This window comes from Sporosarcina trichiuri, assembly GCF_030406775.1.
Classification (GTDB): domain Bacteria; phylum Bacillota; class Bacilli; order Bacillales_A; family Planococcaceae; genus Sporosarcina; species Sporosarcina trichiuri.
The window spans coordinates 2901505-2955097 of sequence record NZ_CP129119.1 but is presented as its reverse complement, the minus strand read 5'-3'; the positions used below and the strand labels follow the sequence as shown (position 1 = coordinate 2955097).

Sequence of the window (53593 nt, the reverse complement as noted above, 5' to 3'; positions counted from 1 at the left end):
CAGCAGCCCCCTGTCCGTCATTGTCATGGCTATCACTTTACCACAAGGCAGAAAGTTTTCAAACTAATTCATCATGCCTGGGTGATCCGCTGGTCGACGATGACCTTCCCGCGTTTCACGACGATGTTCGCGATCGGCTGATCCTGCACGACGTCACTCAGCCGTTCCGAATCAAGCACGACGAGGTCCGCCTGGCACCCTTCCCGCAGTCCGTACGTCTTCTCGATGCCGAGGCACTTTGCTGCATTCACCGTGATCATGTCGAGCACTTTCCGATGTTCTTCCTGCGAACCCAAATACTGCGTCTCCGCCAGCAGATACCCGACCAGCAGCAGATTCGCGTTGCCGAACGGCGTGAACGCATTGCGGATATTGTTCGATGCGAACACGACATTGACCCCATGCTGCTGGAGGCGTTTCACGGGTGCCATCCCCCGGCGCACATTGTGCGTATCCTGCCGGCCGTTCAAATAGACATCCGTCGCCGGCAGCGGCATGATCGTAATGCCCGCTTCCGCAATCTTATCGAACAGCTTCGCGGCTTCATCGGGATCGATCGACCCGAGTGTCGTCACATGCCCGAGCGCCACGCGCCCCTGCATGCCGCGTTCGACCGTCATCTCACAGATCCGCTCCGTCAGCATATACCGCGGATCGTCCGTATGATCGGCGAAATCGACGTGCATATCGACCGGCACATCGTATTTCTGCGCCAGGTTGAACACGTACTCCAGATGCTGATAGGAGTCCTCAATCGATTTTTCATTGTATGGACAGCCGCCGACGACATCCGCCCCCATCTTCAATCCTTGTTCCATCCGCTCCAGAGTTCCTTCTGATTTCAAAATTCCTTCTTGCGGGAACACGACGATCTGCAGATCCATCTTGTCGCGGTATTTCTCTTTCAATTCCAGCAGCACTTCCACACCGAGCAGTTCCTCGATATGATCGACGTCGGGATGCGCCCGCATGATTGTCGTCCCCTTGGCAATCGCCCATTCGATCACTTTCTCGGAACGGTTGTAGACATCATCATACGTATATTCCTTCTTCAGCTCACCGGTGTTTCGGATCGCTTCATCCAATGTGCCGGAAATATTCGGCTTCCGATCTTCCAGGAAGGCTTTATCTGGATGAATGTGTGATTCAATCAGGCCTGGCAATACGACCTTCCCTTTGCAGTCGATCACCCGGTCTGCGTCTTCCTCCAGCTGCACACCGATCTTCAGGAAGATGCCGTCCTCCATGAGCAGGTCCATCAGCTCCTCATCGTCCCGGATTCTTGCATTTTTCACCAGCAATGTCTCTGACATCGTCAATTCCCTCCATCACTTCGTCTCTTCTTTCGGTTCACTCAGATGCTTCACAATCTCTTCGTCTTTCGCAATCGGATCGACTGTCATGCCGTCGAGCGCATGCAGGTTGATGTGGCAGTAGCCGTTCGGATTCTTCTCGAGATAATCCTGGTGGAACTCTTCTGCCGGATAGAAGTTCTCGAGCGGCACCGCTTCCGTCACGATCTTCTCCTTGTAATACTGCGCTTCGTCCTTCACCGCTGTTTCCACAATTGCTTTTTCCGTGTCATCTGTGTAATGAATTCCCGAACGATACTGCACGCCCCGGTCATTCCCCTGCTGGTTCTCTGTCGTCGGATCGATCACCTGGAACAGATGGTCGACGAGCGACTCGAGCGAAATCCGCTCTGGATCATAGGTGACTTCCACGGTTTCCGCAAATTTCCGGTCTCCCTGGATGACCTCCTCATACGTCGGATCGGCGCCTGTCCCGTTCGCATAGCCGGACACCGTATCCTCCACGCCATACAGTCTTGCGAAATACGCTTCCACTCCCCAGAAACAGCCTCCGGCGAAGTAGATCTTGTGCAGATCGCTGTCACTGTAATCCAGATGCTCGTTGATATTCTTCACGTCATCCTTCAGCTGATAGCCGTCCTCCGGTTCAGGCACAGAGGCTGCCCGTCCCGCCTCTTTCCCGCACGCCCCGAGCAGTACAATCAATCCGAGCAGCAGCCAGATCAGCGGTTTCCGTTTCATCACACCCACCCCTTTTTCCATTCACTTCTATAGTATGTCCGTTCCCCCGCAGCAGCAGTTTCAACCCTTCCACACAGTGTACCACAGCGCACGGGACAGGCTGAATCGCGGGATACGGCATGCAAAAAAAGCCGCCGGCAAGCGGCAGCTTTTCAATAGCGATATAAGGTTCCAACAATCCTTACGCCGTGCCAAGCACGACACCTTTCTTCTTCAGATACTGGCGGTACGCAATACTCACGCGGTCGGACACGAGCGACAGTTCCACCTGCAGATCGAGCGGCAGTTCCTCCGGCTTCTGGTTCTGCACGATCGGCTTGTCCTGGGAGAAGATGAGGTTCTGGAACTCGATAATCTCGTCATCCGTCTGGCCGGTGTCATAGTCGAATGAAAGAACTCCGTACGCGACGGAATGCGTATCAGACAGCGGACGCACCGTCAGCAAGATCGTCATGTGTGTATCATTCTCCGCATCGCGCTTCGTGAAACGCACCGTCAGCGGGCGCACGATCTCATATGTATAGTACACATACTTCGAGACACCCGTGCCGTCCGCGTCCGGCTGGAAGATCCGGATCTCATCGGACCAGACCCGATCATCCTCCTCGTGCATCTTGTACGGTTCGATCTCCCGGTGCGCCTCCTCCCCGAGATAGCCCTGGTGGACGACCGCTAAGTGACCGACGTCCAGAAAGTTTTCGACGATCCTCGGCGGCAGTGCTTCCGCTTCCTGCGGTCCCCAGATGACGCTGCGCCAGCCGTCCGTCTCCATTTCCGGATAGTCGAAGAACGGCGGTTCGTTCCCCGCAAAGTTCACCCAGATGAAGCCATACTTCTCCACGCACGAGTAGACCGTCGCTTTCGCTTTCTTCGGGATCGCCTTCCCTTCCGGCAGCTGCGGGATCTTGACACAGTCACCTTCCTCTTCGTATTCCCATCCATGATATGGACAAACGAGGCAGTCGTTCTTCACTTCGCCGAGCGACAGCGCCGCCCCTCTGTGGATGCATAAGTCCTTGAACGCATGCACGCCCGTACTGTTTCGGAAAATCGCGAGACGCTCCCCCATCAGCACAACTTGTATCGGTGCGTCCTCCACATCCTGCGACCGGCAGGCCACCAGCCATTCCTCTTCGAGCGCTCGATCCTTCAACATGGTACCGTCCCCTTTTCGTCATGATCTGCCTCCAGTGTACGGAATCCGTTCGGGCAGGTCAACCATAAAACGAACTATTTAAAGTTAAATTTAAATAATGTTCGTATTTAACCTGTACAAATCAATTTCAATTCTTTATACTCCACCTATACCCAAACAAAAACGAACGAAGGAGTGTTCCTGTTGTCCAAGAAACGTCCAGATGGTCTCCTCATCGGAGTGAACGACAAAGTCAGCTACCCGAAAGCGATCGGTCTCGGTCTCCAGCACGTTCTCGCGATGGACCTCTACATCGCGCCGATCATCATCGCCGGCCTGCTGTCACTCAGTACGGAAAACACCTCATTCTTCGTCCAGATGTGCTTCCTCGCCACCGGGATTGCCACACTCATCCAGACTGGGTTCGGCCTCAAGCTGCCGGTCGTCCAAGGGCCGTCCTACGTACCAATCGGCGCCATTGCAGCGATCGGCGGCAAACTCGGACTCGGCGCCATCGTCGGCAGCCTGATCCCTGGCGCCATCCTGATCGCGCTGCTCGGCTATCCGATGAAGATCTTCGCAAAAACCGTCCGCAAGATCGTTCCCCCGCTCGTCGGCGGCACGGTCATCATCATCGTCGGCATCGCGCTCATGCCTGTCGGTCTGAACAACATCTATTTTGCGGAAGGCACCATCGGCCAGAACGTCATCGTCGCATCGATCGCGGCCGCCGTCCTCGTCACCTGCATGGTGCTCGGCAAACGGCTCCCGCGGTTCGGCTCGTTCTTCCGGCTCGTGTCCGTCATTCTTGCAATCGTCGCCGGATCGATCGCCGCGAGTTTCTTCAATCCGATCGACTTCTCTCCCGTCAAAGACGCCGCCTGGATCGCCCTGCCGTCGCTCATGCCATTCGGCAAGCCGGTGTTCGACATCGGCGCCATCATCACGATGATGCTCGTCTATCTCATCATCCTGCTTGAGACGACCGGCACATGGTTCGTCGTCTCACAGATCACGGATGAAGAACTCGATGAAAAGCGGCTCAACCGCGCATCGTTCGGCGAAGGGCTCGGCTGTTTCATCGGCTCGCTGTTCGGCAGCACGCCGCTCACCGGCTACTCGTCGAACGCCGGACTGCTCGCCATCACAGGCGTCGGCAGCCGGATGGTCATCATGGCGAGCGGGGTCATCCTCGTACTCATCGGGTTCATCCCGAAACTGTCCGCCGTCATCATCTGCATTCCGGAAGCGGTCATCAACGGCATCTTCGGCATCGTCTGCGTCGCCATCGTCACGAACGGCATGAAGATCATCCAGCCGATCATCATCGACGACCGCAACATGATCGTCATCGGCGTGCCGATCCTCCTGACGATCGCCGTCACGGTCCTGCCGAAAGAAGTGCTCGCCACCGTTCCGGACTGGGCCAACTACCTGCTGTCGTCCGGCATCGCGGTTGGCGCCCTCGCCACCGTCCTGCTGAACCTGGTGATCCCGAAAGACAAAAAGGCGCCGCAGGCAAGACCTGCAGAAGCCGTGGAATAAAACAAAACGCCCGGCAGCCGTCATGGTAAAACGGCTGGCCGGGCATTCTATCTAGGTGAGAAAAAGTAATATCAATCATTCCTCTCCCGGGAATACTATGGCAAGTACTATAATGCGATCGTTATCTCGTTCGAAATAAATCCGGAACCTCCTCATGACAATGCGCGATAAACCTTGATAGGCTCCAAATTTTTCAGTGTAAGCCCTATCCAAGATGCCATTCTTCAGAAATTCTTCAACTTCCACAATTAAGTTGACTATGAATTCCATGGTCTCTTCTGCAGTGAAACGTTCATTTCGAAATGTCAAAAGCTTTTCCCTGACAACTGGCAGCCAGATTACCTCTTTAGCAGGCACTACCTAAAATCCTGCTCAGAAAGCGACTTGACCAAATCCGAAGTTGATAGACCTTTGCCATGCTGATATTCTCTTTTCCCTTCCGCGATCATCCGTCTCAGTTGCGGATTCTTTTCCACATCTGCCTGGATGGAATGATCCTCCTCCTGCATAACAAGAGTGAACTTCCCTTTCCCGGCAATGGTAAATTGCAAGACGGAATTATCCCGATCCATAGCAGCTATGCGATTCATAAGTTCTTCTGACGATTCAATGAAACTCATAAAATCACCGCCTGTTTTCCTTCTATCATAACACAACCGAGGTCTTCTGTATTACATCCGGCAAACACCCCATCAACCGCCGCACGATCATACTCCAGAATCCAAGTTTGGCGCACAGGCACTTTTCATGTATCAAATGGTCCTCGAAGGGAATATATATAAGTATATACATACGGCAAAGGAGTGGTACAATGGAGCAAAAGAGGAGAGGAAGGGTCAGTATGCCAACAACAGCCCAAAAATGGGGCGGCAGCATAGGCGTCCGCATCCCTCAGCAAATTGCCAGAAAGTATGGAATCGTGAATGGGTCGCAATTGAACATCTCCGAAGACGGCAAGCAAATCATTCTGACACCTATCGACACGTCGTATACGCTGGACGAACTCCTATCGCAATGTATTGGTGAAAACCCTCATCCCGAATATTTCAGTGAACCCGCAGGAAAGGAAGAGCTCTGAACGATGATGATTCCCGATCGAGGAGACATCATCTACTTGGATTTCACTCCGCAAACAGGCACGGAACAAGCCGGACGGAGACCTGCCATCGTGGTATCACCCGAAAAATTCAACCGTGTAACCGGCTATGCATCGGTGTGCCCGATCAGTAATACGAAGAGACAATGGGGCTTCCATGTTGCATTGCCAAAAGACTTGAAGACCAGCGGCGTCATCATCACAGACCAATTGAAAAATCTGGACTTCCGCGCCAGAAACGCGTCCGTCATTGAAACGGTGCCAGATGAAGTGGTACAAGAATGCTTGAAAAAGATTCGGACCTATCTATAGCAAAGAGCATCCACGCAGATGAGCGGGATGCTCTTTGCTTAGGAAACGGATTAAAAGTAGGTGAGTTTACCTGGAATTGTCAGCCGAACATCCCATCAACCGCCCCACGATCATACTCGAGAATCCAGTCGGAAAACCGCTCATACACTGGCCGGAGCGTGTCCGCCTCCTCAGCGACCACGTCACATCCGCGGTCATCATAGACGTGGAAGACCGTCCGCTTTGTCACGTTGACGATATAGACAGGCACATCCACAACCGGCCGCCTGCCCATGTCCTGGTTGCAGATCGCCCGCAATAGCGCAGCGTAGCGGAGATCCGAACGACAGCAGTGAAGGCTGAACCGGTACTTCCGGTACGATCCGTCTTCATTGTTTTCCAGATAGACGGACGGTAATGTGTCCTGCCGGAGCCGGTATAGCACGGAACGCTCCTTCACATACTTCGCAAACACATTCAATTTCCGACGCTGCGCATGGCTGCTGTTGAATTCATGTACATCGACGACTATATACAAATCGTCCTCCGGCGCATGGAGCGCTTCGAACAAATCGATAGCACGGTGATAGACACCAGGCAGATAAGCCGGCTGATCATGGATACTGGTGGTGCCGTCACTGACACCAAGCTCGAAGCGGATACCGACTGGCCAGGAATAGAACAACGGTTTTCGTAATTCCAGCCCAGGAAATTGGCGGCTCATCTTGTCCTGCAGGGACATAGCATTTCCCCCCTCCTTCACACGACTTCACAACTGCAACAGCATATCAACGTGAGGGATTCCATCCTCCAGATACGTGTCAGAAACAGGCTCGAACCCGAAGGAGCCATAGAACTCACGTAAGTAGTCCTGCGCCTGAATTTTGACGCGCGTCTCGTTCAGTTCTTGCTCAACGAATTCCAGCCCCCGCGTCATGAGTTCTTGCGCCAACCCTTGCCGGCGATATTCCTTCTTTACGAACACCCGGCCGATGGACGTTTCCTCATAGGAAGTCCCGGCAGGAACAATGCGCAAATACGCAAGAATCTCGCCATTGTCCTCTTTGAACAGATGATGGGAAGCCTGATCCTTCCCATCCACCTCCAAGTACGGACAATCCTGTTCCACAACAAACACCGCTGTCCTTTCCTGCAAGATCGTGTAAAGCTCTGTATTCGTCAATTCCTCAAACCGTTTCAACTGCCAATTCATAACCCTTCACCTCGTGTTTCGTTTCGATGTCTGTGGCAGTATACAACACTATTGAAAAAAAGACGATTCGCAGTTCTGATACCATACGAAATCATTGATTCAGAAAATGATAATTCCGTACGTCACTTGACGAGCAAGTTATAATTTCGAACCGCACCAAGGACAGAAATTAATAGCGATACTCGACGAACCGCCATCATGGATTATCAACCCGTAAACATTATGTTCATTATCGAAAATCACTATTTTATCAGGACACTCAAAAGGATCGCTATGTATATCACAGTTGAAATCCGCATGGTAATCCATGTCTTCACAGCAATGTCTTTTCATGTTATTCTCCTTCTGGTCCTATTGTTGAAAGGACGTAGATTCTTGTGCCAGAATTGCGCCCGATAGCGAAAAGCAGAAGGCGCTTGCTCACATGCGACAGGCATAAGCCAAACCGGCATTGAGGCGTCCTTTGCCTCACTGCCGGTTTGGCTTATGACCCGAGCATGTAGCGCCTGCAGCTGGACAGAATGAACCCGTTGATCTGCGCTCCAGCCGGACGCTTTCCGCGGGCACGGCCTCAGCCGCTTCCCTCGCTGTGCTCAGTCCAGGGTCTTCGGCTCGTGCTGTTCCCGCAGGAGTCGCCGGCTTCCGCTCCGATCAACTAGCGTGTGGTATCAAACAATCGCGCCCGTTAGTTTCACAAGATATATATCCCAACAAATAATGCAAACCCAGCAGCTAGAAAAAGTCCTAAAGAAGAAGGCTTTCTTTTTTGAAATTCAATAACACCAATGACAGTCGCCATTAACGCCGTTAGTAGTAAAAGAAAAGGTGCTACTTTGCTAGAAGTATTTGTTATTAGACCAAAGCCGGCTAAAGATATGACGGCCAATATTAAAATTATTTTTAGAGTCTTAATCAAGATCATCCCCCCCTTTTTGAATAATCTGGCCCGATTGTTACGCAACGGCTGTTCAGTTAACGCCCCCGATAATGAAAGTTAACAATCACTTTACTTTACGCCTTCTAAAGACTGCAAGGATTAAAAATGCAATAACGAATATAATTATGTAAGAAGTTAAGATAACTCCCAATCCAGCCCAGATACCTTCCTCAAAGAGACTTACAAACCTTTTTGAAGGTGGAATCAATCTGAATACTAACTTGATAATAACAATAACCAAAGCAATTGCCGCAGCGTCTCTTACATTTCTCATTGGTACACCACCTCTTATTACAGTAAAGCATATTCATTTCTGTTTAACATTCTGGCCCGTTTGTTGAAGAATGACATCCACAGATATCCCCTTCTGCACAACTAACGGACAAACCTGAAGAGGCTTGCTCCGATTATGACGACACCGGCGACTATAGATGTAACGGAGACCTTCTCCTGCTCATCAGACTTGGCAACTCCTTGATTGATGAAATTGATGCCCGTCAACGTCCAGAAGAGCAGGGCGTAGATTGGCTTGAACCAAGAGGGGATGAGCAGAATCAGAACACCTATGAGGGTCAGACGATTGATCATTTTATTCCAATTCATCGCTCTCACCTCTGACTTATTTCTAATTAGGGTAATGTGCTCATTCAAGAAACTCCACATCATCACATCTCTTAATCCCAAGAGTTGAAGATCACGTCGCCATTCGTCTTCGCTCCCCAGAACCGTACCTGCTCCAGTTCACGCGCGGCCAAGTCATGAAGTTCGGGATTGAAAGCCCCGTTGAGGAATGCGGCGTCCAGGACTTCGTAGAACGGGTTCAGCTTCGACACCATCTCGTCACAGGTCACGAACACTTTCCGCTGTTCTGCATCAAACGAAGCAATAGCCACGTACGGAAAGTATTCGTGCAGCAGAATGGATAGCGTCCTTCCTTCACGCTGAAGGTCGAGCCTGTAATAATTTGTTGGGTACGCCGGGCTTTGAAAGGAGACCACTTCGCTTTGCAGCTTCCTGGCAATGTCATAGCCCACTTTCTTGAACAGACCGCCATCCATAGGAATCAACTCCGATTCTCCAATAGTAAAACCTGTAATGCCTTTCGGCAACCGCATTGCCTCCACCTCCTGCACCTTGCGAACTTACAGCGTCCGACCGCCTTTGAACCGCTCATCATAGCTGACCATTGTCCCGCCGATGAAGTCATGGATCGCCCGTTTATCTTCCCGGAAGAGGATCATGAACACGCTGACGAGTGTGGACAATCCGAACGTCACGTAGATCAGCAGCGCCTTTCCCACCACTTCGCGCAGCAGCATGTGTTTCCAAGTGACGGGCTGCCCCTCTCGTGTCCTGATTTGAATTTTCATGAGATATTTGCCTATTGTGTAGCCGCTCCACAAGAGAGGGAGCAGGGTTAGGTAACTGACATCGACGGCCTGCCAGATGGTGTTCGGGACCAGTTCGTAGGAAAACTCGCCAGTCTTCCAGTACACCAGGACAGCTGCAGGAATGAAGATGATAAAAAAGTCCACTAACGAAGCGAGCAATCGTTCACTGAAACCGCCGGGTGTTCGGTTCATAAGTTCCTCTTTCCTCAGCAGAGAGCTGTCATTTTATGTACACAATAACTTTATACTGCCTTATGAATGGAGTTCACCTTCACTGCTTCTGATTTCTTTCTTGAAACGGAGACTCTTCTTTCCGCCACTTATTGTCTCCATCACTTCCCATTCGCTTCTGCCAGTACTGGCCTGTTTTTTTATCAAACAGGATGAGGCACGCCTCATTAACCGCGATGAATTCATAGCGGTACGAGACCGCCCTCAATTTGTCCAGCGATACCGCAATGGCCAGAGAACCAGTGAAGATGGCCAATCCGACAAATGCAATAGCCATACGCTGCCTCCTTCCGTATTACCTGGTCAGCAACCAGTCGATTCGTTTTGTATTGCTAATGATCTCCTAAAATATAGCCCACGCCTTTGAAAAGAACTGGACAAGCAAAATCACTTCGCCGGCGAGCAAGAGCAACAGCAGGACACTCGCAGCAGACGGGACAATGAAAAAGAGCACGGTAGTCAAAACCAGCAGCAACAGCAGCAGTCCGGGCATCTTTTCAAGAAAACCTATATCCATGAAAGCCGTCGTCTCATCATGTTGGATTGCCACAAACACTTCGTGGAGAATATAGAAGATCATCCCCAACCCGGTGACTGCGAGCACGGCAAGCAAGAGGGTGGCAGCTGTCGCGGCACCGCTCGACAAGGCGATCGTCTGCAGCGAGTGTCCCGTGCCGTTCAATACGGCAAACCCGATACTGTGCAGCACCATGAATCCCGCAGCCGGCAGCAAGCGCCGTACGCGCGGGAGCGAATCCCCCATTTGCCTAAGACCTATGCAGATCAGGGCGTATCCGACCGCATTGGTGCTGTAGAAGAACACACCCATATCCAGCAACTGCAAATTTGTTTTGGCAAAGACGAGCAGGACACCGAGCAGGAAGATATTCATGATTGTTCTTCCTCCGCCACCCAATACTCCGTACAATCGAGACTCCTGGCGAGGAATCCATAATCGATCAACGCCCGCCGGATCAGGGCAAAGTCTTCATACATTGTCTGGAGCACCGCATTCACTTCTTTTTCGGTATATCGCGTTCCGGCTTCGAACCGCCCGGCAATCGCTTCCAGAATGATCAGCTTCCGTTTTTCCTTACTCGGATACTGCGACAGCGGCCCATCCAGTCCTTGTTTGAAATAGTTGCTCAGCACTTTTTGTTTTTCTTCGTTCGTGACAGTCATTGCTTGCATAAGACGCCCCCCTTTTTACGCGTAGCCTACACCGATGACTCTTTCTCAGAACGCCCCTTCCTTGAACTTAACGCAAACCCAATCGCAGCCATGTTCACTGCTAACATAATCCAGTTATACACGCTGCCGTCTCCCTGCCATAAGTACATGCCATACCGCAGAGTGTTGAACGCGATGACTACACAGAGAAAGACGAATAATTTTGGATGGTCTCGATACATCGTTTCACTCCTCCCTACTCCAAGGACACAGGATGCCTTATCACCCTCGCCGGATGACTTCAATCACTTTCTCACTCATCAATACTGATAGTATTCCACAGGCGAGCAGGACTGCCAGTGAACCGAACAGGACGCCGATGTCGCCGACAAGAACCCCAATTCCTGTAAAACTCCATATCCAGCTGAACAACTTGAAATAGAGGATGAATAAAACGATTATCATGCCCGCTTTCACAAGACGCAGGCTCATTCCTGGTCACTCTCCTCATTCGTTCTTTTATCACCCATCCAACTGCCCCTCTTCCAGTTTAAGCCGTTCTGCTGCCTGATAGACAGTGGCCAGCGTGACCGGCCCTTTCTGCATCGGTCTCGGACAAGCGCGATTGTACTTGGCGAGTTTACGGTTGATGTCAGTGATCCGTTCATCCATGTCCACTGCAATACCAGCAGACATGTACTCCGCCAGCAGCCGTACGTCCTCCCGAATTTCATCCTGCAATTCGAGCCAGTGCGGTTTGTAGCCTGCCTCTTTCGCAATCCGCTGGAAATGCTGCAGCGTATCCCCTGAGAAATACTCGCGGGAGAGCGGTTTCCCTCTGCCTTTCAAATTTTCCATGCCGCCCTCTTCCCGATGCCTCTTCAGGATATCCCCCATCAAATCGTTGTATGGCTGCTCTTCGTCCCGCTCTCTCATCAGCTTCAGCCCCTCCCTAAAAGTTGGCCCTCCCTGATCTGCCTGTGTCTATGGGTCAGGCAGGTACAATTTATATATACTCTATTACAAACAATTCAGTCTATCCCTATTGTAACATATCCTTCCAGTATGTTTGCTGTACTTTCTGTAATTTGCAAAAAAAGTCTTCAGGTAATCCTCCACTGTCTCCCGAACTGTTATAATGCCGATAGAGACTGATGTAACCAGGAGGAACGTACAATGACTGTTGAATTCATACAGGCGGAAAAGCGTAAGCACGATACCGTCCTGTTTCCGCCTTTCGATCTGGCCCTCACGCCGGGAGAAGTAACCGCTATCCAATCGAGTGTGAATGTGCGGGAGGAACTGCTGGACCTGCTGAGCGGACGAAGCAGTCTTACCCATGGGGAACTGAAACTCGAAGTAAACAGACCGGCCGGTTTCTTTTTCCTGCCGACGGGTCTGTATGAACGGCTGACCGTCAAGGAGATGCTCCGCTTCATCCGACAGCTGCACGGCTCCGTTCAAAAGATCCCGGACATTCTTCGGGCCATGCAGCTGGAAGACCGGCAGAACGAGAAGATCAGCACGCTTTCCTTCTCGGAAAAGAAGCGGGTCCAGCTCGCCTGTCTGCTCGTTCAGGACCCCGCCGTCTTCATATTTGAAGAACCCGATCAGAATATCGATCTGGAATCGAAGCGGCTGTACCACCGGGCTCTTCAGCAGCTGCGGCAGGAGGAGAAAACGGTACTGATCCTGACGGGAAATCTGGAAAGTGCAGTCACTGCAGCAGACCGCGTCTATAAATTGGACGAAACCGGCCTGCACATGATTGAACTGGGCACGGACGAAGCGGAACCGGAGGACGACCTCACGCCTTCTGCGCTCACCGTCCGGTTCGAAAAGATCCCGACCAAGGTGAACGAAAAACTGGTGCTGTTCAACCCGCCGGAAATCGACTATATCGAAAGCAGTGACGGGCTGACACACTTACATATAAAGGGAGAACAGTTTCCCAGTACGTTCACACTCAGCGAATTGGAGGAACGGCTGCTGCCATTCGGTTTCTTCCGCTGCCATCGTTCCTATTTGGTGAACCTGCAGAAAGTGCGGGAAGTGATCACATGGACACGGAACAGTTACAGTCTGATCCTCGATGATCCGACAAAAACGACCATCCCTCTCTCCAAATCGAAAATGACCGAGCTGAAAGAGATGCTTGGCCTGAAATAATAGCGAATCGTGCAGAAAAACCGATTATTTCCCCGGAAATAATTCATCTCTTCTGCTATAAGCCAGTTTCTTCACTATCATTCTTGCTCCATTCAGCACTCATAGGCACCATTCACCCTCACCACAGCTCTTCTGATGCCAAAAATGCTGTGGGCTTTCCGGGTTCATCGTAATCTGGATGTACAGACAGCGCATGGCGCTCGAGTACAAAGGAGGATGAAAATGGAAAACATTATTGATTTGCAGCAAGTGGAGAAACGGTTTGGCAATGAAACCGCTCTCGCTGACGTTACCTTCCAAGTGAAACGGGGTGAGATTTTCGGCTTTCTCGGGCCGAGCGGTTCCGGCAAGACGACCACCATCAAGATCCTGACCGGCCAGCTTGCGCCGACAGCCGGATCAGCGACCGTATTCGATGAATCCGTGCAATGTCTGAAACAACCGGCAAACCGGAAGCGGTTCGGGGTGCTGACGGACAACAGCGGGCTCTATGGCCGATTGTCCATCCACGATAATCTGAAGCTGTACTGCGATTTGTACGATGTCCCCCGTACACAGATCACCCGCGTCCTGGCCGCGGTCCAGCTGCAGCAGGATCAGCACAAGCGGGTCTCCGCCCTGTCGAAAGGGATGACGCAGCGGGTGGTTCTCGCCAGAGCCCTTCTGCATGAACCGGAGTTGCTGTTCCTCGATGAGCCGACGTCAGCGCTCGACCCGGTGAATACGATGCACATCTATGACGGCCTGCGGGCGCTGAATGAACGCGGCACGACCATCTTCCTGACAACGCATGACATGTCGGAAGCGGAAACACTGTGTGACCGTGTCGCCTTCCTTAACAACGGCAGCATCCAGCTGATTGGTTCACCGAACGAATTGAAAAAGCGATTTTCGGATGCCACTTTGACCGCCGAACTGAAAAACGGCACATCCCTGATCCTGCCGGCAGGTGCCGCCGGAGCCCAGCAGCTGTTCGACTACATGCAGCAGGATCAGATCGAATCGATCCATTCAAACGAGCCGACACTCGGTGATATTTTCATTCAAGTGACAGGGAGGAAACTCGCATGACGCTTTCTTTTAAACGGATCCACGCCATCTTCATGAAAGACTACAAGGACTTTTCCCGCAACCTGGCTGTATCCATCATCATCTTCCTGCCGCCTGTCCTCGCTGCGTTCTTCAGCCGGATGGGCACCGGCGGCACAATCGAGACTCATTACATGGTCATCAACATGTCGTTCGCCATGGTCGCAGCCTTCGTCCAAAGCTGCCTTATCGCAGAAGAAAAGGAGAAGAACACGCTCCGGGGTCTGATGCTGTCTCCTGCAAGCACGTCGGAGATCCTGATCGGGAAAAGCCTGCTGTCCCTGTCGTTGACGCTCGTGTCTATCGTGCTGAGTCTCCTTCTCGGCGACTATCGTCCGGCCAATATCGGTATCATCACGGTCGCCATCCTGGTCTCCAGCGTGTTCTACATCGCACTCGGAACGATGCTCGGACTGTTCGCGAAAACGGTGATGGAAGCGTCGCTGTATGTCACGCCCGTGTTCGTCCTTTTCTCCTTTGGCACGCTGCTGCCAGCGTTCGCTGAACAGTATCCCGTATTGAAAGCTGCAACGTACTTGCCGAATATCCAACTGCTTGAAATCGGCATTGCAGTAGAAAACGGTACGGGGATGACCGGGGTGCTGCCGCAGCTCGCCATCATCCTCGCCTGGGGGATCGCCGCCTCCCTCGCGGCCATTTCCCTGTACAAACAACGCCTGACAGACTGAGTAACGAATGGGAGGAAGAGAATTGAAAAGCATCTTGAAACTGATCGTTGGAGTTGCCGTAGGGATTGCCATTGTGCTCGCAGCGAAGCTGCTGATCGGCGGGTGACTCCCATGGAAAAAGCCTGGACGGGAGCAGCTCTCCGTCCAGGCTTGTTTTTACTTTAATATGTATCCAATCATCCGATAACAGGAAGAGCAATTCCCTCAGCCCAATCCTCGATGAACTGCCGCTGCCTCGGATTCAGATTGCCCGGCAATTCGTCCTTGCCGAAAAAGCGATGCGCTCGGCTTTCCGGATCCGCCTCATGCAACCGTCCCGTGTAAGCCATCGACTTGAAAATCACCTGGATGCTGTAGGTTTGGTCGCCATTCGGGTAGGTGACGAAACAGGACGGCCCCGAGTAGAGTCCGAAGAGTGTCAGATCCCCAATGAACAATCCCGTCTCCTCCTTTGTTTCCCGGATGGCGGTCTCCTCGAATGTCTCTCCGAGTTCCATGATGCCGCCCGGAATGCACCAGTTGTCCTCATCGGTCCGGTGCTGCAGCAAGATCTTCCTGTCCTGTTCGATGATCACGCCGCAACCCACCGTCAGCAGCGATTCCTGCCCGACGAGCTTGCGTAGGTTTTGAATGTATCCCATCTGTCATACTCCCTCCTCTGTCTGCCCAACAAACCTGTTAAGATATGTCCAATATGCCCAGCTGCACAAGCCGAATAGGAGACCCGCCGTACAGAACGCAACGACAACGAGGGCAGATTCCGCTGACAGCATGGCCTCTGGACCAAAAGGAAGGAACAGAAGCAGCCCAGGTACAAGCGAAACCAGAAAGCCGAATGTCAGAGAACGGGCAAGCAGCCGACGGCGAGACCGGCGGGCCAGCACATACATCAGCACAAAGTAAACCGGCACCATGACCGAATAAACAGCAGCTCCCCAGTACATGACGAGACCGAGCTCCGTTCCGATCGGCTCCCCCCCATACGACGCGCAACGTCAATAGGTATGCGAGCAGGCCGCCTGCATAGGCAGCGACAGGGGTAAGCAGGATGTAAAGCACTGTCGGAATCATCATGGTCCATCACCCCCGTCTTGAGAAAGCGGATTCTGCATGGGCGAGGCGGCCGTTCGCTCCGCGTTCCGTTTCAGAGTCGTATTAATGTTGATCAACGCCATCAGAATAAATCCGAGCATGATGAATGTGACGAGTTCCCCCGTAAAAAACGAAACAATCCCGAGTATCAATGCATACACCGCATACCATTTGTTTTCCATGCGCTCACCTCCTCGCTTCTGTTTTCTCTATGAAAAATATCTGCCAAATACACTTTTACGGCGCCACCAATTCCACTTTCATCCGATCCGGATCTTCGAAATAGACGGCGTAATGCGAGTTCCCTCCGGCATACGGATGGGCAGATTCATACAAAATCGGCACACCCCTTTCCCGGAGCTGATTTGTCAGCGCATCGACATGCGCCCGGGAGTCCGCCCAGAACGCCAAGTGGTTCAGACCGACCCGCTTTCGGTGATACGGAACATCCAAGTACCGGTCCTCCGCCTGCACAAAGACAAGATACGTCCCGCCCAGCCGCCAGCTCCTCCCCGCGTCCCACTCCTGATACAGCTCGTAGCCCAGTTCCTCCAGAAACCAGCCCCAAAATTCAACGGAACGTGTAAGATCGGAAACATACAGTTCGATATGGTGCAGCATACCTTGTTGCATAGATTCATTCCTTCCCAACTTCTTTAAAAAACGACCGACTTCACTCTACAATGCATGTTGTATCTCTCGACCTTTACCCATATTTACAAAACATCATGATTTCTCATCTAATGACTAGGGCATGTATCTTCAGTATAAGTGTGTTATACTGAACATATACTAAGAAAGACCGAGTGCGTCAACACTCGGTCAATGCAGCTGACATCCGCAGGAAGTGCGGTTGGCCAGAGGTAAAGAGTGGACAAAAAAAGTAACCATCTCATCTACTTAGCGGGTAGCGGAGGGAGGTTACTTTTTTGTCTTGATGACAATCGCGATGATCGCCACCACTGCTGTTAAGCTTGTGGCTAAGAATATACCAAATTGAAAGAGCATATTCATGGCATCGAATGTCATCATAATTAACACCCCCTTTCCATTAAGGGAGTGCCGAACCGCCCATCCGCTGTATATCGCTGCACATACTATTTTACCACACCCACTCCTAAACATGTATTGAACATCCATATAGGATAAAGCTCATCCCCCGAACGAAAAGCCGAACTGGACGGATAGGAAGAGGATCAGTTCCACCGCACCGATCCCCGCAACAATCAGCGGTACTGTTTTTCGGCTTCCATCTTCAAACACAGCTCCGATCGTACCTATGATCAGAAAGATGAGGCCCATGATGAGTCCGGTTGCCAAAATGACCACAAGTGCCATCAGCGGGGCGGTGAAGAGATAGTACCCCCCGATCGCAAACTGGACGAAAAAAAGTAGTAGCAAGACAGTGGTGATCTTTCCCGGAATGGTTTTTGGCATGGTACACTCCCTTCTGCCGATGATCGGCCATTTGTCTGACAGTTTCACTTATCCGAGGTACCAGCAGCCTTGCGCCGTCGTTGTTTGAAATTCAATATCGCTTCATAGCCGAAAGCCCCCAGCAGTCCTGCCCAAAACAAGATGCCTGGAGAAAGGAGTGCCTGGTCTGTCAGCAGGAAATAGAAATAATTGGCGAATGTCAAAAGCAGATAGATCAGAAAGCCAGTCTGATACCCTTTGGCGGCAGTTCGTTTCTCCGATGCTGTCATCTTCCGGAAAAAGATCATTAGGAGCCGCTCCTGTCAGAAGCAGCACCGACAGCCATGCCGACTATTGTTCCGAGAAGGGCCGCACCCGCCAAGAACGAGTAGCCCATCCCTTCCCAGCCGCCAATAACGATCATGCTGATGAAGAAAGCTGAAACGCACAGCACGGCAATTCCCAACGTGATTTTGAAGAATAGCGGTCTGGACAGTTTCCGCGACAGGGCGATGACAAGACCCATCGCCACAATGCCAGCCAGCAGGATAGGCGTCCATCCAGCTAACATAAGTGCCTCCATTTGTCTTCCTCCCTTTTCAGTTTAAAGCTCTAATACCTCCACAATGAAGACTTCAGGTTTCCCGATTTGAAAACGAATGCAGCGCGAGAATCATCGTGAGGAACGGGAACACATACCATAGCGTTCCCCGTTCAAATACGTACTCCAAGCTCGGAATGAAGACAAGAAACTTTGAAATGAACAGAATCATCAGGAACGAACTGACGACCAAGATGGACTCTGATGTATTGATCACTTTCCTCTTCAAGAACCCACCGCCTTTTCAGTTATGCACTTTCAACAAACTACTTGCGGTCCGCCGATTTGCCCGGCAACCGATTCAGGATCACAACGAGACTGCTGATGACGAGCATGAGGACAGCTGTGCGGACCCAGGTCATTTCACCGTGAGTCACATACTTCAGCAGCATCGTCCCCGAATAACAGACGGTGAAGATAACCAAGTAAAGCGGAATCAGCTTGGCAAGTGCTAGTGATTTCTTTTCTTGTGACAGGATAATCACCTCTCAAATCTGGGACTCGATGTGTTTCATCTTGCCCGCTGCTTCTTCATTTATGAAAGATCAGCTTGAACAATTCCAATACACCGAAATACGACAGGCCGCCCACGATCCCATAGATCCCTAAGTCGATTCCGGAAAACAATTCACCGAATATGACCGCACCGAGGAGTCCGGCCAGACAGCCGGCACCGGCATAGAAAGGGATTTTCATCTTGCGGGATCGCTGCCTGGTCTTCGGAGAGAAGTCAATGAACAGGGCGACGGGCAGCGCAAGGAACAGAAAGAACGGCAGGGAATACACCGCCGTCACCAAAGCGGTCGGCCCGAAACTCCAGGAGTCGTCAAACACCAATAACGAATAGAGCGCAATGCAGGCGCCGAACAGCAAAGGCGACAGGAAGACCGCCAGCAGGTAGACCGCCAATCTGTCGAACGTACTCTGGTAGGCAGCCGCCAGTTTGTCGGGTTTCGGATTCATAGTCGGGTACTCCTCTCCGGTTCAGTGACGGGTCTCTTCCTTTCCAAGGAAGTAACGGGCGTTTGCGAAAAATACGACGCCGAGCAGGAACAGCATGACAATCAGCCAGCTTGCAATGGCCGAGTATGCCCCATTCAGGACAAATTCACTTACTAAATTGACGAACACCGAAGCAGCGAACACTGCAAATAATCCTATTACATATTTCATAAAACGCAGATGGCTCCTTTCCTGTACCATATTCCATCCGTATACTTTCCTTACGTCCGGAGATTGGATATTGTTTCATTGTTCTGTCATCTGGTAACAGAAGTTTTCCAGAAAATCATTTGACACTATTGTAACACGATTCCAGTTGCTATCTATCTTTTTCCAAAAAAGAATATGCATGCCCATAAGAAAACGCGCACGAACCGGCAGGCTGCCGATTCGTACGCGTACACATCACTCTTTGAATAACAGGGCCTTGCTGTTCGGGTACGTCGGAAACTGGTCCATCGGGATGGTCCAATCCTGTTCAGGTACCTTGAAGCTGTACTTGTTCACCAGCTGGTCCGAGAAGGCCCGCATGCTGTGAAGGGTGATCCATTCGCCGGCACAGCGGTGCATGTCCCGGAACGAACCGCCGCCCTGCGCGATCATTTCGTATTGTTCCTCATACGAAATCTCTTCGGCCCGGCCGGCATACCGGTCGATCCGGAACTCATCCGGTGCGTCGATGGTACGCGCGTCGTGGTTCGTACCGTAGAGATCGAGCACCACCCAGCTGTCTTCCGGGATCACGTACCCATCCACTTCCACGTCCCGGACTGCGACTGCCGGCAGCATCGGGAAGAATGGGTAGAAGCGCCTCATCTCTTGGATGAACGGATCCTGCAGCCGGTCGAAATCCGCCTGCAGCTCTTTATAGATGTCCTCTCCCGCAAACAGGGCATGCCCCATCAGCGCCATCCAAACCGTCAGCGCGACTGTCGGCCGGATGATGTTGAGCAGCTCGACCGCCGCCACGTCCACCGGCAGTAGCTCTCCATCCAGATCCGTCGCATTCGCAAACGTATACAGCGCATAGTTCTCTTTTCCGGGCACCGGATGCTTTCGCGCTTCTTCGATCAGATCCTTCGCCCACTTCTCCGATTTGTTGCGGTCTTTGATCCCTTTAAGATGATCGATCGGCGACGTCACTGCTCCGCTGATCATGGCGATCTGGTTTTCCGCCAGCTTGTCCACCGTTTCGGCATCGTACGTATCCAGATTGATGCCTGCCCATTCGCAGATGGCGGTGAACAGCACTTTATTGGCCAACTCGAACAGCTCGAATTCGCCATGCTGCCGATCGAGCGCCGCCGTCAGATGCCGTGCCAGGATGTCATGATAGTCATCCATCCGCTCGGGTGTCATGAGGTCCATGAAATAATGTTTCCGGTGGTGGTGGGCCTCGCCGTCCAGCGTCTGGACACCGCCTTCACCGAACAGCGTTTTCAGCACCGGTTTCGGCATCGCCCCTTCGCGTTTGAAGTTCGCCGGGTCATAGAACTGACGAGCCGCCGCCTCCCCGTAGATTGCCGTAATTTCCTCCGTCAGGAACTTCGCTTTCACGACAGGCGCCCCAACGTCCTCGCGCAGCTCCCCTAACAGGTCATAGCCTTTTTCCATCAAGTCTTTCACATCGGTCAGTTTGACTTTCGTTTCCGGTACTTGTTTCATTTCGTTCACTCCTAGTGTTTTTCGTCCTATCCGTATTGTGTCGGTCCCTACTACTATTGCCTGGAAGTAAATTCGGCAAACACTTGTCATCATTGGATACCAGGTTGACCTTTGTAGCTCTAGCGGTTCTAGTTCTCCGGTCTGCAAACAATACTTTGCTGCAGTCCGTATCAAATTGACCAGCAACGTATATATGTACGGAAATAGAAATAATACAATAGAAGCCGCAGAGCGGATCGGGATAGAAGCAGGCTCTGAACTCGAGTTACAGGTTAGGGACGATGAAAACACAATTACGCTGGCAACGAAAAACCCCAAGAGAAAGTACTCCCTTGAGGGATTGGTATCCCAAATCACTGCGGAAAACCGCCATGCCACAGTCGATCTTGCAAGCGCCGGGCGGGAATTATTGTAACTGTTGTCTACAATCTTGGGATATAATAATTCGGTTCAAGATTTTTTCGCATTGATAGGTATGACAAGAGCTTATTTAAGAGAGTAACCACTCTGCATACTTGGTCGTTTGCGGAGGATAGTTACTTTTTTAATTTACCTAAAGACTGTTTCCGTCTCATAATTATTGGGGCAAATCTCAAAATTGCAATCCATCTCCTGCCGCAGCCGCTTCTTATCCGGCTTCCCGAGGGAAGTGTATGGAATCTGGCGGAAGATGATCGTTTTCGGCATCTGATAGCGGGCGGCTCTGTCCGTCAGCCAGGCGGTGACAGCTGCTGTTGTGAGTGTATCGGAAAGCGGGTCGATCACCGCGCAAAGGCGCTGGCCGAACTCGGCATCCGGGACCCCGACCACTGCAGTGTCCCGGATAAGCGGATGGGTGCGGAGCAGGGTCTCCAGCTCAGATGGGTGGACATTCTCGCCGCCAGATACGATCATGTCATCGACCCGACCGTACACATGCAGCAATCCGTGCTCATCCAGATAGCCCATGTCACCGGTTTCTATCCATTTGGACTTCCTGCCGGCCATCGACCAGCTGCTGGACATGCAGATCTGTCCTGTTTCACCTGTACGGACTTCGTTCCCGGACGGATCGACCAGTTTCAGCCGGCCGCCCGCGACCTTCCTGCCGACGGCTCCGGGAGCGATTGCCAGCTCTTGCGGGGTCGCCATACAGGCGAGCCCTGTTTCGGATGTGCCATACAAATTGAACAGGACCGGACCGAGTGCCGCATTGATGTCCCGCGCGAGTTTCGGATGGAGCGGCGCCCCGCCGGACGCGATGCACCTCAGTGACCGCAGATTGTCTTTCTCGTGAGCCAGCAATCGTTCGGCGATCACCGGGACGACAGTGACCACTTCGACGCTATGGGTGCGGATCAGTGCGCTCAGCTGTTCCGTCCCAGATTCGCAGCTCAATACGATCGTTTTGCCAAGCGCTGCGAACGACAGGAGAATGGCCAGTCCATAGCCATGACAGAGGGGTGTAGCAATCAGGACATTGCTGCGCCGCGCCAGCTCCATCGTCTTCAGGAGGCTCAGATAGGGATCGATATAATTGAAGAGGGACGGCTGATGAGGAACGGCTTTCGGAAGTCCGGTCGTCCCGCCTGTCAGCAGCACAAGACGGCCGGCCGCCATCCGTTTCCACGGCCGCCTCGCGGGAAATCGATCACTTGCCGGCATGCAGACCATGATCGGAACGGCGGCAGGTTTCGGATTGGGCAGCAGATCGGCCAGCCGCTCCGAATCTTGGTCATGGATCAGCAGATCGAACCGGTGGCGTTCCAGCAGCAATGCCAACTGCGTATGTCCCATATCCGGATTCAGAAGATACACATCCGCCCCCAGGCGTGAAGCAGCGAACAGCGCGGTCACGAGAGAGGTCCGGTTCCGGCAGAGGAAGGCGACTTTCTGACCACAGCCGATGCCGAATTCCTCCTGCAGGCGCATGGCAGTTCCTTCACTGCGTCGGTGCAGCTCGCTATAGCTGACCGTTCCTTCCTCATCGATCAATGCCGGGGTATCCCCATGCAACCGGGCTGCGAATTCCAGCAGCACCATCAGATTCACCCCATGCCGGGCAACTGCTGAGGACAACCCGGTAGCCCCTGAAACGTTCAGCACCCCCATCTCCTGCAGCAGCCGTACCAGTTTACCGATCGGCATCGCGTGTCCTCCTTCTCCGTTCCAGTCCGTGTTCAATCGGCCGCCTGAACAGGACCGACGCCAGTTCCCCTGCCGGCAGCCACCACGGATGCCAGGTTTTCCGTTTCGTATACAAAGAGCGCGCAATCTGTTTCGCCGCCTCTGCCGGACACATCGCCGGCATCCGATCATACGCAGCAGTCGGCCGGATCATCTCCGTCCGGACGAGCGGCAGATAGAAGGTCGTGACCGAAATGCCGGACTGCCGCAGCTCGGCGGACGACGACCGCAGCCAGCTGTCAAACGCTGTCTTCGAAGCCTGATAGGCCGCCCAGTCCGGCATCGGCAGCAGCCGGGCGTTGATGGTCGACATATTGATGATCTGCCCCTGATTTTGCTGCAGGAGGGGCACAAGCGCCAGCAGCAGCCGGACGGGGACAAAGTAATTGATGGCCATCGTCCGTTCGAAATCGTGGAACCGATCCAGGGACGCCGCGAGTGTCCGGTTGATGGACAGGCCGGCATTCGAGATGAAAACATCCAGTCCCCTCGGCAGCGCAAGGAGGACATCAACCAGCCGGTCCAGTTCGTCGGGTGCGCGCAGATCGGCGGTCACCACCGTCACCGTTGCTGGGCCGTCTTCCAGTCTTTGCTGCACCGCGAGCAGACGATCCGTACGCCGGGCGACCAAAATCAGATGCACCGGCAGCTCCCCAAGCAAATACGCCATCTGTTCACCGATCCCTGAACTGGCGCCGGTAATCAGCACCGTCTTCCCGTACAGTTCCTCCGCAAGCCTGCCGGAATGCAGACGGGTCCGCGGGAACAGCAGCCGCTCGGCGAATGTGTATGGCTGACTTGGCTGGCCGAATGGTGAACGCGGCATCGGGCTCATCCTTTCCAGTAGCAGAAGCGTAATGCCTTCCGATTAATCAATTACAACTTGAAAATTCCGTCCTCACCGTCCGTCTTCCCGGTTCCGGTGCCTGCGCGCAATCCGCCAGAGGATGAATCCCCTCGCCAATGCTGCGAATGCTATGAAAATCAGTACGGTGAAAATAATATCGCCCAGATTCCATGTGCTGTTGATCGAATCCATCCTGCCGCCTCCAATTTAGCGGGGCAGCCCCGCCTCGTTCTAGGTCATGAAAGTTCAAGTAAACACGATGGCTTGGCTGCAAAGCATCTATTCTGCTGTCAGCCTATGCAGCTCACTCAGACGTTTCGTCGGCCTGTTTCCGCTTTTTCTCCAGATACGCGGTCCGCAGTTTATCGAGATGCTGCTGTTTATCGAATTGATCGGGTTTGCGTTTTTCATGATACTTTGAAACGGCCTGTCTGCCTTTTGAATCCAATTGATATTTCCCCATGATTTTCACCTCTTTTCATTTACATGATAACTATCGGCTTACGGATGAACGTACTGAACCGTTTTTTGCGCCATCTCTTCAAAGAAAGTGAACATAGGCAATTAAAACAAGTGTGCCTACAGCAATCATGGAGAGACTCCTGGCCGCACTTTCTGCTTTTGTGACTACGTTTCCGATCCACAAGACGATCCAGCCAAAGAACGCATTGGCCATGCCTGCATCCTGTACTGCCTTGAGACCTGTCACCGCTTCCGATCCCGAAAGAAACAGAAGCACTCCGATCACGAACGGGATGTACGTGAAAAAGATCAAAGGACTTCCAATCTCCTGTTTGAGTTCTTCATGTTCCTCTTTCTGCAGTCTTCTGTACGACTGATACGACAGCAGCGCAGGTACTACCCATATCAGCACCAAGGCTATCCATTGGAACGTCTCCATGTATCATTCTCTCCCCGGTCACTTAGTTAACCGTCTGGCCAGAAAGTGGCTGTCCGCTGACCATTTTTATCCGTTCTATGTATGGGGGTTGATAATCCCCTATTTGCTGACACACAGTCCAATCAGGTTCATAAGAAATACTCACTTGCATCCACTACTTCGCAAACACCGGACTCCGCTAAAAATTGCTTGACGAGATGGACATGGCCGCCTCCGACCAACAGCAGCACGCGGTCTTGTGGGTCGGTCATCAACCTTCGTAAGTTTGTATAGATAATCAGGTTCCGTTTATACCACCAGGTTAACCAATCCGTTGCATAGTAGTCTTTTTCCTTACCGATCATAGCTAACTCCATATAGACTTCATGCAGATCCCGGACAGCTTGCGGATCATTCAATCGCCGGAAGGCTTCAAGAACAGATAGGGTCGCCATCTCGGATGCGTCGTGCTGCATGGGTTCGAGGTAGCGCGTCATTAAATGCTGGTAACGCTCCGGTTCGTGCTCCTCAGCATATTGCAGCACGTCGCCCAACTCAGCATACTCCGTCACGTCACCCATCCAGTCCACACAGGAAATCTCCTCAATTCCCGCCTGCTTCGCCAATGGAAATCCGATCAGGTCGATTTCGTTCTTTTCAAGAGTTGTATCACCTGCTTGATACTTGGCAAAGCGCTCATTCAGTATCACCTGATTCTCCGGGACGGCTTCGACTGCCAGCCGGGTGGGATTGAATCGGCTCAGCGCCTGAACGACTTCGTGGGATTCGGCGGTTAACGTCTCCATGCTCTTCGGTTCTACTTTCGTCAGATCTGCCGTTTCTCCAAAATGGTATACGCCTACAACCATCACTGTTAGTTTCATAATTTCCTCCCTCCGCTCGGGCTCCCTCAAGCAATATCACCCATTTGAATACTATCAGTACACCTATCTATTAAGAGACAACTTACAGTCTCGCTAACACATCTTCTAAGTCATCCCATTCATAGACCAGTTCCGTTAGCGTTACTCCGCCAATTTCCATCTGAAGAGTTTCCACTAATTCCGCACCATAGTACTCGTAGAAGAAACGTGTTGGATTCGCTTCCAATACTTCAACGAACACTTTGCTAACCTCCATCTGTGTAAAATGGTGAAACAACTCGTTCATCAGTTTTTTGCCAGTTCCCAACCTCTGATACTCTTTCAGAAGATAAATCGAGGTCAGATCACTGGAATGGTCCACAGTGTTGGTTTCTCTCTCAAGCGCATCGGCAAAACCGATGATCTTCCCTTCATTGGTTTCCGCCCCGACTACAAAGTTGTCTGCCCTTGCTATGTTCCTCTTCCATAGATCCGTTCGTTTCTCGTATGACAAATTCGCTAAGTACTGGGATGGAATGATACCGCTGTAGGTAGTTCTCCAACTGTCCACATGGACTTGTGCGATTCCTGGAGCATCCGCCAGCACAGCTTCTCTAATTTTCATAGGCTCCCTCCATTTGGACCGACATCGGGTACAGTCTCTTTTCCAATATGATTTTGATCTCCCCATTCTTGTCAGCGCAGATGCCTGTGATGTCAAAGCCTTGTTTGAGATTCAGGATCAGCATAGAGCGCCATTTGTTCATTGTTTTCGTTCGCACCACGCTATATCCCTTTTCCACCAGGAAGTGATGTTGATGTCTCATAAGTCCGGAAGCAATTCCTCTCCCTCGATACGCTTCCCCTACACCCCCGAGCCAGCTGTAAAACGTCGCGTCGTCCAGTTTGTATCCGATTTTGTAACCGGTGACTTCATCGTTTTCCAGTGCCAGCGTAAACAACAGATTCGGTTTTGAACGTGCTTTGTTCAATAGGTTTTCCGAGTCACGGAAGATCTGCTCGTGGATCCGTAACATCTTTTGCACGGTTTGCGTATCCGGCATGCCCTCGATGTTCACAAACTCCATTGACCACCCTCCTTTTGCCCGTTTGGATCAATCATAAAATTCCATGTGCGCCTTTTCCTCACGGTAATAAGACAAGCGATCTTCCAATGTTCCCGTGTGAAATTCAAACTTATGGCCATCCGGGTCCGTAAAATAAATGGATTTTTTATCCCGCTCATCCCTTGGTCGTCCATTTAGTATCGATACGCCTATCTTCTCCAATTTCAAATAAAGGCTTTCGAGTTCTGATTCATCGACTGTAAAAGCAATATGCGTATAGGATTGTCGTATTTCGTTACGCGGGATATGCGCCTCCACGTTCAGCGCAAGCCACATACCGCTCAAGTCAAAATAAGCAGTGGTACGACCCTTCGCCAGCAACTTGGCTTCGAACACGTCTTGGTAAAACTCAATGGACCGATCTAAATCAGACACAGAAAATAAAAAATGATTGAGCCCTTTCACGTGCAACTATATCCCTCCTCAGTGACCTGTAACTATATATAGACAACTCGCTTCATATAGATTGTTTTTGTAAAATGGCAAACTCAGGCTTCGTCAAGTACTCGGTGTAGACCACTTCGTTAGGGACGTCTAAATAAGCCTGATAACGATGTTGAATTGCCGGTGCTTGAATCATGTGAAGAACCTCATCACGCGGCACCCACCTACAATCCGTTGTTTCCTCTGAAGTAGTCAGTTGGCCTCCTATCGGGGTACAGACAAAATCCATCATCACTTTCGTAGGTACGTCTGTTTTGCCATCGTACCATTTATACATACCGGAATTAGAATAGACACCAATCAGGCGCGACACAGCTACGTCTATTCCGCTTTCTTCTTTAATTTCTCTTATAAGTGCATCCAATAGGTTTTCTCCCACTTCCACTTGGCCTCCCGGGAAGACCCAACCACCGTGTATAGTTTTCACCATGAGTACATTCTCGTTATCGTCTTCCACCAAGCCGCCGACCGCGACGATATGTGTTGGGAATGCCATGTAACCGCCTCCTGAATAATTTGTTCAACCGAACCTTTCGCTCACTAGACAGCTAATTTGTTACCTACTTGCAACGACTGCAAGCAACAATTCCTTACTATCATCCATCAGACGATAAACTGGGTGAACCATGAGATGTATTTTGCCCCTGGGATGAACAAGAGCTGGGCGAGCAGTGTCCCGAGGAGTCTGGAGGACACCATCATGATGGAGATATTTTTGAGCGTCTGGTAGTTTCCTCTTCCATTCACGACGTCGTCTGCCACGACGGATACTTTAGGATCGACGAAGATGACTAATAGGATGGTCGCCAATCCGTTGATCAGCCCGGATGCCATGATGGCTGTCGAGGCTCGTTCAGGTGCGAGCAAGGCGGCGTACAGTGCAGAGAGCACCCCGATCGTATAGATACCGGTGATGAGCATATTGATGACGAATAGGCGGATCGGGATGTCTTTCATCTTCGTATCCCGTAAATAGGAAAACTTCGGCAGGCTGAAATGAGTGGTGCCCCGCCGTATGTATTGCAGGGAAAATATCCTCTTCGCCAAAGAAGGGATGGATCCCCGCTCTTCCGACAAGTGGATGATCGCGCGGGAAAAGAGCGCGATGAACGTTGGGAGCAGCAGCATACCGAACAGCGTTCCGACAGTGGAAGCCCCGATCAGGAACCGGAACTGCGTCGCCACGAACTCCTGTGCATGCTCGCTCGGCGCCGTGTCGATCAGACTGCCTGTGAACGGCTGCTGCATCATATTCGCGAGGCGCGATACCATGACCATGATGTTGAAGAGTGACAAGGCAGACGCAATCAGCCGAACCCTTGCCCCGGACAAGCGGACTGCATACGCCAGGGTTTCAATGGAATGGATGATGAAGATGAACAGCGCAATGTACACTAATTTTTGAGTGAGGAAATCCATGGCATCGCCTCCTTCCAGCAGATCCTAGTATTTCAATAGCCCATGTGAAGAGACCATTTCCATCAGGTAGATCCTACATGGGTTTCACTTTCTCCATTCCATTACATATTCCTCCTGGCCGGTTTGTTCGTCGACTTCCATCCCTTGTATACGGAAGCTGTTCTTCTCATAAAAACGGACCGCTTCCTTGTTTTCCTTATAGACCTTCAGCTGGATTTCAGGCCGGCGCCCTTTTTCAAAGTCCAGCAGCTGCCTGCCTGCACCATTATTCTGAAAGGCAGGATCAACGAAGAGCGCAGCCAGATAATTGTCGACCATGGAAACGAACCCGATCACAGCGGCGGATGATAGGAATACGTGTGTCTCCGACAGCGGAATATAGATTTCTTTCATCTCCCTGATTTTCGAAGTCCAGTAGTCGGGATCGATAAAATGATGGGCTTGCAGGGACCCGTTGTACCAAATGTCCGCCACGGTGTCTATATCTGATTCCTGATAAGCTCGGATCATGACGATCCCCCCTCTTAAATTACAGAATACTTTTAACAATTATAACATGCCCTCATCGATTATCTATCTTTTCCCAGAACCTGCGTCAAGTAACAATCGACAAAAAGGACACGCAGGAAAAGCACGTCTTCACTTTCCCTGCGTGTCCTGGAAGACTCCGATGGACCAGACTTCGGTCCCTCAATGTCCGTCTCACAGCCTGTCTGCCCTTATACCTTCACGACTTTTATCCGATAGCTCAGACACTCCGCCAGACTGGCGACTTCGTGATACTCCCATGCTTCAAAATCCATTGCGCCACCTGGGAAATAGGCAACGATCTCCAAGTCCGCCTGCTTGCACAAGTCATGGATGTCATCCGGCAAATAGCAGGCCAGCGATTGGGTCATTTTTTCGTCGGGACGATCCGTCGACCACCACGTGTCCGTCATTCTGTCGAGCGCCTCGTCGTACCCATACGTCCGCGACACATCCCCCGGTAACGTCATCGTTCTGCCGCTCGTCCGCTGCCAGTACGCGGGCTGATAGATATCGATCAAGGCCGCGCCATCATTATGCAGCCAGTCGCAGATTCGCCGGAGCAGCTGAAGCTGTTCCGCGTCGGTCCCGACACCGAAGCCGTCCATATACAGCACCGCATCGAACTGACGAGGCAATTCGATATCGTAAAAGCTGCCGCATAATGAGGTGACTCCGAGTGTATGAAGCTGCCGGGCGTATTCCACCATCTCCGGCACAAGTTCCACCGTCGTCACCGACTTTCCGCGTCCTGCCAGGCATCGGGCGAGATTGCCTTTGCCTGCCCCGAGTTCCAGGACGGACGTGAACGGCCGGCCCATCTGCTCGACGACCTCGGCTGCCAACCCTTCGTCCAGCTCGGGATAGTTGATATCTTTTCCGTACAGGTCGAATTGCGTTTTATAGAATAGTTGCGCTTCGTTGATGTTCATTATAAGTCCCTCCCATAGTTTGACTGATTAGACAGTACAGGAAGAAATGAGATTCAACATCCCCATGAGTGCATGCCTCCGATTCGTTGTTTTAATGGGTGCCCTGACACTGAGCGGGCGGGCTTCCTTCCTGCTGCTATACAGCCGATTTCAGGAAATCACCGTCCCGTTGGCAACCGGCTGATCGGGCCGCAGCAGCACGACGTCATCCTCACCCGGTACGCCCCCGATCACCAGAACTTCGGATTTGAAGCCGGCAATGCGTCTCGGCGGGAAATTCACGACAGCGACGACTTGTGTGCCAATGAGCTGATCCGGTTCATATCGTTTCGTGATTTGAGCTGAGGACTGTTTAATGCCGAGTTCCCCGAAGTCGATGTCCAGCTTGATCGCAGGTTTTCGCGCTTCCGGAAAAGGAGCCGCCTGCAGCACGGTGCCCACACGGATATCCAGTTTCAAAAAATCTTCGATTGCCGCCAATTGCATCACCTTCTTAAGTGTTTTTCACTCTCTTTTTGAACTCACCACTATTCCCCGAATTAAAATACTTCGGGCAGTCCTGCTGCAACGAATCATAGATGCCTTGCAGCTTACGCTCTGCTCGCTCGTTTTCTCCGCGAGCCCTGAGCTGTTCAAGGGAATCGTCATCATAGCGGATGTCTGTGAACCAAAAGGCCGACGCTACGGAATACATGCATTCCGCAGCCATTCTCTCTTCTTTCGTCAATGCCCGTTCTGAACAATAGCCTTCGCAGAACACTCGGAACAGGTCAGGTCGGCTTTCTTCCAATATACCTTCTGCCAGAGGCATTTCGTTTGCCGTCAACAATCCTTGCAGCACCATGTCCCCAACGAGTGTGGCGTCTCCCGCAATATTGTAATCGAAGATACCCATTGTCCCGTCAGCGACCGTCAGATTATTGATGGAGATATCCCCTTGGGTTGCCGCCCGGGGCAGTAAGTTCCAGAGCCGTTGGACGGCTTCCCGTTTTTCTTCGTAGATTCCTTTGATGCGTTCAAACAACAGAGGATCCAGTTCCCTGATAGTGCTCATTTTACGAAACGTGTCGTAACCACTGACTTCGTTGTAGCCGAGGAAGTTGAAGATCGTCTCCTTGCCGATCCGACAGCCGCCTTCTTCGGAGACCGTGTGGATCTTCCCCAGCAGCTGCCCGATATTTCTGGCGAGTGGAAAGTCGATTGCTTTGATTTCCTCCCCAAGATACTCTTCGATTGTTACGGTGAGATCGAGTCCATCCCATTGATACGGCAAGCAGTATGTTCCGTTCTTCTCATATCGCTGTGCCGTCCTGATTCCGCAGTTTCTCAAATACTCCGAAAATACACTTTGCGACTCGATTACCGAGGGAGGATGTTCCGGTTCCTTCAAGAATTTCACCACAAGGGGCGCCCGGTCTTTGAAGCCCACTTTGGCGATGGTTTTAACTTCCTTGTCAGCTTCGCTGTGATAGTCAATGAACGGTTTTATAGAGGAGACAGTCCCCTGCAGGCCGAATTGCTCCAGCACCTCAACAACAGATTGTTCCGTGATCCCCATTTCGCCAATCGCCTCTCTTCATCTATCGACCTGTTTGTCTTCGGAGTGCCGCCAAGGAGTACGCATCCAGTTCAGCAATCACGTTCGTCACACTCACAAAGAGCGCCCGCTGTTCCGGCCTCTGCCAATCCTCTTCGACTTCCGCCATGAGCCACATGACTTCGTCAAGAAACACGTGCAGCACCGCATCGTGCCATGTTTCGATTTCTGCTTCTGTCAGTGACTGGTACGTAAGGTACCCCGCCAAAAAGAGCTGCCATTCCCTCGGCGTGAAGGCGCGATGTGGAGCCGACGCATGCTCATTGTGGAATAACAGAAGTGCCAATGCCAAATCGAAAATCCGGGGAATCCACGCAGCGTTGTCCGGGTCGATCAGGACGGGTGTCTCCTGGTACACCAGATTATTCGCTTTGTAATCATGCGGGGTTTCCACCCACTTCAATGGACTGGCCTTCAACACTTCCTGCCGGCTGACCGCTTGATACAAAAGCGTCTCCAACCTTGCGCAATCCAGATTCACTTCATAGCGATCGGCCAATTTCTTAATCTTCCTCAAATGTTCTTCCACTTCGTGGTCATAGAAATCGAACACATCATATACAGGGAGTTGGAATTTATTGTCGGGAGAAGAAAGCCGGTGGATCTGCCCGAGCAGCCTGCCTGCCTGAATGATTTCCTGGTCCGTTCCCACGTAAGCTGTCCCTTCGATGTATGGATAACACACATAACAGTCATTCCCGCCACACTGCGGATTTTCTGTCGATAAATTCACAGGCGTGACAACCGGAATGCCTGCCGCTTCCAGGTGAGCGGTATACTGCACTAGCCGATCTGCCTTCTCTTTTGGCGACTGCGTTCGCTTGACGATAAAGTCCTCTATTCTGTACACAGGTGAAAAGGGATAAATGCTTTCTTGTTCACTCTCTATGTCAAATCCGAACTGACTCAGAATATGTATGCTCTTCAAGGATATCCTCCTTCCTTTAGATACCTGGGCGACAATCATGAAAGTTCAAACAAACACGATTGTTTGCTGCACAGGCACCTTTCTTGAGCGTCAGCTTTCCATGCTGCGTAATGCGGGTGACCCGGAGGTACCTTATTCAGGAGGCCCTCCCCTTCTTCTTCCGCCACGCACTCCTTATAGTAAAGAACCCCATGGTCCCGCAGATAATGACACCGAACCCGAAGAAGACCGTCCAGCCCCAATGCGTCCCCCAGTTCCTCGTAGCGGTGTACAAACAGCCCAGCGCCACTGCGAACGGACCATACGTTTCCCGCCATTCCGCATGTTTCGCTGCCTGTTTCTCTGTCATTCAGCTTCCGCTCCTTTACAAATCCGACTCCACGCGTGCAGCAGGCCGAGCACTCATCCTTTTCTTCCTGCCATACACCCAAGTCGCTGCAAACCCGATCAGGATCAGCAGCGTCGCAGCCAGACCGCCTTCGAGTCCGAAAGCGCCGCCCGTGAGCCAGGCATTGCCGCCCTCGATCGAGACATTGTAAATACCGTTCGGCGTCGTGCCACTGACCGCGAAGCCGAACACGTTCCCCTGGAAATAGTTCCACGTCATATGGTAGCCGATCGGCAGCCACAGATTGTCCGTTTCAAGAAACATATACGCGAATAGGACGCCCACGAACACGATGTTCAGCAGGCCGAGCCAGCTGACGTTCGGGTTCAAGCCGTGCGCCAAGCTGAAGACGACCGCGGACACGAGATAGACCGCCCACTTTGGATTGCCGCGGCTCAGCATCGTCGACATGACATAGCCCCGGAAGAACATCTCTTCCGACAGCCCGACGAGAATGTACATGACCAGGAAAGCGACGGTATAGGCGCTGAATGCCGGAGCGCTGAACGAATTGACCATCGAGACATTCCCTGTCGCGAGCAGCAGCAGGAAAATGACGGTGATTGAAGCAGCACCGAGAAACAGGCCATAGGCGAAATCCGCAAACGACCAGCGGAACCCGAGACTGCGGAGCGACCCTTTGTTTACAAACCGCCAGAAGATATACGTGACGACGATACTGCCGACAACCGCCCCGCCCTGCGTCAGCACATAGAGCCACGGGTGCCCGTCGTATGCCTGCAGGATGTCAATCTCCACTGAGCTGGTCAATGCAGGCAGTTCATATAGGAATAACAGCATGGCGCCGGGCAGCGAAAATATCTGCTGGGCGATCAGCATGGCGACGAGCGCCAGCAATATCAGCCAGCCCGCCCGTATTTGTCCTTTGTCATTTTTCAAGTTAGTTAGCCCCTTCCTGCGTCAATATAAAATGTCTGCGGCCTTCTCCGTCATTGAAGACCGCCTGCAAACCTGGCAATGTAAATGACTCCATATTGTCTCACTTCGTATCTATCCAAGTCGCTTCCGGTAGCTGTTTCAAACGGCGGGTCTGTCAGCGTCATATACACAGCATCCGTTTCTTCCTCAATCCCGGAAGTAAGCGCAGCCACCGGATGACCCAAGTAAAACACACAAGTTCTCACGGCTAGAGTCGGTGTTGCGTGAAGTGCATAAAACAGGATGGCCAAACTGATAAGCCCTATCATGATCCGTTGGCTGACCCCCATTTTCTTTCGGGTGGTCCCCATAAGCGCATCCCCCTTCTCTATAACTGAATTCAATTCATCTATGACTTGCGATATCCTCGTGTCACCGATCGCGGCTTACCTAGGTATATCTGTAAAGAAGTTCATAACAAAAGGATAGATATAGAGTAAAGCAAGAACAAAAAATGCAAGCAGTCCTATGATGGATACTAACAACACCCAAACTTTTTTCACTTTTAGCTGGACAAAGGCAGAGAAGAACACGAGTGCCATAAATGAAATAATCAGGATCGCCCAGCCAACAGACAGCACAGGGGCCGGATCCGGATCGGGAGCAGCAATGCTGAAGTTCGGACCGATTCCCAGGAGAAATACCGCTAGAAAGAGCAATCCATGTATCAAAAATACAGTCGCCTTAAACAAGCAAATCACCTGCTCTTTCCAGTTTTGATTGTGACAAAACAACCCGGTCATTCATTGCGCAGGCAGCCAGAAAACAAATTTCGTGACATCACGTGCTGGAATGGAGGAGTCAAGCTTTCTATCATCGTTCCGAGGTTCTTTCGTCTACAACCACCTTGATCTCTTCCAGTTTTCTGTCCATCTCGTCTAACTTATCCCGTGTCTGTTTCATGAAATTCGCAACCCTTGTAATCAAGTAAACAACTACAAGGAAATACACTAAACTTAAACCGCCATCAATCACATCCATAGGAACCTCCCGACTTTTCTCTATATTATGCCGCGCATATGACAGGACCCATTCCGTTCTCGGTGTCCAAGGGTTTGGTGTCAGTGCATCAAACATTGTTCACGACTCGCCGATATTCAGTCGAATCGACTTAACGATAAATACTTATTCGCATCCACCACATCACAAACGTCGGACTCTGCTAGAAATTGCTTTACGAGGTGAACGTGGCCGCTTCCGACCAATAGCAGCACTCGGTCTTGTGGACCTGTCATTAATCTGCGTAAATTTGTATAGATAATCAGGTTTCGCTTATACCACCAGGTTAACCAATCGGTTGCATAGTAGTTTTTCTCCTGGCCTATCATGGCGAATTCCATATAGACTTCATGCATTTCCTGGACAGTTTGCGGATCATTCAATCGCCGAAAGGCTTCGAGTTAGGAGATTTCTGCAAGCTCGCCCACTCTACGCTGCATCGGCTGGATGTAGTGCGACATGAGATGCTGATAGCGCGCAGGTTCATATGCCTCCGCATATTGCAGCACTTCGCCTAATTCGGCATATTCCGAAACGTCACCCATCCAGTCCACACAGGAAATCTCCTCTATCCGGCCTGTTTCGCTAATGGGAATCCGATCAGGTCGATTTCGTTCTTTTCAAGAGTTGTATCACCTGCTTGATACTTGGCATAGCGCTCATTCAGGGACCCTCTGTTCTCCGGAACGGCTTCCACTGCCAGCCGGGTTGGGTTAAACCGAATCAGCGCCTCCACGACTTCTTGCGATTCGGCGGTTAACGTCTCCATGCTCTTTTGGTCAACCTTCGTCAGATCTGCTGTTTCTCCAAAATGGTATACGCCTACGATCATTACTTCTGGCTTCATAATTTCCTCCCTCTACTGCGGACATTCACGAGGTTCCATATAAGTTGCAGTCAGCTCTCCCAATATCATGCGGGAGAGCTGTTAACCGATCATCCCCTGGTCGAGTGTATCGTTATTTACATTCCCAAAACACATGATCAAGGAGCAAACCCGTAAAAAATCAATGTGAACATGAACAGCGAAATTACACCGATCAGAAGCAGCAGAAGAAGCGATGCCGCATAGGCAAAGGCTATCTGCTTTGTTCCGCTGAATTGCCGTCTCACTAATTTGAACGCCACATATGCAGCCAGCACGAGCGCCGGGACAATGTACAGATACGCGAAGATCCCGACCCACTCATTCAGTTTCTGGAAGCCTCCCTCCAGAACCGGCCCTTCATATATCCGATATTTTTCCGAAATACTCGACAATCCGTAGAGGAATACAGCAGAAAGCAAGACGTAATATGCAAGGACCGGAATTTTGACAGCTTTTCTTTCTCGAAGCAGTACAAAATACATAGCCAGAATAAAAAGAAGCAGCACAATTACATTGAACATCCATCCACCTCCATGCAGCGGCTTTTATTTGGTCTTGGAGAGTGCAAGAGACTATCTTGAATGCTTTACTAAACATGTAAGTTTGGCGCACAGGCAGCTGACTCTCATTCTTGTCAACAAATCATCTGTCTTATTCGGCCTCCAAAGCCATTCGGATCTTCCGGTCGATTTCTTCATCTATATACGCGTCTTCATAGACATAGAACAGCAACACGTTTTGGGATTCGTATAGTTGATGGCTGACTATGTCCATAGTGGCCGTCTCATCCTGCCAGTCGGCCAGCCCTTTTTCACGTGCGTCCGGGGAAGGATAGATATAGAGGTTGAGCTTTTTTTCTCCAGTTCATAGACATCGGGCCGCACCTTGTTCAGTTTCATGCCGAAGACATGACTGCCCCAGACTCCTCCGCTTTCTTTTAGGGGCAGCCCTTGTTCTTTCAAGGATTCCGTTACGTTTTTACAGGTTTTCACCTCGGGCTCGTTCGCCTGGCAGGCCGCCAGTCCCCCGATCAGCAGCAGACACAGCAACATGGCTCGTTTTAAATGGCCAGTCTTCACGCTTGCCGATCCTCTGCCTGTTTCTCTTCCAACAACTCCAAAGTCTTGTCCAGCTTTCGGTCGACGTCCTCCAGTTTGCGTGCGCGGATGGTCTGTTCGGCGCTCAGTCTGGCGAAATTTTTGGCGAGAGATATGAATACTACAATGATCAGTATGAAAATGATGCCGGTGACCATTAGATTCACCATTCTCTGAGCCCCCTCTCAATCCTTAGATTTCATTCAGTTATCCAGATCTTTATCCAACCATGAGGGTTTCGCCGGCTGCTGCGGCTGTTCCTCTTGCTGACCTAAGACCGAGCGGTTGATGCCGTCCTTGACGGCTTTGAAGATGACGAGATAGAGCACGAACAAGCCGGCGAGCACGAGGATGATTGTGCCGAATAATTGGGATGCCATGTGTGTTCCTTCCTTTCCTGCAAAGCGTTCTGCTGTTTTCTAGATGTTCTGTTCATATACCGATTTCGTCTGCAGTTGGTTTCAACCCGGCAGGTCAGCTAGGCCCGCTCATCTTATCGTCCGGCGTTCCCAGGAGCGGATTGACAGCATCAGTGCCGCCAAGCTGGCGACAGCCGTTTTCCAGATGGCGCCTGCGGCAAAGCCTTCTGCGGTATAGGCCCGCACCTTCTGCCAGAGACCGGCTTCGGGGATCCAGTCGATGACATAGCCCGCTGTGAGGAAAGCAGGAAGGGACAGGATCAGGTAGACAGCTGCAAAGGTGATCAGGAAAACTTTCATAATACATTCCTTCCTCTCTATGAACAGCTGCATTTCAATTTCTCGGTCGGGCCTCTTGGTTCCCCTGTTCACGTTCTTGGAGATACCGGTCATACGCAGCCTGGACTTTGTCGGCCTTCAGGATCCGTTTCGGGACTAGTTCGGTATGGAGGTCCCTGATATATAGGCAGGTCCGGAAGAGGATGGCGAGGACGATGACGCCTGCCACATAGGCACCGACCGGGTCAGCCGCCGCCAGGATCCCTAACAGGACGGCCGCTGCGATACATGCCAGCAGTTTCATTCCATCACTTCCTTCTTAGTTTGCTGCGGAAGGCCGGTGCCTTCCGCTTCCATCGGCTGAACCGGCTCCTGTGTCTGGTTTGACAGCAGTCTGTCTTCTTATTGAATATGGTCAAGAATCAAAAATACATATAGACAACGGTCGTGAGGATAAAGCAGCCCGCTGCTGCGAGCAGTCCCCCTGTCACCTTTTGGCCTTGCCGGAATGATTGGACGGCCAGTGCCGCAAACATCAGGCCGATTGCCAGTTCCATGGACTTCATCACAATAGCACTATGGCTGACCAGGCTCCAGATGCCCAGTGCCAATGCAGCACTAGCTAGTACCAGAACAATTATCTTCATCGGGTGACCCCTCCTGACGTTTTCCGGTCTATCATCCACGGCGGAAACTGCCGCACAGTCTTACCAGATCATTCCTATTCTTAATATGATTATAGCACGCAATATTCCGATATCTATCTTTTCTTTAGGATTCGATATCCGAAACTATTGAAAACGGACACCTCCTTTTTCGGTGTCCGCCCAGTCAGTTTCACTCTGTGTAGTTGTTGACGCTGTATGTGATGCCATCCTCTCCGGTGAATTGCCGCGGTGCGGTCTTTTCCAGTGTGTAGGAAAAGCCGTTTTCCCCTGGTATGGTGATCGTGTACAGATCGTTTTTCTTTTTGACGGTGTAGTCCGGATAGTCGCCTGGCTGCATCGTCAATTTGGCGAGTTTCGCCTGGTGCTCTTCCGCCATTTTCTCCGCTTCCGCCTGCGTGATATTGACGTTCCCCATGAACGTCTCGCTGACATTTGTATTCTCGATATGCAGGTTGTTTTCCTGGAACACAATATAGTAACTGATCACATCGTTCCGGCTCGTCTGTTCCATAATCATGCCTGACCACGAGTCGGTGACGTCTTTTGCGAACCACCCATTGACGGAGGCACCCGGCTTGCCGATCAGCACGGTGGTTGCTGAGATGATTCCGATCAGCAGGATGAAGGAGACCAACAGCGGCTGCCAATGCAGGATACGCTTCGCAGGACTTGGCTGCTTCGCTGAGAACACCGCCTGGCGCATGGCACGTTTCCGGGCGGGCGTTGGCTCAAACGGTTTCCGCAGGTTTTCAAGCTCCCGGTTCAGTTCATCGTCTGTGTAACGTGTCACGGGACATGCCCCCTTTCTCGAGTTCCGTCTTGAATGCGTCCAATGCACGCTTCAGCGTCATCTTTACTTTGCTTTCCGAACTGTCAAGGATGGCCGCCGTGTCTTTCGTTGAAAATCCCTGGATGTGCCGCAGCAGGATCACCTGCTGCTGATTCTTCTTCAGTTTGCAGAGCGCTTCATAGAACGCCGCTTCTTGTTCACTCAGCATTACGGCCTCTTCGGAGGATGGATGCGTGCCAAACAGACCGAAGTCGGTCCCCAGATAATGGAGCAGCGGCTGTTTCTGGCGGAAGTGGTTCATGGCCGTTGTATAGGCGATCCGGAAGATCCATGTCCTGACAGCGGACCGTCCCTCGAATTGACTGGCGTTCTCCACTACTTTCACGAATGTCTCCTGTGTCAGCTCCTCTGCAATATGCGGATTCCGCACCTGTATGAGGATGTAGCTGTAGACGGCGTCCGCATGCTCGTCGAACCATTGTTCTGCAGACATCCCTTCACCTCTCTTCTCTTACTTAGACACCGATTCCCGGAAATGGTCACACTTTCCTTTCATTATTTCATAGTCCGGGTTTGACGGCATAAAAAATCGGCCGTTCTCCACTGATTGTGAAGCCCGGCCGCACTTTAATTTCCTATTTCCCTGCCAGATGTCCTTGTCATGCTGATCCGTCCTGAAGCCGTTCCGCATAGACCGCCATTGCCTGTTGCATGAAGGCCGCGAGTCCGGTGCCGAAACGGTCGATGCTTTGCGTGAACCGCTCGTCTGCCGTATACATCTCTCCGAGCCCTGCAAAGGCTTGTGGGGTATACGTGCCGATCGTGTTCAGGAAGCGGTACCAGTCGCCGATCACGGCTTGTGCTTCCTCGGAGTCCGGGGCCTGCTGCCGGATGGCAGCCAGGCTGCGGAAGATTTCATTCATCCGGTCCTCCGCTTCCTTGCCGAATCCTTGGAGGGCGGCGTTCGTCTTCTCGACCGTCTCGCTGCCCCATCGTTCCTTCGCTTCGTCTTCGTATGGGTTCTGGCTGAAGTCGAACCCTTTGAACCGTTCTTCGTGTGTCATCATATGTTCCCCTCTTTCTTCTTGGATGGATTGGTCGATCGTCTCAAGCATCAGCGCGAGCTGGCGCTGTTTGGCGAGCAGCTGGTTTCGCTGGTCCTCCAGCACCGCCAGCCGGTCGAATGCCGGATCGCCGACGATGTCTCCGATCTCCTTCAACGGAAAGCCGAGCTCCCGGTAATAGAGGATGCTCTGCAGTCTCCGCAGGTTATCGTCCGAGTAGATCCGATAGCCGGCGTCCGTCACGCGGTCCGGCGACAGGAGACCGATTTCGTCGTAGTGATGGAGCGTGCGGACACTGACGCCTGCGAGTTCCGCGGCTTGTTTGATGTGCATGCGTGATTCCTCCTCCCTGACTTCAGTGTAAGCTGTCACGCAGCGTGAGAGTCAACCGGTCTTTTTCTTTTTCTTGGAGAAACATCTCCCGCTTTCGAAAATGCCTACTTATTTCATCCGGATGCCGAATTACCGGTGTGCATGTAAAGACTTCCTTGATTTCCATATATGGAATTCGGTACGATAGTCTCATAACTTGTCAATGTGGAGGCGTTTTACATAGTGAGTATACATCGGCTGCGGACGCGGTTGTCTTTGTCGTTCGCCATTTTCGCTTTTCTCGCCATTGCTGTCCTCAGTCTGATCATCGGACAGCGGGCGGTGAAGCAGGTGGAGACCGAGATCGGGAGCGCGCTTGGGGAGACCGCCCACCTTATGGCGGATAAATTGGATCACTTCATGTGGTCCCGGTACGGGGAGACCCAGCTGCTCGCCACCCTGCCTGAACTGCAGCAGCCGGACAATCCGGAAGCGATCAGCCGGCTCGTCAACCAGCTGAACGAGACGTTCCCGTCGTTCTCCTGGATCGGGTTCACGGACCCGGACGGCACGGTGCTCGCATCGACGGATGACATTCTGAAAGGCGTGGATATTTCGGAGCGGCCCGTCTACATGGAGGCACTGGAGAAACCGTTCATCGGCGATGTGCACGAAGCGGTGCTGCTGGCAGACCTGCTGCCGAATCCGAGCGGTGAGGAGATGAAGTTCGTCGATATCAGCACGCCCGTCTTCAATGCAGAGGACAAGCTGGTCGGGGTGCTCGCGACCCATCTCAGCTGGACGTGGCTGAAGGAAGTGAAGACGTCGATGGCGGAGACGCTGAAGGATCGGGAGGATGTCGAGTTCTTCATCGTCAGTCCGGCGGCGTCGGATATTGTGCTCGGTCCGGACGGGATGCTCGGGAAGACACTCGATACGGACAGCCTGCAGCTGGCCAGTGAGGGGAATTCGGGATGGACCCGCGAAGTCTGGCCGGACGGCAAGGAGTATTTGACGGGGTTCATGCAGGAACGGGGCTACGAGGAATATCCGGGTCTCGGCTGGTCGATCCTCGTGCGGCAGCCGGTGGAGGAAGCGTATGCACCTGCCCGTGAACTGATGATGTACTTCGTCGTCACCGGTATCCTGCTCGTCGTAGCGGCGGCTGTCGCCGGTATGATCCTCGCCGGCTGGATGACCCGCCCGCTCAACCGGATCACGCGCGTTGCGGATCGGCTCCGGGGCGGGGAGAACGTGGAAATCCCGCCGTACCGCGGCATCACGGAAATCGAGATCCTGTCCGATTCGCTGCGGACGCTCGTTGCAGATCTGACGTCCGCCGAGAACCGGGCGCAGCATGATGAACTGACGCGCTTGCCGAACCGCTATGCGCTCGATGCGTATTTCGAGGAGCGGGAACAGGATGCAGAGACACTTGCCGTCCTGTATCTGGATCTTGACGGCTTCAAGGCGGTCAACGATACGTATGGTCACGCCGCCGGTGATCAGCTGCTGCGGCAGGTGGCGGACCGGGTGCGTTCGGTTGCCGGCATCAGGGATCTCGCTGTCCGGATCGGCGGGGATGAGTTTGTCGTCGTCCTGCGGGATCCGCAAGATGCCGGGAAGATGGGACGGCTGACCGGCGAGAAACTGATCCGTCTGCTGAACGGACCGTTCCATCTGGACGACGGGACCGTATCGATCGGCTGCAGTGTCGGGTTGTCTGTCTGGACAGCGGGCGGCAGTATCAGCAGTACATTACGTGAGGCGGATGAACGGCTGTACAAAGCGAAACGGGCCGGCAAGAACCGGCTCGTGTCGGAATGATACGGATATGAAACAGGCGATGCGGAATGAATTCCCGCATCGCCTGTTTCTGTGTTCGGCATTTTCATCTGCCGACCGCGTGATCATCTTGCGTCCGTTTCAGCATGGAATCGTTGTAGCCGAACAGCCAGGTCAGAACGAACGCGACCACTGCGCCGATCAGGTTGGCGACAATATAGAGCGGCAGCTGGCTGTTCAGGTAGAGCAGCGCGCCCGGAATGACGGTGATTGCCATGCCGGTCGCTTTCAGACCGACGAGCGATGCAAAGAATCCACCTGCCGCCCCGCCGATCAGCCCCATGACGAAGGGCTTCATGTAGCGCAGTGTCACGCCGAAGATCGCCGGCTCGGTGATCCCGAGAAACGCGGAGAACGATGATGGCAGTGCGAGCGCTTTCAGTTTTTTATCCTTCGTTTTCAGACCTACGGCGAGTGCCGCAGCCCCCTGTGCCGCAACGGCTGCCGTGACAATCGCGTTATAAGGGTTCAAGCCGTCTTGGGCGAGCAGCTGGATCTCCAGGAAGTTGAATACGTGATGGACCCCCGTGATGACGATGATCTGGTTGAAGAACCCGATCAGGAGACCCGGAACCCCGAACGGCAGGCCGAGGATCTCGACAGTCGCCGCCATGACACCGATTTCAACGGTGTGGAAGATCGGCCCGATGACGAACAGGCCGAGCATGATCATGATCAGCAGCGTCAAGAACGGTGTCAGGATGAGGTCAAGCGCTTCCGGTGTCCGTTTGCGGAGCCAGCGCTCGAGCTTGGCCCCGACAAAGCCGATGAAAAACGCAGGCAGCACGGATCCCTGGTAGCCCGTCACTGGCAGGAAACCAAAGAACAGCATCGGGTCGGCATCCCCGCTGCCGACGGAATACGCATTCGGCAGTGCCGGGTTGACGAGCATGAGCCCGAGCACGATCCCGAGCACAGGGCTTCCTCCGAACACCCGGAACGCCGACCAGGCGATGAGCGCCGGCAGGAAGGCGAACGCCGTATCCGTCAGCACTTGTGTGAACAGGATGAAGTTCTCAGGAATCGATTCCGGCGTCAGTCCGAAGACGGACAGCACCGCCTCCTGCGTCAGCAGACCCCGCAGCCCCATGAAAAGACCTGTCGCAACGAGGACCGGGATGATCGGGACGAAAACATCCCCGAATGTCCGGATGAGCCGCTGGAACGGGTTGCCCCGGTCTTTCGTCTGCTGCTTCATGTCCGATTTGGTGACGCCCGTCGCCCCGAGTGATTCCACTTCCTCAAAGATCCGGTTGACCGTTCCGGTGCCGAAGACGATCTGGTACTGTCCCGAGTTGAAGAAGGCCCCTTTCACTTTGTCGATGGATTCGATCTGTTCTTCGTCGATCTTCGTACGGTCATGGACGATGAATCTCAATCGTGTGGCACAGTGGGCCACCGATTGGATATTGTCCCGGCCTCCGACTGCTTCAATGACTTCTTCTGCGATCTTGCGGTTTTCTGCTGACATGGTATTCCCTCCTATTCAGTCTGTTTTCGGTTCTTTTTAAAGTATCCGTTCATTCTTAAAGGCAATCCCATCCAGCGTCCAGTGGCGGAACGAAAGCTTTGCTGTGCCGCCCTCCGCCTGCACCCGGATGCCCGTCGAGTCCTCTCCCGGGAAGATCCGGCTTGTCATGACGGCGTCCCCGTCGTTGATGAAGATCTCGACACTCGAGACGTCGACAAGGATCCGCAGCTGCTGCAGCGGCCGGCTGAGTACGGTGATGCGTGCATGTCCTTCCGAGGCGTTGACCGGCTCCCCGCTCCTGGAGCGGTCGAAGATGAGCTGCTGCGCGTTCCGGTCGTAGGTGATCCGGGTATATTCCAGCCCGCGCACCCGCAGATCGATGTGGACTTCATCCGCAGTGACGTCCTGCACGTCTGTCTGCAGTTCATAGCAATCCCCGCCGAACGGCAGCAGTTCCGGCTGTCCGGCGGCTGTCAGTTCCATAGTGGCCGCCTGTTCCGCAGGCTTATTCCACGATGCCGGCAGCCGCTGTTTCAGGCGCCCCTCCTCGACGGTGAGCACACGGGGCAGCGTCATGCAGTTCGCCCAGCCGTCCTTATCTGTCGGATACGGCAGCTGCGGGACCGCCATCCAGGCGATCAGGATGCGCGTTCCGTCCGGTGCTTCCATCGTCTGGGGCGCATAGAAATCGAAGCCATTGTCGAGTTCCGTGAAAGGCCCGTGATGGAAGATACCCGTTTCGAGATCGAACTCTCCGCTTATGTATCCTGCGTGAAACAGATTGTTGCGGCTCAGCCCTTCAGGTTTCAGGCCGAGCGGCGAAAAGACTAAGAAGTCTGTGCCCTGGAGTGAGAACAGATCGGGGCATTCCCACATATAACCGAATGCGCCGAGTTCCGTCCTGACTTCGCCGATGAAGTGCCAGTCATGCAGATCTTCGGATTTGTACAGCAGCGCAGCGCCTGTCTGGTCTGTCTGCTGCGCACCGATGACACAATAATACATGCCGTCTTCTTTCCACAGCTTCGGATCCCTGAGCTCTTGTGTAAACCCATCCGGCACCCCGGTGATGACAGGACGGGGCCATTTCGTGAATACCCCCTGCCGGTCCAGCTTTGCCATACATTGGTAGGGCGTGCGGAGCCATTTCTCATCCCGAGTGTTGCCCGTGTAGAAGAGCATCAGGTCCTCACCCGCCTGGAGCGCGCTGCCGGAGTAGACGCCGTGCGAGTCATACGGCGTGTCGGGCGACAGGGCAATCCCTTTGTTCTCGAAAGTCACCAAGTTATCTGAAACAGTATGATACCAATACTTCAAGCCGTGCGCAGGACCGAGCGGAAACCATTGGTAGAACAGATGATACTGACCGTTGTACCAGCTGAACCCGTTCGGATCGTTGAGCAGTCCGGCAAGCGGCTGCACGTGGTATTTCTGTCGCCATGGCGCATTCGCGACGGCTTTTGTGAGTTCATCATATTCTTCCGGGTCCACCGAGTCGAGCCTGCGGTAGCGCTCCTCCCTCGTCCAGTGAACAGCCATGCAATCCCTCCTTCATATTACGGAACCGGTTCCAAATGAATTTCATAGAAATCAGCCCGCTGTTCCGCGGGGCTGGTCTCTGTTTCTCAGTTTCTATGAATCCAGTCTATTACCCGTTCGCAGAAAAGTCAACATTATTTGACAGCGCTTTCCTGTATCAGCAATTCGTGCTTGAGCGGCGGGCAGTCAGCCGGTTCCTCGCCTGCCAGTATGCCAAGAAGCACACAGCCGGCTTCCGCTCCCGCTTCGCGGAAAGCAAAACGGACTGTCGACAGGCCCGGCGATACGGCGGAAGCGAGTGAATACCCGCCAAACCCGGTGATGCCGATATCCTGCGGTACGGACAGTCCCGTGTCGCGGATGGCCTTCAGAGCGCCAATCGCCATGTCGTCCGTCGCGCACAGGATGATGTCCGGCTTGTGTGATGTAAGAATCTCCGCGGCCGCCCGTGCAGCGGCCTCCATCTCGAATCCTGTTTCATAGGATGTCAGACGGACTCCGCCATCCGACAAGCCGTCTTCGATCCCCTGCCGGCGCAGCACGCCGATCGCTTCGTCTTCCGGCGTGACGCCGATATAGACCGCATCCCGGTACCCTTGGGCTGCCACGTAGTCCGCCAGATCCCTGCCCGCTTTGTAATCATCATAGACGAGGCTCGGAATCCCTTCACACCGCTGCCCGAGCAGGACGACAGGAATCCCGACCTCCCGGATCGCTGCGATATGAGCATCCGTGATCACTGTTGCGAACAGCACGATGCCGTCCACTTTCTGTTTTGCCATGGCGTACAGACTCTCGATCTCACGTTCTGCGCTCAGATCGGCATTGACGATGAGCAGCTGATGGGAACGGTCCCGCAGGTAGGCATCCAGCCCGCTCAGCGTCTGCATGGCGGATCGGGACGTCAGCCGCGGCACGATCGCCCCGATCATCGCTGTCCGTTTGGCCCGCAGGCTCTGTGCAAACTTATTCGGCCGGTAGCCGGTTTCGCCGATGATGCGGGCCAGTTTTTCCTGCATCGGTTTACTGACGGATCCCCCGTTCAAATAACGGGAGACCGTACTTTTGGAAACGTTCGCGATTTTCGCGATATCTTGTATGGTTTTCAAAGAGGATTCCTCCTGATGATTGTTTTCCGGTGACCGCTGCCCAACTGGACATGTGTCCATCATACAGTATCGGCACCTATGCGGAGTCCGCCTGTCGAGACTGCCCGGATGGTTCCCCGAAATCCGCATGCATGCAACTGCCGGGTCTGCTGCAGTATACTAAGGGAAGTTAGTCTCATGCAGAGGTGATTGGATGGACACGTTGCGGTCGCTGTTGGATGAACCGCTGATCTTATTGTTTGTAATCTTGTTTCTCGGCTCCTGGTTCGGTTCCCTGTCGGTGAAAGGGCTAAACCTCGGCGCAGCAGGTGTCCTGCTCGTTGCGATGGTGTTCGGCCATTTCGGTTTCGCGATATCACCGGTGATCCAGAACTTCGGACTGAGCCTGTTCATCGTCGGTGTCGGTCTGCAGGCCGGACCGAAGTTTTTCCGCATGCTGCGGACGAGCGGACTGATTTTCGGCATCCTGTCTGTGCTGATCATCGTTTCCGCTGTTATTGCAACGATTGCTGTTGCGAAAGTGTTCCATCTCGCACCGGCGCTCAGTGTCGGCCTCATGACAGGCGCACTGACGAGCACACCGGGACTTGCGGCCGCACTGCAGGCGACACATGACCCGCTCGCATCCGTCGGGTATGGGATCGCCTATCCGTTCGGTGTCTTGGCGGTCGTGCTGTTCGTCCAGCTGCTGCCGCGGATTGGTAAAATCGACCTGCAGAAGGATCTGGAGGAGACTGTCAATCCGATCCGGACCGCCGGCTCCCCGGTCCTCGTGACGCTGGAAGTGACCAACCCGATGCTGAACAGAAACAGTCTGAGCGAACTGAATTTCTCGCCGTACGACGCGGTCGTCAGCCGGGTCATCCGGGACGGTCACACAATGATCGCCCTCGGTGACACGATCCTGCTGGAAGGGGACCTTCTCGTCATCGTCGGCAACGAGATGAACCTGGAAGGGCTCACCGCCTATGTCGGCCGGCCGGCGGAAACCGATCTGGTGAATCCGGATAACGTGCATCTGCGGAAAGTCACGGTCGATTCCGATGAAGTGGTCGGCAAAACGCTGAAAGAGCTGCGTCTGCGGAAAGACCATGGCACCACGGTGACACGCATCACACGGGAAGGGATCGAACTGACACAGAACCCGAACCTGCCGCTCATCCGCGGGGACGTTCTGACGATCGTCAGCACCGATCAGCGGCTCGATGAAGTCGAGGACCTGTTCGCACGTAAAAAGCTTGCCGTCACAAATCTTGATATCTTTTCCATCAGCGTGACGCTGCTGCTCGGCGTCCTGCTCGGCATGGTGCCGATCCCGCTGCCCGGACTCGGCACCATCAAACTGGGCACCGCGGGCGGACCGCTGTTCGTCGCCCTGATCATCGGCCATTTCGGTAAACTCGGTCCGATCCACGTCCGCTATTACGGACCGTCGAACCATGTCATCCGGGAACTCGGTCTCGTACTGTTCCTTGCAGGTGCCGGGACGACTGCCGGAGCGGGCATCGTCGAAGTGATCCAGACGGAAGGCGTCAAGCTCATTTTCGGCGGCATCATTATTACGCTGGTGCCTATCATCGCGGGCTATTTCGCAGCCCGCAAGCTGCTGAAGCTGAGCGTCGTGCACTCGCTCGGCGGCCTGTCCGGCGGGATGACGAGCACACCGGCGCTCGGCGCGCTCAACCAGCTCATCGATTCGGAGGATCCGGCGATCGCCTATGCCGCCGCCTACCCGTTCGCCCTCATCCTGGTCGCTGTCGCGTCACAGCTGATCGTGTTTTTCCTATAGCAAACCCCCTTTGGCAAGTAAGCCAAAGGGGGTTTTCCATGTCTCAGAGCGGCTGATGGACGGGGTCATTTGTCGCATCCTTCCGCCGTGTCCAGACGAAGGCAAGGACAGCACCTCCGATCAGTACGATCGTTGCGAAGTAGAACGGATAATCGAGGTCGATATCGAACAGCATGCCGCCGAGGATCGGGCCGAATACGTTGCCGATACTGGTGAACATGGAGTTCATACCGCCGACGAAGCCTTGTTCATTGCCCGCGATCTTGGATAGATACGAAGTTGCCGCCGGCCGGATCAGGTCGAAGCCTACGAACACGACGATCGTAACCGCGAGGATCGCCGCATAGTGTGTCACAACCGTCATGGCTGCGACAAGCACCGCAGAGAACACAAGACACCAGAAGATCAGCATCTTTTCTCCCATCTTCTTGGCGAGCCGGTCGAACAGGACGACTTGTGCCACCGCCCCGACAATTCCGCTGCCCGTGATGATGATCGCGATATCCCCTGGCGTGAAGCCGAATTTATGGTCGACGAACAGGCTGAAGATCGACTCGAACGACGCAAGACCGAATGACAGGACGAAGATCAGGAGGAACACGATGAAATAGATCGGTGCAAAGATTCGCGTAAAGCCCGGTTTCTTCTGATTTCCCGACTCCTCATACTGCCGCTCAGGCTCCCGCAGCATGACCAGGGAGAAAATCGCTGCGAACAACGCGAGCCCGGCAGCGAAGAAGAACGGGACCCGGGTGCCGAGTCCCGCGAGGAACCCGCCGATCCCCGGCCCGAGGATGAACCCTGTCGAAATGGCCGCCGACATGTAGCCGAGTGCTTTCGCCCGGGTTTCATTCGTCGTGATATCGGCGATGAACGCAGTGACTGCCGGCATGATGAACGCCGCACTCACACCGCCGACAATCCGCGAAGCGAACAGGACGGTCAGCGACTGACCGATTGCGAACAGCAGCTCGGAGAAACTGAACATGAGCAGTCCCGCTACGATCATCTTCTTCCGGCCGATCGAGTCGACCCAGCGGCCGGACAGCGGGGAGGCCAGCAGCTGGGCGATCGCGAAGAACGCGACCATATAGCCGACCACCTGCCCCGACAGATGCAGTTCGTTCATGAGGGTCGGCATGACCGGGATGATCAGCCCGATGCCGAGGAACGCGATGAGCAGATTGGCGAGAAGCAGCCAAAGCGTCAGGGATGTTTTCTTCATAGGGGCACGCTCCAATAATAGATTGAATTCAAAACAGTATATTTCCTCATCGTACCAGGAATGCATGCTGTTCTCTATTCAATTGCTCAATGACTTCGGGCGTGTGTGAACAAATGGTGACTCAGAAGGCGCCTGCACCGCCGCCTCCGCCGCCTGCTCCTCCGCCGCCGCCCCCGCCGCCAGACGATGTGCTGACATAGTGGGCGACCGCATTGTCGGCATGCGTGAACTGCTGTGCTGTAATCCCGGCGATGACGAAGTACGGGAGGACCGCCGGGTTCTGGCTGAACAGCGGAGCGGCCTCCAGTCCGGTCATGTCCTCTTTTTTGAAATCGTTCGTGCCGACCGCGTAGATGACCGCCCGCTGCTGTTCATCATCGAGCCGATCTGAGAAGTCCGCTTCCGTCATATGCGGCATCCGTTCAGCGAATGATTTCCACTGCCTCCGGATTCCATAGCCTTTGACAGTATATGGGCGGTTGAAGATCCCCGTGACAATCAGCAGCAGCACGAGCGGGATGAACCCGAGGAGCCACCACGGGTGACCGTAGTATGCATAGCCGATCATGAGAGGGATGAGCACGAGTCCTGCCAGGATGGACATCCAGGCATAGACGGGCGCTTTCTCTTTCAGTCCCGCCTCGCTGACCTCCTTGGAGACCGCGGCATTCCATTCGGACTGGGCTTTGCTGTAGGCGGCCGCCGCCTTTTCAGCCGCTTTGTTCTTGCCGCTGAAAACGTCCATATCGCTGAACCGGAACGTCTCGCCGTCCCCGAGATCATCGAACAGCCATTCCAGAAGCAGGCGTTCATGCTCATGATCCGTCGCGCGGCTGAGCATCCGGAAGCCGTCCTCCCCATCCCGCGCGATATAGCCTTTGCGCATCAGGTCGAGCAGCGCCGCGGTCTGCAGGGACTCCGGTTTCGCCAGGTCCTGTGTAAATTTCAGCGTCGCCGGAAGGCTCATTTCCTGTTCCGGCACGAAATACGGATCCGGATAGGTGTCTTCCGCTTCTTTGATCCGGTCTTTTTTCCGCCGTCCCATGTTCACCAGCAGGGCAGCGAATATCGCGATGCCGATCCCGAGTGTGACTGGCGCCGCAGTCCTGCCGATCTCCTCGAACTTCTCAAAACGGGCCAGCTTCGCTTCCTGCTGTTCCTTCTCTTTCAATAGTTCAGGGCCGATCACTGCGGCAGACGAAGTGCTCAATGCCGGGAACAGCCCGGCCGGATAGCCGACACGGATATCGGCGTTCTTCTCTGACGGTATTTTTCCGAGACGGAATGTGACCGTTCCGTCCTGATCGATGACCGGTTCCGCAAGCGCCGCGTCGTATCCGAAGGCGATGACGTCCCCGGCAGGCACCGCTGCCGGCGGATGGATTGTGATGGAGACATCCTGGAAGGCTGTTTCGTTGCGGTCATCGAAGAACGGCCAGTTGAAATCCGCCATGTCGCTGTATCCCCGGACGCCTCCTGCTATCGTGTAGGTCAGCTGGATCTTGACGGTTTCGTCCTTCGCTTTCCGGTGGATCTTATAATCGCCGGCCCCGCCCTCCACGGTCAGCTCCGTTCCGTTCTCCGAAGCTTCGAGACCTTTGATGGTGCTGCCTTTCTTCGGATAGATGGCCCGTGTGATCCCATTGAAGGAACCGCTGAACCGGTATGTCAGCTCCTCTGTCACATGAACCTGTCCATTTTCCTCTAGCTGGGCATCGATATCGAAGCCTTCAATGTCGAAACTCTTCGCAGACACGGCAGCCGGCAGCATCATGAACAACACCAGCACCAGCAGGCCGCTCATCAGTTTTTTCATAGGAATCACCTCTCCCTGTACATACGGACCAGTTTGGCGATAGTTTCAATTCTCCGTCATTTCCGGACATGACCCGGCCGGAATCCACATGAAGTCATCGCCTGTTTTTCAGGCTTAGATGATGCTTCGCGCGTTCCGCAACGACGTCGATCGGGGCCAATTCCGCACGGATGACGTCCGCTTCCGGGCACTTTGTTTTCAGTATTTCCGAAAGCCGTCCGAACAGCAGGTCGAAATGCCGCAGGTTGCCGCCCGTGCAGTGGACAGGACAGGTATTGCCGATAAGTCCGAGACGCCGCATAGCCGCTTCCGCCATTGCTGCGAGTTCCTCCGCCGCCTCGCCGACGATCCGGATCGCTGTCCGGTCGCCTTCTGCGGCAGCTTCCGCAAGTTCACGTGTCAGGCCGGCCGCCGTATGCCCGGAATAGGCCGGTCCGTTCACCCAGTTGCACAGCTCATCCGCTGACTGCATACCGAACCGGCTGAGCACTTTTCCTGTCAATGATGTCTCCGGCTCCCGTCCGTCGGCTGCACGGAACACCGCGTCGATCACCCGCATGCCCATCCAGCGGCCTCCGCCGCCATCGCCCGTCCTGTGCCCCCAGCCGCCGGCACGGATGACCGTTCCTGCCTGGTCCTGGGCAAAGGCGATCGCTCCCGTGCCGGAAATGAGCAGGACGCCGGGCTCGTCATGCGCCAGGCCTTTCAGTACGGCGAACGCATCATTTTCGACGAGCAGGCTGCCGGCCGACAGACCGTGCTTGCTGAAGATCTCCTGCAGCATCGCGGTGATCTGTTCTTCATCTTCCGCCGTGTCCGTCCCTGCCAGCGCGAAGGCGGCCGTGTCGATGACACCATCCGGGCAATACGGCAGCAGTTCCGCAGCCGCTTCTTCCATCACCTGCCGGAACGCCGCTTCCCCGACCGCATGCCAGTTGGTTCCGCCTTTTTCTGCAGCGTACAGCTCCGCACCTGTTTCATCGCTCAGGGAAAAGGCCGTTTTCGAACCGCCGCCATCCACTGCGAGGATCCGTACGGTCATATGCGCGCACCGCCGTCCTCCGGCTGTCCGAGCAAGGCGTAGTCGAAATCGGCGAACGAATCCATCAGCTGGCCTTTCTCGTGGAAAGACAGGGACCGTGTCACATCATTCGGGATGATGAAGCAGTGGATGCCAGCGCTGATGGCCGCGATGGATCCGTTATAGGAGTCCTCCACAGCGATCGCCTCATCCGCTGTCACGCCGAGCCGGTCGAGGGCCGTCAGGTAGATGGCCGGATCCGGCTTGACCGTTTCCACATCATCTGCGGAAACGATGATCGGGAAATAGCCGATCAGGCCGTACTTCGTCAGGAAGCCCTCGATCCAGTCGCGGGTGGAACTGCTGGCGACCGCCATGGCGATGCCGCGCGCCTCCAGTTGCTTTGCGGTCTCCAGGAATCCGTCACGGAGTGTCAGCTGTTCACGGATGATCTCGAACCGGGCATTGAGCAGTTCGTGGAACTCCGCGCGGTCGAGCGTGAAACCGAGAGTCTCCTCGATCCGGTCGAACAGTTTGCCATCCGTCGACCCTACGACTTTGACGAATTCATCCAATGTCAGGTTGAACCCGTGCCGCTCCTTCAAGATCTGCTGATAAATATCGAACCAGGCGGATTCCGTATCGATGATCGTTCCGTCAAAGTCGAAAATGACTGCTTTCTTCACTGCATTTCCCCATTTCTGCTCATGTTGTCTTCTGCTTGTTTTCATTATAGGCGGCAGCCCTGTCCGAGTCGACCCTTTCCTCCCCTTCTTCCGTTTCGAATAGTCTGGCAGTTGACGGATGGGTTTGCTATACTTTGGAATCATGTACAGGACGAGGGGGAGCTTTTATGAAATTGACAAATCTGGCGACCGGACTGCCGCGGACCATCCAAACTACAAAAGGGGACGATCTGCATACAGGGATCTGCAAGGAATCCGTGCAGGAAGCGTTTTTGACAGCGGATGGCTTCCGTCGGGACGACGTGGCGGATAAGAAGCACCATGGCGGGCCGGATCGCGCCGTCTGCGTCTACCCTGCTGAGCACTATTCACTCTGGAATGAAAAATTCGGCTGCGACTTGCCGCCGGCTGCGTTCGGGGAGAATCTGACCGTCCGGGGGATGAAGGAAGCCGACGTCCGGATCGGGGATATCTTCCAGGTCGGGGAGACGTTCATCCAAGTGACACAGGGCCGGATCCCCTGCAGCGCCATCGATCAGCGCCTTGGGCAGCCGGTCATGAAGGGGATGATCGAGACTGGATTCACAGGGTACTTATGCCGGGTGGTGCAGGAAGGAAAGATATGTGCCGATTCTGCAATCTCATTGGCGGCTCGGAGCAAAAACAGTGTTTCGGTGCTCGAGGCGAACACCATCTACTTCCATCAGCCGAAAGATACAGAGGGGATTCGCCGTGTGCTTGCCATCGAGGCT

At 53.4% G+C, this 53593-nt stretch carries 79 protein-coding genes and 1 pseudogene (1 of these 80 cut by a window edge); 9 read left to right on the top strand and 71 right to left on the bottom strand.

Annotation, left to right across the window (positions count from 1 at the left end):
• Positions 1-71: 71 nt before the first annotated feature.
• The 3 genes from QWT68_RS15070 to QWT68_RS15060 form a co-directional block, all read right to left on the bottom strand.
• Complete coding sequence (locus tag QWT68_RS15070) at positions 72-1313, bottom strand: amidohydrolase family protein (RefSeq protein ID WP_040285033.1); 1242 nt, start codon at positions 1311-1313, stop codon at positions 72-74.
• A 15-nt stretch (positions 1314-1328) separates the two neighbouring features.
• Positions 1329-2054, bottom strand: a complete 726-nt coding sequence (msrA, locus tag QWT68_RS15065) for a peptide-methionine (S)-S-oxide reductase MsrA (RefSeq protein ID WP_052461605.1) — start codon at positions 2052-2054, stop codon at positions 1329-1331.
• A gap of 181 nt (positions 2055-2235) precedes the next feature.
• Positions 2236-3210: an aromatic ring-hydroxylating dioxygenase subunit alpha gene (locus QWT68_RS15060; RefSeq protein ID WP_290148817.1), complete on the bottom strand. Its 975-nt coding sequence runs from the start codon at positions 3208-3210 to the stop codon at positions 2236-2238.
• Between the two features lie 180 nt (positions 3211-3390).
• On the opposite strand from QWT68_RS15060, the gene QWT68_RS15055 reads away from it, so the two are divergent.
• Positions 3391-4734, top strand: coding sequence for a uracil-xanthine permease family protein (locus QWT68_RS15055; protein ID WP_431312227.1), 1344 nt, complete (start codon positions 3391-3393; stop codon positions 4732-4734).
• A gap of 75 nt (positions 4735-4809) precedes the next feature.
• On the opposite strand, the gene QWT68_RS15050 is transcribed toward QWT68_RS15055, so the two are convergent.
• Both QWT68_RS15050 and QWT68_RS15045 read right to left on the bottom strand, forming a co-directional pair.
• Positions 4810-5091, bottom strand: a complete 282-nt coding sequence (locus tag QWT68_RS15050) for a hypothetical protein (protein ID WP_290148815.1) — start codon at positions 5089-5091, stop codon at positions 4810-4812.
• Positions 5091-5354, bottom strand: a complete 264-nt coding sequence (locus QWT68_RS15045; protein WP_290148814.1) for a hypothetical protein — start codon at positions 5352-5354, stop codon at positions 5091-5093. Before QWT68_RS15045 ends, QWT68_RS15050 begins: the two co-directional genes overlap by 1 nt.
• A 221-nt stretch (positions 5355-5575) precedes the next feature.
• Between QWT68_RS15045 and QWT68_RS15040 the strand changes: the two genes are divergently transcribed.
• Both QWT68_RS15040 and QWT68_RS15035 read left to right on the top strand, forming a co-directional pair.
• Positions 5576-5812: an AbrB/MazE/SpoVT family DNA-binding domain-containing protein gene (locus QWT68_RS15040; RefSeq protein ID WP_290148813.1), complete on the top strand. Its 237-nt coding sequence runs from the start codon at positions 5576-5578 to the stop codon at positions 5810-5812.
• A 3-nt stretch (positions 5813-5815) separates the two neighbouring features.
• The gene (locus tag QWT68_RS15035; RefSeq protein WP_290148812.1) at positions 5816-6142 is read left to right on the top strand and encodes a type II toxin-antitoxin system PemK/MazF family toxin; all 327 of its coding nucleotides are present in this window, start codon (positions 5816-5818) and stop codon (positions 6140-6142) included.
• A gap of 79 nt (positions 6143-6221) precedes the next feature.
• Here the strand turns inward: QWT68_RS15035 and QWT68_RS15030 are convergent, their stop codons facing one another.
• The 13 genes from QWT68_RS15030 to QWT68_RS14975 all read right to left on the bottom strand — a co-directional run bounded on the left by QWT68_RS15030 (position 6222) and on the right by QWT68_RS14975 (position 11999).
• On the bottom strand, positions 6222-6863 hold the full coding sequence (locus QWT68_RS15030; RefSeq protein WP_290148811.1) for a DUF3885 domain-containing protein: 642 nt from the start codon (positions 6861-6863) through the stop codon (positions 6222-6224).
• 27 nt (positions 6864-6890) lie between these two features.
• On the bottom strand, positions 6891-7334 hold the full coding sequence (locus QWT68_RS15025) for a GNAT family N-acetyltransferase (protein WP_290148810.1): 444 nt from the start codon (positions 7332-7334) through the stop codon (positions 6891-6893).
• A gap of 138 nt (positions 7335-7472) precedes the next feature.
• Complete coding sequence (locus tag QWT68_RS15625) at positions 7473-7667, bottom strand: DUF6980 family protein (RefSeq protein WP_431312209.1); 195 nt, start codon at positions 7665-7667, stop codon at positions 7473-7475.
• A 358-nt stretch (positions 7668-8025) separates the two neighbouring features.
• On the bottom strand, positions 8026-8250 hold the full coding sequence (locus tag QWT68_RS15020) for a DUF3953 domain-containing protein (protein ID WP_290148809.1): 225 nt from the start codon (positions 8248-8250) through the stop codon (positions 8026-8028).
• 85 nt (positions 8251-8335) lie between these two features.
• Complete coding sequence (locus QWT68_RS15015; RefSeq protein ID WP_290148808.1) at positions 8336-8545, bottom strand: hypothetical protein; 210 nt, start codon at positions 8543-8545, stop codon at positions 8336-8338.
• A gap of 101 nt (positions 8546-8646) precedes the next feature.
• Entirely contained in the window at positions 8647-8874 is a 228-nt protein-coding gene (locus QWT68_RS15010) for a hypothetical protein (RefSeq protein WP_290148807.1), read from the bottom strand.
• Between the two features lie 71 nt (positions 8875-8945).
• On the bottom strand, positions 8946-9386 hold the full coding sequence (locus QWT68_RS15005) for a hypothetical protein (protein WP_290148806.1): 441 nt from the start codon (positions 9384-9386) through the stop codon (positions 8946-8948).
• Between the two features lie 27 nt (positions 9387-9413).
• The gene (locus QWT68_RS15000) at positions 9414-9854 is read right to left on the bottom strand and encodes an RDD family protein (protein WP_290148805.1); all 441 of its coding nucleotides are present in this window, start codon (positions 9852-9854) and stop codon (positions 9414-9416) included.
• A gap of 79 nt (positions 9855-9933) precedes the next feature.
• Entirely contained in the window at positions 9934-10170 is a 237-nt protein-coding gene (locus QWT68_RS14995) for a hypothetical protein (RefSeq protein WP_290148804.1), read from the bottom strand.
• A gap of 66 nt (positions 10171-10236) precedes the next feature.
• Positions 10237-10785, bottom strand: coding sequence for a hypothetical protein (locus tag QWT68_RS14990; RefSeq protein WP_290148803.1), 549 nt, complete (start codon positions 10783-10785; stop codon positions 10237-10239).
• Positions 10782-11084, bottom strand: a complete 303-nt coding sequence (locus QWT68_RS14985; RefSeq protein ID WP_290148802.1) for a DUF2087 domain-containing protein — start codon at positions 11082-11084, stop codon at positions 10782-10784. The genes QWT68_RS14990 and QWT68_RS14985 overlap by 4 nt, the downstream gene beginning before the upstream one ends.
• Positions 11085-11345: 261 nt before the next feature.
• Positions 11346-11555 (bottom strand): hypothetical protein, encoded by a 210-nt coding sequence (locus QWT68_RS14980; protein WP_290148801.1) that lies wholly within the window; start codon positions 11553-11555, stop codon positions 11346-11348.
• 30 nt (positions 11556-11585) lie between these two features.
• A complete protein-coding gene (locus QWT68_RS14975) occupies positions 11586-11999 on the bottom strand; it encodes a DnaJ family domain-containing protein (RefSeq protein WP_290148800.1) in 414 nt (137 codons plus the stop codon).
• 240 nt (positions 12000-12239) lie between these two features.
• Here QWT68_RS14975 and QWT68_RS14970 point away from each other — a divergent pair, with 240 nt between their 5' ends.
• The 3 genes from QWT68_RS14970 (at position 12240) to QWT68_RS14960 (ending at position 15010) form a co-directional block, all read left to right on the top strand.
• Positions 12240-13232 (top strand): LytTR family transcriptional regulator DNA-binding domain-containing protein, encoded by a 993-nt coding sequence (locus QWT68_RS14970; protein WP_290148799.1) that lies wholly within the window; start codon positions 12240-12242, stop codon positions 13230-13232.
• Between the two features lie 222 nt (positions 13233-13454).
• The gene (locus tag QWT68_RS14965; RefSeq protein ID WP_290148798.1) at positions 13455-14303 is read left to right on the top strand and encodes an ABC transporter ATP-binding protein; all 849 of its coding nucleotides are present in this window, start codon (positions 13455-13457) and stop codon (positions 14301-14303) included.
• Positions 14300-15010 carry an ABC transporter permease gene (locus QWT68_RS14960; RefSeq protein WP_290148797.1) on the top strand — a complete coding sequence of 237 codons (711 nt, stop codon included), beginning with the start codon at positions 14300-14302 and terminating at the stop codon, positions 15008-15010. Before QWT68_RS14965 ends, QWT68_RS14960 begins: the two co-directional genes overlap by 4 nt.
• Positions 15011-15186: 176 nt before the next feature.
• Here the strand turns inward: QWT68_RS14960 and QWT68_RS14955 are convergent, their stop codons facing one another.
• From QWT68_RS14955 to QWT68_RS14735, 46 genes and pseudogenes are all read right to left on the bottom strand, one after another.
• A complete protein-coding gene (locus tag QWT68_RS14955) occupies positions 15187-15651 on the bottom strand; it encodes an NUDIX hydrolase (RefSeq protein WP_290148796.1) in 465 nt (154 codons plus the stop codon).
• A 429-nt stretch (positions 15652-16080) separates the two neighbouring features.
• Positions 16081-16284: a hypothetical protein gene (locus QWT68_RS14950; RefSeq protein WP_290148795.1), complete on the bottom strand. Its 204-nt coding sequence runs from the start codon at positions 16282-16284 to the stop codon at positions 16081-16083.
• A 55-nt stretch (positions 16285-16339) separates the two neighbouring features.
• The gene (locus QWT68_RS14945; RefSeq protein WP_290148794.1) at positions 16340-16735 is read right to left on the bottom strand and encodes a VOC family protein; all 396 of its coding nucleotides are present in this window, start codon (positions 16733-16735) and stop codon (positions 16340-16342) included.
• 288 nt (positions 16736-17023) lie between these two features.
• Entirely contained in the window at positions 17024-17134 is a 111-nt protein-coding gene (locus tag QWT68_RS14940) for a putative holin-like toxin (protein WP_290148793.1), read from the bottom strand.
• 120 nt (positions 17135-17254) lie between these two features.
• Positions 17255-17539 carry a hypothetical protein gene (locus tag QWT68_RS14935; RefSeq protein WP_290148792.1) on the bottom strand — a complete coding sequence of 95 codons (285 nt, stop codon included), beginning with the start codon at positions 17537-17539 and terminating at the stop codon, positions 17255-17257.
• Positions 17540-17583: 44 nt separating this feature from the next.
• Entirely contained in the window at positions 17584-17826 is a 243-nt protein-coding gene (locus QWT68_RS14930; RefSeq protein ID WP_290148791.1) for a hypothetical protein, read from the bottom strand.
• Complete coding sequence (locus QWT68_RS14925; RefSeq protein WP_290148790.1) at positions 17826-18101, bottom strand: YesK family protein; 276 nt, start codon at positions 18099-18101, stop codon at positions 17826-17828. The genes QWT68_RS14930 and QWT68_RS14925 overlap by 1 nt, the downstream gene beginning before the upstream one ends.
• A gap of 52 nt (positions 18102-18153) precedes the next feature.
• Complete coding sequence (locus QWT68_RS14920) at positions 18154-18348, bottom strand: hypothetical protein (protein ID WP_290148789.1); 195 nt, start codon at positions 18346-18348, stop codon at positions 18154-18156.
• A 37-nt stretch (positions 18349-18385) separates the two neighbouring features.
• Entirely contained in the window at positions 18386-18604 is a 219-nt protein-coding gene (locus QWT68_RS14915; RefSeq protein ID WP_290148788.1) for a hypothetical protein, read from the bottom strand.
• A 46-nt stretch (positions 18605-18650) separates the two neighbouring features.
• On the bottom strand, positions 18651-19082 hold the full coding sequence (locus tag QWT68_RS14910) for a hypothetical protein (RefSeq protein ID WP_290148787.1): 432 nt from the start codon (positions 19080-19082) through the stop codon (positions 18651-18653).
• A gap of 21 nt (positions 19083-19103) precedes the next feature.
• Entirely contained in the window at positions 19104-19292 is a 189-nt protein-coding gene (locus QWT68_RS14905; protein ID WP_040285057.1) for a hypothetical protein, read from the bottom strand.
• A 234-nt stretch (positions 19293-19526) separates the two neighbouring features.
• Entirely contained in the window at positions 19527-20786 is a 1260-nt protein-coding gene (locus QWT68_RS14900) for a cytochrome P450 (RefSeq protein WP_290148786.1), read from the bottom strand.
• A 549-nt stretch (positions 20787-21335) separates the two neighbouring features.
• Entirely contained in the window at positions 21336-22913 is a 1578-nt protein-coding gene (locus QWT68_RS14895; RefSeq protein WP_290148785.1) for an AMP-binding protein, read from the bottom strand.
• Complete coding sequence (locus QWT68_RS14890; protein WP_290148784.1) at positions 22900-23778, bottom strand: SDR family NAD(P)-dependent oxidoreductase; 879 nt, start codon at positions 23776-23778, stop codon at positions 22900-22902. The genes QWT68_RS14895 and QWT68_RS14890 overlap by 14 nt, the downstream gene beginning before the upstream one ends.
• A gap of 72 nt (positions 23779-23850) precedes the next feature.
• Positions 23851-23991 (bottom strand): hypothetical protein, encoded by a 141-nt coding sequence (locus QWT68_RS14885; protein WP_179860722.1) that lies wholly within the window; start codon positions 23989-23991, stop codon positions 23851-23853.
• 112 nt (positions 23992-24103) lie between these two features.
• Positions 24104-24262, bottom strand: a complete 159-nt coding sequence (locus QWT68_RS14880; RefSeq protein ID WP_290148783.1) for a hypothetical protein — start codon at positions 24260-24262, stop codon at positions 24104-24106.
• Between the two features lie 78 nt (positions 24263-24340).
• Positions 24341-24700 carry a hypothetical protein gene (locus tag QWT68_RS14875; RefSeq protein ID WP_290148782.1) on the bottom strand — a complete coding sequence of 120 codons (360 nt, stop codon included), beginning with the start codon at positions 24698-24700 and terminating at the stop codon, positions 24341-24343.
• Between the two features lie 128 nt (positions 24701-24828).
• Positions 24829-25563: a DUF5694 domain-containing protein gene (locus QWT68_RS14870; protein WP_290148781.1), complete on the bottom strand. Its 735-nt coding sequence runs from the start codon at positions 25561-25563 to the stop codon at positions 24829-24831.
• An 82-nt stretch (positions 25564-25645) separates the two neighbouring features.
• Complete coding sequence (locus QWT68_RS14865) at positions 25646-26167, bottom strand: GNAT family N-acetyltransferase (protein WP_290148780.1); 522 nt, start codon at positions 26165-26167, stop codon at positions 25646-25648.
• Positions 26157-26630, bottom strand: coding sequence for a GNAT family N-acetyltransferase (locus QWT68_RS14860; protein ID WP_290148779.1), 474 nt, complete (start codon positions 26628-26630; stop codon positions 26157-26159). Before QWT68_RS14860 ends, QWT68_RS14865 begins: the two co-directional genes overlap by 11 nt.
• 27 nt (positions 26631-26657) lie before the next feature.
• On the bottom strand, positions 26658-27080 hold the full coding sequence (gene fosM / locus QWT68_RS14855; protein ID WP_290148778.1) for a FosM family fosfomycin resistance protein: 423 nt from the start codon (positions 27078-27080) through the stop codon (positions 26658-26660).
• 46 nt (positions 27081-27126) lie between these two features.
• Positions 27127-27609, bottom strand: a complete 483-nt coding sequence (locus tag QWT68_RS14850; protein ID WP_290148777.1) for an NUDIX hydrolase — start codon at positions 27607-27609, stop codon at positions 27127-27129.
• Positions 27610-27716: 107 nt separating this feature from the next.
• On the bottom strand, positions 27717-28532 hold the full coding sequence (locus QWT68_RS14845; RefSeq protein ID WP_290148776.1) for a lipid II flippase Amj family protein: 816 nt from the start codon (positions 28530-28532) through the stop codon (positions 27717-27719).
• A gap of 84 nt (positions 28533-28616) precedes the next feature.
• Entirely contained in the window at positions 28617-29042 is a 426-nt protein-coding gene (locus QWT68_RS14840; protein ID WP_290148775.1) for an N-acetyltransferase, read from the bottom strand.
• Positions 29043-29251: 209 nt separating this feature from the next.
• Positions 29252-29992, bottom strand: a complete 741-nt coding sequence (locus tag QWT68_RS14835; protein WP_290148774.1) for a class I SAM-dependent methyltransferase — start codon at positions 29990-29992, stop codon at positions 29252-29254.
• 150 nt (positions 29993-30142) lie between these two features.
• Positions 30143-30472, bottom strand: a complete 330-nt coding sequence (gene csaA / locus QWT68_RS14830) for a chaperone CsaA (protein ID WP_290148773.1) — start codon at positions 30470-30472, stop codon at positions 30143-30145.
• Between the two features lie 13 nt (positions 30473-30485).
• A complete protein-coding gene (locus QWT68_RS14825; RefSeq protein ID WP_290148772.1) occupies positions 30486-31550 on the bottom strand; it encodes a phosphotransferase enzyme family protein in 1065 nt (354 codons plus the stop codon).
• Between the two features lie 22 nt (positions 31551-31572).
• Positions 31573-32556 carry a phosphotransferase gene (locus QWT68_RS14820; protein ID WP_290148771.1) on the bottom strand — a complete coding sequence of 328 codons (984 nt, stop codon included), beginning with the start codon at positions 32554-32556 and terminating at the stop codon, positions 31573-31575.
• Positions 32557-32653: 97 nt separating this feature from the next.
• Positions 32654-32866: a hypothetical protein gene (locus tag QWT68_RS14815; protein ID WP_290148770.1), complete on the bottom strand. Its 213-nt coding sequence runs from the start codon at positions 32864-32866 to the stop codon at positions 32654-32656.
• A 15-nt stretch (positions 32867-32881) separates the two neighbouring features.
• A complete protein-coding gene (locus QWT68_RS14810) occupies positions 32882-33805 on the bottom strand; it encodes a CPBP family intramembrane glutamic endopeptidase (RefSeq protein WP_290148769.1) in 924 nt (307 codons plus the stop codon).
• A 50-nt stretch (positions 33806-33855) separates the two neighbouring features.
• The gene (locus QWT68_RS14805; protein ID WP_290148768.1) at positions 33856-34155 is read right to left on the bottom strand and encodes a hypothetical protein; all 300 of its coding nucleotides are present in this window, start codon (positions 34153-34155) and stop codon (positions 33856-33858) included.
• 75 nt (positions 34156-34230) lie between these two features.
• Positions 34231-34536: a hypothetical protein gene (locus QWT68_RS14800; RefSeq protein ID WP_290148767.1), complete on the bottom strand. Its 306-nt coding sequence runs from the start codon at positions 34534-34536 to the stop codon at positions 34231-34233.
• A 121-nt stretch (positions 34537-34657) separates the two neighbouring features.
• A complete protein-coding gene (locus QWT68_RS14795; RefSeq protein ID WP_290148766.1) occupies positions 34658-34825 on the bottom strand; it encodes a hypothetical protein in 168 nt (55 codons plus the stop codon).
• A 116-nt stretch (positions 34826-34941) separates the two neighbouring features.
• A pseudogene (locus QWT68_RS15620) lies at positions 34942-35229 on the bottom strand (DUF5694 domain-containing protein); the annotation flags it as partial.
• 15 nt (positions 35230-35244) lie between these two features.
• The gene (locus tag QWT68_RS14790) at positions 35245-35397 is read right to left on the bottom strand and encodes a hypothetical protein (RefSeq protein WP_290148765.1); all 153 of its coding nucleotides are present in this window, start codon (positions 35395-35397) and stop codon (positions 35245-35247) included.
• 14 nt (positions 35398-35411) lie between these two features.
• Positions 35412-35690, bottom strand: coding sequence for a DUF5694 domain-containing protein (locus QWT68_RS14785; protein WP_290148764.1), 279 nt, complete (start codon positions 35688-35690; stop codon positions 35412-35414).
• Positions 35691-35827: 137 nt separating this feature from the next.
• Positions 35828-36232 (bottom strand): hypothetical protein, encoded by a 405-nt coding sequence (locus QWT68_RS14780; RefSeq protein WP_290148763.1) that lies wholly within the window; start codon positions 36230-36232, stop codon positions 35828-35830.
• 130 nt (positions 36233-36362) lie between these two features.
• On the bottom strand, positions 36363-36485 hold the full coding sequence (locus QWT68_RS14775; protein ID WP_290148762.1) for a hypothetical protein: 123 nt from the start codon (positions 36483-36485) through the stop codon (positions 36363-36365).
• A gap of 301 nt (positions 36486-36786) precedes the next feature.
• A complete protein-coding gene (locus tag QWT68_RS14770) occupies positions 36787-36978 on the bottom strand; it encodes a hypothetical protein (protein ID WP_290148761.1) in 192 nt (63 codons plus the stop codon).
• A gap of 33 nt (positions 36979-37011) precedes the next feature.
• Entirely contained in the window at positions 37012-37188 is a 177-nt protein-coding gene (locus tag QWT68_RS14765) for a hypothetical protein (protein ID WP_290148760.1), read from the bottom strand.
• A gap of 108 nt (positions 37189-37296) precedes the next feature.
• Positions 37297-37527: a hypothetical protein gene (locus QWT68_RS14760; RefSeq protein WP_290148759.1), complete on the bottom strand. Its 231-nt coding sequence runs from the start codon at positions 37525-37527 to the stop codon at positions 37297-37299.
• A gap of 34 nt (positions 37528-37561) precedes the next feature.
• Positions 37562-37810, bottom strand: coding sequence for a hypothetical protein (locus QWT68_RS14755; RefSeq protein ID WP_290148758.1), 249 nt, complete (start codon positions 37808-37810; stop codon positions 37562-37564).
• Positions 37811-37928: 118 nt separating this feature from the next.
• Positions 37929-38153 (bottom strand): hypothetical protein, encoded by a 225-nt coding sequence (locus tag QWT68_RS14750; RefSeq protein WP_290148757.1) that lies wholly within the window; start codon positions 38151-38153, stop codon positions 37929-37931.
• A 190-nt stretch (positions 38154-38343) separates the two neighbouring features.
• On the bottom strand, positions 38344-38964 hold the full coding sequence (locus QWT68_RS14745) for a hypothetical protein (RefSeq protein ID WP_290148756.1): 621 nt from the start codon (positions 38962-38964) through the stop codon (positions 38344-38346).
• A complete protein-coding gene (locus tag QWT68_RS14740; protein ID WP_290148755.1) occupies positions 38942-39457 on the bottom strand; it encodes an RNA polymerase sigma factor in 516 nt (171 codons plus the stop codon). The genes QWT68_RS14745 and QWT68_RS14740 overlap by 23 nt, the downstream gene beginning before the upstream one ends.
• 166 nt (positions 39458-39623) lie before the next feature.
• The gene (locus QWT68_RS14735; RefSeq protein ID WP_290148754.1) at positions 39624-40361 is read right to left on the bottom strand and encodes a MerR family transcriptional regulator; all 738 of its coding nucleotides are present in this window, start codon (positions 40359-40361) and stop codon (positions 39624-39626) included.
• A gap of 222 nt (positions 40362-40583) precedes the next feature.
• On the opposite strand from QWT68_RS14735, the gene QWT68_RS14730 reads away from it, so the two are divergent.
• Positions 40584-42167 (top strand): diguanylate cyclase domain-containing protein, encoded by a 1584-nt coding sequence (locus tag QWT68_RS14730; protein ID WP_290148753.1) that lies wholly within the window; start codon positions 40584-40586, stop codon positions 42165-42167.
• A gap of 64 nt (positions 42168-42231) precedes the next feature.
• Here QWT68_RS14730 and QWT68_RS14725 read toward each other — a convergent pair whose 3' ends face one another.
• The 3 genes from QWT68_RS14725 to QWT68_RS14715 all read right to left on the bottom strand — a co-directional run bounded on the left by QWT68_RS14725 (position 42232) and on the right by QWT68_RS14715 (position 46304).
• Entirely contained in the window at positions 42232-43656 is a 1425-nt protein-coding gene (locus QWT68_RS14725) for a sucrose-specific PTS transporter subunit IIBC (RefSeq protein WP_290148752.1), read from the bottom strand.
• Positions 43657-43692: 36 nt separating this feature from the next.
• Complete coding sequence (locus QWT68_RS14720) at positions 43693-45195, bottom strand: glycoside hydrolase family 32 protein (protein WP_290148751.1); 1503 nt, start codon at positions 45193-45195, stop codon at positions 43693-43695.
• 134 nt (positions 45196-45329) lie between these two features.
• Positions 45330-46304: a LacI family DNA-binding transcriptional regulator gene (locus QWT68_RS14715; protein WP_290148750.1), complete on the bottom strand. Its 975-nt coding sequence runs from the start codon at positions 46302-46304 to the stop codon at positions 45330-45332.
• 193 nt (positions 46305-46497) lie between these two features.
• Between QWT68_RS14715 and QWT68_RS14710 the strand changes: the two genes are divergently transcribed.
• Positions 46498-48093 (top strand): aspartate:alanine exchanger family transporter, encoded by a 1596-nt coding sequence (locus QWT68_RS14710; RefSeq protein ID WP_290148749.1) that lies wholly within the window; start codon positions 46498-46500, stop codon positions 48091-48093.
• Positions 48094-48136: 43 nt separating this feature from the next.
• Here the strand turns inward: QWT68_RS14710 and QWT68_RS14705 are convergent, their stop codons facing one another.
• The 4 genes from QWT68_RS14705 to QWT68_RS14690 form a co-directional block, all read right to left on the bottom strand.
• The gene (locus tag QWT68_RS14705) at positions 48137-49318 is read right to left on the bottom strand and encodes an MFS transporter (protein WP_290148748.1); all 1182 of its coding nucleotides are present in this window, start codon (positions 49316-49318) and stop codon (positions 48137-48139) included.
• A 121-nt stretch (positions 49319-49439) separates the two neighbouring features.
• The gene (locus tag QWT68_RS14700) at positions 49440-51134 is read right to left on the bottom strand and encodes a DUF2207 domain-containing protein (RefSeq protein ID WP_290148747.1); all 1695 of its coding nucleotides are present in this window, start codon (positions 51132-51134) and stop codon (positions 49440-49442) included.
• Positions 51135-51228: 94 nt separating this feature from the next.
• Positions 51229-52176, bottom strand: a complete 948-nt coding sequence (locus QWT68_RS14695) for a BadF/BadG/BcrA/BcrD ATPase family protein (protein ID WP_290148746.1) — start codon at positions 52174-52176, stop codon at positions 51229-51231.
• Positions 52173-52841, bottom strand: a complete 669-nt coding sequence (locus QWT68_RS14690; RefSeq protein ID WP_290148745.1) for an HAD family hydrolase — start codon at positions 52839-52841, stop codon at positions 52173-52175. Before QWT68_RS14690 ends, QWT68_RS14695 begins: the two co-directional genes overlap by 4 nt.
• 167 nt (positions 52842-53008) lie before the next feature.
• Here QWT68_RS14690 and QWT68_RS14685 point away from each other — a divergent pair, with 167 nt between their 5' ends.
• Positions 53009-53593, top strand: partial view of an MOSC domain-containing protein gene (locus QWT68_RS14685; RefSeq protein WP_290148744.1) — the 5' portion only. It continues 63 nt past the right edge of the window; 585 of the gene's 648 nt are visible here — the first part of the coding sequence; the start codon lies at positions 53009-53011; the stop codon falls past the right edge of the window.

Coding starts and splice junctions, on each gene's coding strand:
- QWT68_RS15070 (WP_040285033.1), bottom strand. CDS start 1,313: ATGTCAGAGACATTGCTGGTGAAAAATGCAAGAATCCGGGACGATGAG.
- msrA (WP_052461605.1), bottom strand. CDS start 2,054: ATGAAACGGAAACCGCTGATCTGGCTGCTGCTCGGATTGATTGTACTG.
- QWT68_RS15060 (WP_290148817.1), bottom strand. CDS start 3,210: ATGTTGAAGGATCGAGCGCTCGAAGAGGAATGGCTGGTGGCCTGCCGG.
- QWT68_RS15045 (WP_290148814.1), bottom strand. CDS start 5,354: ATGAGTTTCATTGAATCGTCAGAAGAACTTATGAATCGCATAGCTGCT.
- QWT68_RS15040 (WP_290148813.1), top strand. CDS start 5,576: ATGCCAACAACAGCCCAAAAATGGGGCGGCAGCATAGGCGTCCGCATC.
- QWT68_RS15035 (WP_290148812.1), top strand. CDS start 5,816: ATGATGATTCCCGATCGAGGAGACATCATCTACTTGGATTTCACTCCG.
- QWT68_RS15030 (WP_290148811.1), bottom strand. CDS start 6,863: ATGTCCCTGCAGGACAAGATGAGCCGCCAATTTCCTGGGCTGGAATTA.
- QWT68_RS15025 (WP_290148810.1), bottom strand. CDS start 7,334: ATGAATTGGCAGTTGAAACGGTTTGAGGAATTGACGAATACAGAGCTT.
- QWT68_RS15625 (WP_431312209.1), bottom strand. CDS start 7,667: ATGAAAAGACATTGCTGTGAAGACATGGATTACCATGCGGATTTCAAC.
- QWT68_RS15015 (WP_290148808.1), bottom strand. CDS start 8,545: ATGAGAAATGTAAGAGACGCTGCGGCAATTGCTTTGGTTATTGTTATT.
- QWT68_RS15010 (WP_290148807.1), bottom strand. CDS start 8,874: ATGAATTGGAATAAAATGATCAATCGTCTGACCCTCATAGGTGTTCTG.
- QWT68_RS15005 (WP_290148806.1), bottom strand. CDS start 9,386: ATGCGGTTGCCGAAAGGCATTACAGGTTTTACTATTGGAGAATCGGAG.
- QWT68_RS15000 (WP_290148805.1), bottom strand. CDS start 9,854: ATGAACCGAACACCCGGCGGTTTCAGTGAACGATTGCTCGCTTCGTTA.
- QWT68_RS14995 (WP_290148804.1), bottom strand. CDS start 10,170: ATGGCTATTGCATTTGTCGGATTGGCCATCTTCACTGGTTCTCTGGCC.
- QWT68_RS14990 (WP_290148803.1), bottom strand. CDS start 10,785: ATGAATATCTTCCTGCTCGGTGTCCTGCTCGTCTTTGCCAAAACAAAT.
- QWT68_RS14985 (WP_290148802.1), bottom strand. CDS start 11,084: ATGCAAGCAATGACTGTCACGAACGAAGAAAAACAAAAAGTGCTGAGC.
- QWT68_RS14980 (WP_290148801.1), bottom strand. CDS start 11,555: ATGAGCCTGCGTCTTGTGAAAGCGGGCATGATAATCGTTTTATTCATC.
- QWT68_RS14975 (WP_290148800.1), bottom strand. CDS start 11,999: ATGAGAGAGCGGGACGAAGAGCAGCCATACAACGATTTGATGGGGGAT.
- QWT68_RS14970 (WP_290148799.1), top strand. CDS start 12,240: ATGACTGTTGAATTCATACAGGCGGAAAAGCGTAAGCACGATACCGTC.
- QWT68_RS14965 (WP_290148798.1), top strand. CDS start 13,455: ATGGAAAACATTATTGATTTGCAGCAAGTGGAGAAACGGTTTGGCAAT.
- QWT68_RS14960 (WP_290148797.1), top strand. CDS start 14,300: ATGACGCTTTCTTTTAAACGGATCCACGCCATCTTCATGAAAGACTAC.
- QWT68_RS14955 (WP_290148796.1), bottom strand. CDS start 15,651: ATGGGATACATTCAAAACCTACGCAAGCTCGTCGGGCAGGAATCGCTG.
- QWT68_RS14950 (WP_290148795.1), bottom strand. CDS start 16,284: ATGGAAAACAAATGGTATGCGGTGTATGCATTGATACTCGGGATTGTT.
- QWT68_RS14945 (WP_290148794.1), bottom strand. CDS start 16,735: ATGCAACAAGGTATGCTGCACCATATCGAACTGTATGTTTCCGATCTT.
- QWT68_RS14940 (WP_290148793.1), bottom strand. CDS start 17,134: ATGATGACATTCGATGCCATGAATATGCTCTTTCAATTTGGTATATTC.
- QWT68_RS14935 (WP_290148792.1), bottom strand. CDS start 17,539: ATGCCAAAAACCATTCCGGGAAAGATCACCACTGTCTTGCTACTACTT.
- QWT68_RS14930 (WP_290148791.1), bottom strand. CDS start 17,826: ATGATCTTTTTCCGGAAGATGACAGCATCGGAGAAACGAACTGCCGCC.
- QWT68_RS14925 (WP_290148790.1), bottom strand. CDS start 18,101: ATGGAGGCACTTATGTTAGCTGGATGGACGCCTATCCTGCTGGCTGGC.
- QWT68_RS14910 (WP_290148787.1), bottom strand. CDS start 19,082: ATGAATCCGAAACCCGACAAACTGGCGGCTGCCTACCAGAGTACGTTC.
- QWT68_RS14905 (WP_040285057.1), bottom strand. CDS start 19,292: ATGAAATATGTAATAGGATTATTTGCAGTGTTCGCTGCTTCGGTGTTC.
- QWT68_RS14900 (WP_290148786.1), bottom strand. CDS start 20,786: ATGAAACAAGTACCGGAAACGAAAGTCAAACTGACCGATGTGAAAGAC.
- QWT68_RS14895 (WP_290148785.1), bottom strand. CDS start 22,913: ATGCCGATCGGTAAACTGGTACGGCTGCTGCAGGAGATGGGGGTGCTG.
- QWT68_RS14890 (WP_290148784.1), bottom strand. CDS start 23,778: ATGCCGCGTTCACCATTCGGCCAGCCAAGTCAGCCATACACATTCGCC.
- QWT68_RS14885 (WP_179860722.1), bottom strand. CDS start 23,991: ATGGATTCGATCAACAGCACATGGAATCTGGGCGATATTATTTTCACC.
- QWT68_RS14880 (WP_290148783.1), bottom strand. CDS start 24,262: ATGGGGAAATATCAATTGGATTCAAAAGGCAGACAGGCCGTTTCAAAG.
- QWT68_RS14875 (WP_290148782.1), bottom strand. CDS start 24,700: ATGGAGACGTTCCAATGGATAGCCTTGGTGCTGATATGGGTAGTACCT.
- QWT68_RS14870 (WP_290148781.1), bottom strand. CDS start 25,563: ATGAAACTAACAGTGATGGTTGTAGGCGTATACCATTTTGGAGAAACG.
- QWT68_RS14865 (WP_290148780.1), bottom strand. CDS start 26,167: ATGAAAATTAGAGAAGCTGTGCTGGCGGATGCTCCAGGAATCGCACAA.
- QWT68_RS14860 (WP_290148779.1), bottom strand. CDS start 26,630: ATGGAGTTTGTGAACATCGAGGGCATGCCGGATACGCAAACCGTGCAA.
- QWT68_RS14850 (WP_290148777.1), bottom strand. CDS start 27,609: ATGGCATTCCCAACACATATCGTCGCGGTCGGCGGCTTGGTGGAAGAC.
- QWT68_RS14845 (WP_290148776.1), bottom strand. CDS start 28,532: ATGGATTTCCTCACTCAAAAATTAGTGTACATTGCGCTGTTCATCTTC.
- QWT68_RS14840 (WP_290148775.1), bottom strand. CDS start 29,042: ATGATCCGAGCTTATCAGGAATCAGATATAGACACCGTGGCGGACATT.
- QWT68_RS14835 (WP_290148774.1), bottom strand. CDS start 29,992: ATGAACATCAACGAAGCGCAACTATTCTATAAAACGCAATTCGACCTG.
- QWT68_RS14825 (WP_290148772.1), bottom strand. CDS start 31,550: ATGGGGATCACGGAACAATCTGTTGTTGAGGTGCTGGAGCAATTCGGC.
- QWT68_RS14820 (WP_290148771.1), bottom strand. CDS start 32,556: ATGATTGTCGCCCAGGTATCTAAAGGAAGGAGGATATCCTTGAAGAGC.
- QWT68_RS14815 (WP_290148770.1), bottom strand. CDS start 32,866: ATGACAGAGAAACAGGCAGCGAAACATGCGGAATGGCGGGAAACGTAT.
- QWT68_RS14805 (WP_290148768.1), bottom strand. CDS start 34,155: ATGGGGACCACCCGAAAGAAAATGGGGGTCAGCCAACGGATCATGATA.
- QWT68_RS14795 (WP_290148766.1), bottom strand. CDS start 34,825: ATGGATGTGATTGATGGCGGTTTAAGTTTAGTGTATTTCCTTGTAGTT.
- QWT68_RS14785 (WP_290148764.1), bottom strand. CDS start 35,690: ATGAAGCCAGAAGTAATGATCGTAGGCGTATACCATTTTGGAGAAACA.
- QWT68_RS14780 (WP_290148763.1), bottom strand. CDS start 36,232: ATGTTCAATGTAATTGTGCTGCTTCTTTTTATTCTGGCTATGTATTTT.
- QWT68_RS14775 (WP_290148762.1), bottom strand. CDS start 36,485: ATGGACATAGTCAGCCATCAACTATACGAATCCCAAAACGTGTTGCTG.
- QWT68_RS14770 (WP_290148761.1), bottom strand. CDS start 36,978: ATGGTGAATCTAATGGTCACCGGCATCATTTTCATACTGATCATTGTA.
- QWT68_RS14765 (WP_290148760.1), bottom strand. CDS start 37,188: ATGGCATCCCAATTATTCGGCACAATCATCCTCGTGCTCGCCGGCTTG.
- QWT68_RS14760 (WP_290148759.1), bottom strand. CDS start 37,527: ATGAAAGTTTTCCTGATCACCTTTGCAGCTGTCTACCTGATCCTGTCC.
- QWT68_RS14755 (WP_290148758.1), bottom strand. CDS start 37,810: ATGAAACTGCTGGCATGTATCGCAGCGGCCGTCCTGTTAGGGATCCTG.
- QWT68_RS14750 (WP_290148757.1), bottom strand. CDS start 38,153: ATGAAGATAATTGTTCTGGTACTAGCTAGTGCTGCATTGGCACTGGGC.
- QWT68_RS14740 (WP_290148755.1), bottom strand. CDS start 39,457: ATGTCTGCAGAACAATGGTTCGACGAGCATGCGGACGCCGTCTACAGC.
- QWT68_RS14735 (WP_290148754.1), bottom strand. CDS start 40,361: ATGCACATCAAACAAGCCGCGGAACTCGCAGGCGTCAGTGTCCGCACG.
- QWT68_RS14725 (WP_290148752.1), bottom strand. CDS start 43,656: ATGTCAGCAGAAAACCGCAAGATCGCAGAAGAAGTCATTGAAGCAGTC.
- QWT68_RS14720 (WP_290148751.1), bottom strand. CDS start 45,195: ATGGCTGTTCACTGGACGAGGGAGGAGCGCTACCGCAGGCTCGACTCG.
- QWT68_RS14710 (WP_290148749.1), top strand. CDS start 46,498: ATGGACACGTTGCGGTCGCTGTTGGATGAACCGCTGATCTTATTGTTT.
- QWT68_RS14705 (WP_290148748.1), bottom strand. CDS start 49,318: ATGAAGAAAACATCCCTGACGCTTTGGCTGCTTCTCGCCAATCTGCTC.
- QWT68_RS14700 (WP_290148747.1), bottom strand. CDS start 51,134: ATGAAAAAACTGATGAGCGGCCTGCTGGTGCTGGTGTTGTTCATGATG.
- QWT68_RS14695 (WP_290148746.1), bottom strand. CDS start 52,176: ATGACCGTACGGATCCTCGCAGTGGATGGCGGCGGTTCGAAAACGGCC.